Raw genomic sequence first — 57671 nt, 5'->3', positions numbered from 1 at the left:
GTCCAACTAAAGGAGGAGCACCGTATTTTACTGTTGGAGCGGATGGGGCGAAAGTCGGGGAATGCCATCGCTTTATTAGAAACGCTTTATTTTAAGCCGATCTTCACGGTGGAACATGCCATGGAGGTGACGAGGTTATCCTATCCCAATGCGAATAGATTGGTGAAAGACCTTTGTAATATTGGTTTACTGGAGGAAATCACAGGACAGAAACGGAATAGAGCTTTTTGCTATGCTCCATATCTGGCGGTGTTTAAAGATGGGTAATTGGTTAAGCTAAGTGATTCCCTCGCTAGAACCACTCGTCTCCAGAACCGGACGTGAAACTTTCGCTCCATAGGCTCCTCAATGATTTGGTGCTTGTCACGCACACCTCTAGATTCATAGTTAAAAGGGATGAAGGTTGAGGTAATCCTCATCTATACTCTGGAACTGAAAGGAGTCAGCTCACAAGAGGGCTAAATTAAGATTGCGAAAAATGCAGATCAAGCTTATCTAACAGGGCTAAACCCTGAGCCTGATTACCCATTGCAGCTAGTACCTTAAAGCGAGTGTAGGCATCAAACTCAGCGAGAGCAATATTAGAAAATTCTTCCATCAATTTATTTAGGCTAATCCCCCTTGCCTTCGCTAATTCCTTGAGACGAGAGTGTTTATCATCAGGAAGACGAATTGTTAATGTTGCCATCTTGTAACCTCCGTATAAACATTTCTGGTGTAAGAATTAATAAATCAGGAAAGAGTAGTTCAGCCCTTTGGAAATCTTTGGTATTCCCCGTAATAATGGCTCGCGCATTGCCGGCGATCGCCAATTCCAGCAAATGATTATCGCCTTCATCCTGTAGATTAGGTCGCCAGAGATAGTAAATAGAAACCCACTGACAAACCCCCATAAGTGCCGCCAATAACGTCTGAATTTCATCAGGAGAGAGAGGGCATCGAGTGAGAACATCCTTGCGGTGAATCACTGATTCGTACTCAGTAAACAAAGCATTGCCCATGAGTGGTAAGCATTGACCCTGAAGGCAGCGACGAAGCAGCTCTCGACTCAAGCCAGAAGCACTAATTAAAGCACTCACAAAAACATTGGTATCTAAGACAATGCGGGGAACCATGCCCTAAAGATAGCATATACGCTATCAAATGACCTCCGTAAAAAAACATCCCGAAGGATGTCAAAAACGAAAATTTAGCGTTGTACCGGACATTCAAGGGCGGGAGGAGAGCCAAAAGCCATCCGTAGAAAGGAACGATTAAGGACAAAACTGCCTGTTCCCTCGATGACCAGCAGACAGACCCAAAGCCAGCGACCTCGATAGAGGATACATCCCATAACGAGATCAGTTGGTGGGCGAAATAGATCAGGGCAAATGCTTCCATGATCTATGCCTTCTGAATCTGGGAACGATGGCTAGGTGGGTGATTTTCCACTGAAGCCGATTGAGGAAGCAGTTTCTGGGTTTGTCCATAGCATTCATGGGCTTGTTGGACAAAACTCTGGAGAATGTTCATGTCCTTCGGGGTTGCAGAGGTCGGTGTAATTTTTTGATTGTCAGCCTTGCGGGTTAAATTCACGCCACCGTCAGGGGTAATTTGCCAAGAAATAGCGTTGGTTTGGAAAGTTTTAGTGCCGTCTTGAGCGACTTCCACCTCACCAATTTTTTCCATCTGACTGACAACGACCTTGACCGCAGGTTCAACGAAGTTTTGCATAAAAACCGTGGCTGCCTGTTGTCCAGTATGGCTAAGAGTTTGATGGATTTGTTGCTTGACCTGGTTGTGGGTTTGCTTAAACTTCTGGGAGGCAGTGACAGAAAACTGATTTGCTAAACCACGCAGTTTATCGGCGACCATGTTGCGCTGCTGATTAAACCAGTCACCAACCCGTTGATTCGGAGTATGAACCGGGGTGGGATTAAAGGGACGACTTTTCACCAAATTATCCAACCGTGCCTGCAACTCATGAAGCTTTTCATTCGTTACATGGAGTTGATTTTGCAGATCATCAAGCTGTTCCTGGGAGACAGGCGAGGCACTTTCCGGTTCTGCCGTTGCAGTAGACATAGTTTCAGATGAAGGCGATACTATAGCATCAGGATCAGGTGTTTTAGGGGTAATAGTTTCAGCTTGGAAATGAGACAGTAAGTTCTTGGCAATCTGTCCTTCTTTACTCTTAAATAAAAGGGTATTCTTCTTATCAAGAATGCGCACAGAACCAGAATTTTTCTGAGGCGAAAAAGCTTCCCTGAGAGTTTTGGTTTCTTTCGGGGTGAGTTTAGAGCGTTTGCCATTTCCGTCAACAGCACCATCATAAATTTTCTTAGAGCCGACCCGAATAGTGATCTCTTGATCATCCTTCATACCCAATTGAAGGAGCTTTTGAAGAAATTGATCAAGGGCTGAAAGGGTCAGTTGAGTTGCTTCAACGGAACTGTTGGTAATGTCACGGGCAGATTGCTGGTCACTAGATTGTTGAATATCCATAGATTCCTCAAAAATAAAGTCAAACAAAAATCGAGACTATTGTTTTAAAGCCTTGAGTAAACAAGACATTTGAGCAGCGGGAGATAATAAAATATCGGGTAATAAACAGCCACCTAAAGTGTCAAGAATGAGTTCGCCATGGACTTGGACATAGCGGGGGATTTCGTCGATTACAAGGACAAAGGTGGAGGTAGTGCGATCGCCAAGAAAGTCAGGATCAATGTAGGCCAGACGACCATCTTGAATCATCAAACAGGTGTCATCTGCACCATTGGCGTAGATCTCAACGAATTCAGGCAGGTAACCGTCAGGCAGGGGTTCAGCGTCCCAACCTTGACCTGTGAGTAAACCGAGGGATTCAGAAAAATCGACCTTGGCGCGAATTGCCTCTGGGAGGTCATCGATGAGCTTTTGGTCAGAATCCATGAGCATGGGAAAGTACCTCAAATAACGAATTAGATAGGGTTTTGAAAACTGAAACAGCCTTCTATGGGGTAAGAGAAAAAGGGCGTAAAAATTCGGACAAAGAGTTGAAATTAATTTCAGAATTAAAAAACAGCAGCAATTAAGTCGGCAGTTTCTGAGGCATCGATTGCCCGAAACGCTTGGGCATCTTGACGCAGCTGATCGAGGTCAATTTCTTTACTGGTAGGTGTTTTCGCTTGGGGAAGATCTGGACAAATCTCTTGATAGGCAGAAATTAGAGCGAGATCACGTTTGATAAAATCTCGCTGGGTGAAGTGGGGCAATGCCGTCTTTAAAAACTGCTCCTTGAGGGTTTCCCAATCAGCAGTGGATTCCTTAAACGCCTTGAGATCATGGTCTGGAATGATAATGGTTTGGATCAGAGGAATGCAGGAACCCTGGCGATCGCCAATGCCGCGATTCCAGATAATCGCTTTCTCCTGGGAGAATTGCAGAATTTCACTGGGGTCGATAATAGCAACGGATTGCTTATGCTCCGTATGACTGCTGGAATTGCCGCCTTTTTGCCGAGAACGCTCCTTTGTGTTGTACTCTACATCTTAATTGACCATCAAAATTTTAAAATCATTTCTCGAATTAAGAAGAGGCGGTTATAATATTTTTGTATTTATTTTTTCTCTCAAATGCAGAATTTTCCTGTTACATGGTTTGAAAGTGGAGCAACCATCAAGCAAATCAAGCATTACTTTTCACAAGGTAAAAGTGAAATTCGCATCGCAAGTGGATTTTTTACACTCCGGGGATGGGGATTCATTCGATCCTCTACAAAAAATAAGAAAGTTTATTTGTTGGTCGGTATCGATGAGCCAGGTGAAGAAAGAGCAAGAAAATTATTGATCGATGCTATTCTTCTAGATCTTCGTACAGGACTAGACCGAGAACGTCGACAAACAGTACTTGATTTAATTGCAAAAATTGAATCTAATAATTTCCATATTGTTGATGCAAGAGCAACAGACCATCATGCAAAACTTTACATTGTTGATTCAGATACAGCAATTGTTACATCTTCTAATACGACGGGTAAAGGCTTAGTTGAACAAATAGAGTCTGGATGTATATATTCATCATTGCTTGTTGACCAATATATTCAACAAACAAATAACGCTTCTCAAGAGATCAAAACAGAGTTGAATTCTTATATTACACAACAAGTAGCTGAATTAATCAAAAAATTTAATGATTATTTTTCAAATGCCATTGATATTACTCAAGAGTTATTAACACATTTAAAAAAATGGCTAGAGCTGTGTCGACCCTGGGATATTTATTTAAAGACAATTCTTGCATTAGATCAGACTAAAGAAGTTTCAACAACTTATGATAAAGAGCCATTAATTTACCAAAAAGATATGATTTCTCTTGCGCTTAAACAAATCAAAGAATATGGTGGTTCAATGTTAGTTGCTTCAACCGGCTTAGGAAAAACTGTTATAGGAACTTGGATAGCTGTTCATTTACATAAAGAAAATATAATTGATAATGTTATAGTGCTTTGTCCAAATCCAGTTAAGAAATCTTGGAGATATGAAATCGGAGATGCTAGTATTCACGCTGACTATTTTACACTTGAAATCCTAGATAAAAAAACTGGAAACGCTCAAGGATTAGATGACTGGGAACGTATCAGACAAAAAATAAAAGAGAAAAAAAGTAGATATTTGTTAATTTTTGATGAAAGTCATAAACTGCGTAAGCGTTATCCTGATCAGTTCGGAAATAAGTATTCAAAACTTGAAAAAAGAAGAGAAAGAAAAGCATTTCAAAGAATTAATGAGCTAGTAAATGAAATTGCAACTATGGAACAAGTTAGAGTTCTACTACTAACTGGATCTCCATATGCTACAGATATTAATAATATTAATGTTCAACTTCATTTATTACCCCATACCTCTAAAGATTATAAACCATACTTACTTCCAGAATATTTTGATGATAGCAGCACTTGGAAAATCGAAGAGCCAGAAGATTTTACTGAGTTACCCGTTGCACAACAATTAACAACGCCTCATGTTGCAAAATACTATAGTGAAAAAGACGAAAAAGGTCTTTATGTTTTATTTGGTGAAAAAAGAAAATATTTCCCTGAAATTAATTTATTCACTCTGGAGTTCCCCCTATTTCCACAATCAGAGTCTAATTTAGAATGGGATCTTTTAAGTTGCATTAAAGAAGGTTACTTTGATCTCAATACACCTCATCCTATGTTTCGAAAAAATATTCTTACGCAAGTTAAGAGAAGTTGGTCTAGTTCTCCATCTGCATTATTAAACACTTTGTATCAAGTCGTAGATACCCCAGGAGGAGAGAGAGAATATGATTTTGTCAAGAAAGAGAAGTCTGAGTTTCTTATTACTCGTGAAGAGCGTCAGACTAAACTCAACCCTATTATTAAAAAATTGGAATCTTTTAGTATAGATCAAGACCTTAAAGTACAAAGCTTATTGAGAATAATTGAGCGCCATTCTCCCAAAGAGAAAATTGTAATTTTTACAGAACTTTATCCGACAGCCATTTATTTGGAAGAAACTATCCTTAAATATAACCCCAATCTTGAAGTCTTTTGTACTATTTCAAAAGAAATGATCTCGAATCGACATTATGAATATAAAGCAAAGAGTCTTAAAAAGGTAGAAGAAGCAATTAATTTATTTGCTCCAGTAGCAAATAATTTTGTTCCAAATGACAGACAAAAACTAAAAAATTATGATATTTTTATTACTACAGATAATTATGGTATTGGTGTAAATATGCAAGATGCATCGGTAGTTGTTAACTATGATATTGCATGGACTCCAATCGAACCAATTCAAAGAGCAGGAAGAATTTTACGTTTGTGGGAAGAATTTAGGACTGTTCAAGTTTATACGCTTATTCCAAAATCGCAAATGAGTGCCGAATTAGAGAGTGAATTTCTAGATATTGGAAAACGTTGGAAAAATTTAATGCATCGTCATGAGGAATCACGAAAATTAACAGATTTACCTGTCTTAACATCTGAATTCAATCAAAACGTAGCAATACCAAAATTTGCTCCTGAAATATTAGTAGAAAAAGGTAGATTTACTTTGGAAAATGCGGATGATAAAGATATTTCTCCCTTTTTCATGCACACACGAAAATTACATCAACATAGGAAATACACTCAATCATTACCTAGTGATTTACGGAGTGCATTACTATACAAAGGACGTGTAGCTTTATTATTTTTATTATTGAGTGTAGACGGAGAATACCAAACATTACTCTTTAATCCTGAGTCAAAAGAGTTTCAGTCTCATACTCCAGAGTCATTACTAAATATAATTGAATGTCAACAAGAAACTCCAGTAGCTATGTTACATCCAAATGTCATCGAAGAATTGAGTGACGAAGCTATTCAAAAGTATTGCATCCAGAAAAAAATTGACGAAAATACTATTATTCGCGAGTGTGTGCTTTATCTACAGCCTAAAACGGAAGAGAAATTAACTGAATTCAGTCAGTCATTTCTTTCGAACTAATTGAGCCTGAGTTATTTAAGTCCACGAGAACTGCCCATGAGTGAGTGCGATCGCCCTGGCGTCCCTGCCCCGAAAGTTCGATGTAGGCGCAGTTTTCCTGTTGGCAAGGATAACGAAACCCAACTTTGGTACTGCCAGAAATGGGTTGAAAGGTCGCATTTGCCTCACCCGCTCCCCAAACAATATCCAATGTGGCGATCGCCGAAGGGGATAGAAGGCCCAAATCAGCCAGGGGAATGAGATCCAGACCAGGAATATCCTTGAGAGGAATCCCCTGCCAGCCCGTAAATGCCTTGAGGGACGTTTCCGCTAACGAGGGAATATCTGCCACCGAAAAAGTTGATAAATTCGGAATTTGGGAAATAGGCAGTTGAGTGATCGTCGGATTGTTCGGCAATGCCCCAAGATTGTCAGACAGTAAATCTTGTAATTCCCCCCCTACCTGACTTGTCACCAAATCCGCTAGTGGCGGAACATTGGCTAGAGGTAGATTTTTGATCGTCGGTAATGCATCAACCAGAGAACCTAAAGATTGCTGGGTGAAATGGGAAAAAGTTGATAAGGCAATATCTTGTAAATCAAGCTGTGCCAGGGATGCAATTTGCAGCGGCGATAAATCCGCAATTCCCGTATTCGCCATATCCCCCAGGGTAAAAATATCCGTCAGGCGATCGCCCACTTGAATTTGTTTATCGAGGGAATACCCCACCTGCGCCGATAAACCCGTATCAACTTGATAGAAAGCACTGGTTTGAATCGGCGGAAAATCAGCCCAGCGTAACGTTTCCAGATCGACTGTCGGTGCAGAAGTCGCGGCGCTGCGGGAGCCCCAGCCAAAACTCAGCAGCAATATTAAGACCAGAGAGACCCAAAGCAATGGCAATTTCATAGCCCCACTGCCTCCGGTGTAACCCCCGCATTTTTCAGCACCGATTTCACATGGTTAAGCTGGAGATTGCCTTGTCGTGCTGCTTGGGAAAGGGTAGAACCCCGTCGTAAACTGCGGATCATTGATTGGTAACGCAGATAGAGTCTACTCCGGTAGGGGGTATCAGGGTGGGTGATCAGCCCTCTGGCGATTGCATTGGCAATTTGATGATTATCTAGGGTACGAGGAACAGGGGTCGCTGTAGGACGCGGAATTGTATTGATTGCGAGGGTAATGGGTTTACTTTTTGGTGAATCAAGACGCTGGGCCACCTGATTTTGCCGTTGTAGGAGGGTGGCGAAAATTTCCTGCTGCTGATCTAGGGTTTGCAATTGCGCCAAAAATTCTGATTGCTGGGAATCCAAACTGGCTACGCGACCATCTAAACGCTCCACCTGATTTTCCAAAGCCGTCAGTCTGGCCTCAACGTCAGCATTATTAGTTTCGGAAACTCCCTCAACTCTGACTAATAGTGGCTCCTGGCGCGTGGGATTATCTGGTAAAGATTCACCTTGACCCATGTGGAAAAGCTGGGCAAGGGTGCGGGGATCGAGTTGAAAAGTAGTCGCCGCCTGTTCCATGGCCATTCCTTGGTCAATCTTAGAAATTGCCCCCTGAATCGCCCGGTGTAATTCCGAATTTTCTACCAATAACTGTTGCTCAATCGCTAGGCGAACACCTTGCTGGAGTTGTCGTACCGCATTCGGAGTCTGAGCCGTTGAAGCCCGCGCAGTGTTAATGGGGTGGGCTGTGACATTGACGATACTATTCCCTTGGGAACCTGCCACCAGTTTAAAAACATAGAGCGATTCCACTTGATTTGCATCACGGGTAACGAGGCTAAGTTGGGCTTGTCCTGTTTGATTAGCAACCAAATGGAGTACAGACGCCCCCTGCTCGAATGGGCGATCGCCATCGAGTTGAATCAGCGAACCATCGTCCAGCCAACCCTTATAGGCCAAAACTCCATCTGGCAACGTGAGATTAACTCCCTGGTTGACCTTGAGCGCAATGGTGGGAACCTGACGTTGTGCTGCCTCAGCCAAAATCCGTTGGGTTTGCGCCAAGACAGGCACCCCCCACAGTCCAAAAATCAGTGTCAACACAGAAAGCTTTGCAAGAGATTTCATCGAAAATAACCTTATAAAGAAAGAACAAAAGGAGCGTGAATTGTTAACTGGACAGAAGTGTTGGGCTGGATCAATTGCACTGCTGATCCGGCATCCGGTTCGGCCAGCAGTGAATCTGTCAAACCCTTGAGGGCAGCACTGCCAAGGCTCGTCCAATCCTTATTTCCCCCAGCCTTTGTGATGGAAGTGCTTGATTCTGTTTGGAAAAATGTTTCTGAGCGGCTAATGTACTGATCCGCCAGTCCTCGGCCTGCCCCCAGCAACGCCCGACCAAGGGGAGTTTGCAAAAAGCTCTGATCCGTTTTGGCTTTTAATAAACGTCCATCTAAGGCTGAAACGGTCATGGTTCCACTGGGTAGAAGAACGGGCGGGCGATCGCCTTGGAGAATTGCTCGCACCTCCGCCACCAAATATCCATCCATAACCTGGGTGATCTCCGCCAGCAGCCGTGAATCCGCAAGTAAACCTAAAATTGCCTCCGCCGTGCGAATGTGGAGAATTGCTTTCTCTGCTGCAATCAGTTGTTGCGTCACCGTGCCAGTGAGGGATTGACCGCCTTCTACTAAAAATTGGCGATCGCCTCGCAAAAAAGACGTTTCCTGCTGCACCAACAAAATCGAATCATCTTGAAGAGTTTCCTCAAGAGGAGAAGACGATGGTGCAGGACGAGGTGGTGAAACCCTAGGCTGAACTGAATTTTCCGGCAACGCGCCAAAACTCATCATCTTTTGGGGCGGAGTCATGGCAGTAGACAGAGAGGCATTGGGCGTAACCGGAGCGAGATCAGGGGCGATCACTTATCGAATAGATTGTGTCAAAATCTTACGTCGGTAGTTTTAGCGTATCTTTTCAAGACTTATACTAAAACAGCCAATCTTACTACCCTGGTTAGGGAGCGACACATAAGGATATTCATGCAACTGGCAGACATTCTCAAAGACTCAGAATATAAACTCTCTCAATTTGAACCTGAAGATCTTGATTGGCTTGAGGATTCAATCTTTTTGAAGACAGTGAAAAAAGTCGAGAAGCCTTACATTAAGTGTTTGATACGAAATAAGGATATTCAGCTTAAGCCGGAAGAAATAGTCAGACAGCTTTATTTGAAAGTCTTGATAGGTAGATATGGTTATCCATCGGATCGCATAATCGTGGAATATCCGGTGAAGTTTGGCACGGAAACGAAAAAGGCGGATATTGCGATCATGGATGTGGATCGCCCAACAGTTCCTTATGTGATTGTCGAGCTGAAGAAGCCTAAAGAAAAAGCGGGAAAGGATCAGCTTAAGTCTTATTGCAATGCGACAGGTGCGCCGATTGGGGTCTGGACAAATGGGGACTCGATTTCCCGTTGGCATCGAAAAGATCCAAATTATTTTGAGCGGATTACTGATATCCCAAAGGCAAGTCAAACCCTTGAGGATATTCTACAAATCAAGTTCACGTTGGAGGATCTGATCCAAAATGATCGCCTCGTGAATGAAAAGATGTCTTTGCGGGCATTAATCGAGGAGATGGAGGATGAGGTTTTAGCAAATGCTGGGGTGGATGTTTTTGAGGAAGTTTTTAAGCTCATTTTCACCAAGCTCTATGATGAATGGCTCTCTGGGCAAGGTAGCAACCGAAATAAGCGTATTTTAGAGTTTCGGAATACGGGGCAAACGGAAACGGCTCTAAAAAATAAGATTCAAGATCTGTTTGATCGAGCGAAGGAAAAGTGGGAGGGGGTCTTTAGTGAGGATTCTAAGATTACACTCACGCCTTCTCATTTATCAGTTTGTGTGCGATCGCTGGAAAATGTAAAGCTGTTCAACTCAAATTTAGACGTGATTGATGAAGCGTTTGAGTATTTGGTGAACCAGAGCAGCAAAGGTGAGAAGGGGCAATATTTTACGCCGCGCTATGTGATTGATATGTGTGTCAAAATGCTCAATCCGCAAGAGGATGAGTACATGATCGACACGGCGGCGGGTTCGTCTGGGTTTCCTGTACATACAATTTTTCATGTGTGGAAGCAAATCCTAGAGGATGAAGGGATCGAGGCGAGTCATCTTTTTACCATCGAGGAAAAGCCCCACCGTTGTACGGAATATGTGGAGAAACGGGTTTTTGCGATTGATTTTGATGAAAAGTCGGTACGGGTGGCGCGGACTCTAAATCTTATTGCTGGGGACGGTCAAACGAATGTGATGCGTCTGAATACGTTGGATTATGACGGGTGGGACGAAATCACTAAAGAGGAGTCGTGGAATGATACTTACAATGATGGTTTTAAGCGTTTAAAGAAGCTGCGGAAGAATAGCAATAGTTATAAAGAGTTCGAGTTTGATGTTCTTATGGCGAATCCGCCGTTTGCTGGGGACATCAAGGAAGGGCGCATTATTCATAAGTATGCGTTGTCAAAAAAGCCGAATGGTAAGTGGCAAACGAAAGTCGGGCGGGACATTCTGTTTATTGAGCGGAATCTGGATTTCCTGAAGCCGGGGGGCAGAATGGCAATTGTTTTACCGCAGGGTCGGTTCAATAATTCGTCGGATAAGCAAATTCGGGAGTTTATTGCGGAGCGTTGCCGGATTTTGGCGGTGGTGGGTTTGCATGGGAATACTTTTAAGCCGCACACGGGCACAAAGACATCGGTGTTATTGGTGCAGAAGTGGAATGATGATCCGAGGGCCGGGGCGTTGTGTCCGAGACAGGATGATTACAATATCTTTTTTGCGACGATGCAGAAGTCGGGTAAGGATAATTCGGGGGAAAAGATTTATCGGCGGATCGTTCCACCGGATGAGGAGATGTCATCGGCTAGGGACAAAGAAAGAGATTTACTGCTAGATGAGCATCAACATTTGGTGATTGACCATGATCTGTTTAACCATGAGGGGTTAACGGAGGATGGCATTGCTGAAGCGTTTATGGAATTTGTGAAGAAGGAAAAGCTCAGTTTTTTTGAACAAAGCCCATTTGTTACGCCATTTAGTAAAGATAAGTACGAGCGGTTAATGGATGGGCTAGAAGCAAGTGAAGTTTTACTCAGTGAAACTTTAAAAAATAAAGACTTTAGAGTTGACAGTGAATTTCATCGAAAACCACCTTTAAAAAATCAGAAGTATGAATATGTTGATATAGGAAAACATTTGACACTAGTTCAGTATGGAATTTCAATAGAAATGAATGAGGAGGGAGAAGGCACAAAAATATATAGGATGAATGAAATACACAATATGTTGTGTGATATTGATGTTCTAAAATCTGCCAAGATTTCTTCTATAGAGATAGAGAAATATAAATTAAAGGAAAGAGATATTTTATTTAATAGAACTAACTCTTTTGATCTTGTTGGAAGAACAGGATTATTTAAAATATCCTCAGACCGTGAATTTGTGTTTGCATCTTATTTGATACGAGTAAGGACTGATGAATCAAAAATACTGCCTGAATATTTAGTTGCTTTTTTGAATTCTAATTTGGGTATTTGGGATATAAAAAGGCGAGCAAGAATTTCAATTAATCAGTCAAATGTTAATTCTCAAGAACTCGCAGCAGTAAAAATTCCACTCTTAAATAGGGAGTTTCAGTTGAAGTTGAAAGAAATATTTGATAGAGCACATCTTAAGAGATTAGAGTCGATCAAAACTTATCAAGAGGCGGAAGATTTATTGCTGTCGGAGTTGGGGTTAAAGGATTGGGAGCCGACGGAGGAGACAGTTGCAGTTAAGCGTTTTTCTGAGTCATTTTTGCTGGGCGATGCAAGGTTAGATGCTGAATATTACCAACCCAAATATGATCAAGCAGAATTAGCAATTCAGAACTGTGGTTTTTCTGTGGAGCCACTTGGAATGTTGATTGAACCGATACAAAACGGTTTTGATTATCGAGAATACACAGAAGAAGGAACTCCATATATTCGTGTTGGAGACATTAAAAATGGGCAAATTAATTATGACAGTGCTGTTAAAATTCCCATCACAATGGATGATGTCGCAAAATCAGTCGGTTTACATACTGGAGATATTTTATTCACTCGAAAAGGTAGTTTTGGGAACTCAGCAGTGGTAACAGAGAATGAAGTTGATGCGATAATCAGTAGTGAAATTATGCTGGTTCGTATCAATGAAGAGTATAAAAGTAAACTTTGTCCAGAGTATGTAAGCTTATTTCTAAATTCCAAATTTGGATATTTACAAGTCGAGCGAAGAGTTCATGGTGTAGCTTATTACAGTATTTCACAACCGGATTTGGCAGCAATTAAAATTCCACTCTTGCCAACAGCATCACAAAATAAAATTGTGCAGTTTATAAAGTCATCTTTTCATTCAAAAGCACAATCAAAACAACTTTTAGAAATTGCCAAACACGGCGTTGAAAAAGCGATTGAAACAGATGAAAAGACTGCAATTCATTGGATTAATCAAGAACTAGAAAAACTCAAGATTAAATTACCATCACTAACTTAGATAAAGAGAGTCATTTTATGAAAGCACAAAAAGTCATGGCAACCATTGATGCTCAGGGTCAACTTACCCTTGATGATCCTTTAGTTGCGATTAAAAATAGCCGTGTCGAAGTCATTATCCTCATTCCCGAAGAAGACGAAGCCGACGACGAACCCACAAGAGCAGAATTACTCGATGATTTCCGGCAAGCATGGCATGAAGCAATGACCGGACAAACCCTTCCCATTGAAAAACTTTGGGATGATATCGACCATGCCGGATAAAAACCCAATCCAAATTGAAACATCCGCTGTTTTCCGTCGCAATCTCCGTAAATTAGGCAAGAAATATCGCAATATCAAGCAAGATCTTCAGCCCATTATCGAAGCTCTTAGCCAAGGCGAGTTACCCGGCGATCAAATTCCCGGCGTGAGCTATCCTGTTTTTAAACTGAGAATCCGTAATAGTGATGTTCAGAAAGGAAAAAGTGGTGGTTATCGACTAATTTACTATCTCAAAACCGATACAGGCATTATTTTATTGACGCTGTACACAAAATCCGAAAGAGCAAATATTTCTCCCGAAGATATCCGACAAATCATAGAAAATTATTCAAATTAGATTTTGATAGTGTTAACGCTCGCTACATCTTTCATTTTGCCGCTTTTCAACAGTCCGTGACTGCATTACGGCAGTGGTATGCTCACGCCCGTTGTATCGATAAAGCCGCCAATTATCTACAGGGCATTCAGGCGATCGCCATTGAGCCGGGAAGTCAAACTGCAAAAATCTATGAACCGACCGCAGGAAACGGAGCATTATTGCTAGGGGCAGCACCGGAAAATTGTACTGTTAATGAACTGAATCCAGATCGAGCTAATCAACTCCGTAGCCAAGGGTTCACAGTGACGGAACAGGATGCAACGGCATATCTGCCGAACCAACTCTATGATGTGGTGATCATGAATCCGCCGTTTGGTCGGGTGAAGGGGAAGCGATTTCGCCTCGCTGGAGAGATGGGGACAACAAGCCAAATTGATCAGGCGATCGCCCTCCATTCGTTGCAGGCGATGAAAGACGATGGTAGAGCAGTTTTGATTTTGGGAGGCAAACCAGAAATTACCCCAGCGGAACGGGCGGAGGCCTATAACAGTCTGGAAACCCGACGCTTTTTTTATATCTTGCAGCAGCAGTACAACGTCATTGATCACTTCACCATCAGCGGCGATTTGTACCGAAAACAGGGGGCAGGTTGGGCGATCGACATCATCCAGATTGCTGGAAGGGGTCAATCGGAACGCCCCTTACCCGCCGTAGAATCGCCCCGAATTTACACAAGTTTTAACCAATTACGAGGATTTCTCGATGACTATCTTCAGCACCGTCCAATTGCCGAGTTACAGCGAGTACCAAACAGCCGACCGAGTGTGGATTCCCTCAGGGGAGGGGGATCAGGCGTTATTCATGGTGCGGATTCCAGCCAACCTAACAGCCCTCGACTGGCAAACATATCTCGAATTGATGAAGGTGCGGGTGGAATGGATGTGCCGTCAACACTTGGAACAGAACAAACCGATGGAGAACTTACAGCAGGATTTGGAGCAGACATTACAGCAACTCAATCCGTTTTTAATGGCTCCTTTGCTCTATCAGAAAGAGGACACCGACGAAATCAGCGACTGGATGATGAACTGGGCAGTGAATCTGCTGGAATTCGATTCAACATGGCTGGACTGGTGGCAGACGACCAACTCAATGGTGGAATTTCCCATGAATCTAGCCAGTTTAGAAGCGAATCCCGAAGCGATGGCACAGCACGACGCAGTGACAATCTCCCAATTTCTGTCGGAACTCAGGACACCTTTGCAATAGATGCAGTTCAGATTATGCGTGAAGAATTTAATATTCCCTACCAACCCCGCAGCCAAGGGAGATCGCCGCAAACCTTGATCCCCACCAATATGGCGGTAGCAGCCCAAAAAGCCTTGGATCAGTTGGAAACAGAATATGGCAATCTCGACGAGTTTGTGCAGACGAGGTTGGGGTATGAATCCAAAGCAGCGATGTTTGAGGTGTTGTATGCCGAGCAGATTGATGCCCTGGCCCTCGCCTTTTCCCAGAAGGATAAGGGCAAAATTTTCCTCAATGGCGACCAGACCGGCAATGGAAAAGGCAGATTTGGTGCTGCCAATATCATTGATGCGAAACGGCAGGGTTATATTCCCGTGTTTGTCACCCAGAAACCCAATCTTTATGCGGCGATGCTAGAGGATTTGGCAGATATTGGTCACGGTGGACTCACGCCATTTATCACTAATAACGGTGAAAGACTTGCCTTGAACAATGGAGCCGTGCTAACTACAGGCGATAAAGCGAGTCAGGAAGCGGAAATGTTCCAACTCGCTAAACGTATGGATCTAGGGAGTTATGATGCGGTCTTCACCACCTATAACCAGCTACAAACGGTTAGTAATCAAGAGCCTTACCGTCGGGAATTCTTGAGGGCGATCGCCCACCGTTCGGTTTTTATTTTCGATGAAGCCCACGAAGCTGGTGGTAGTCAAGCTGAAACCTGGAATGCCGGACAGGCTCCCAACCGCGCCGAATTTGTGCGGGAATTAGTGGATCTCAGTGCTGGTGCAGTGTTTATGTCTGCCACTGCCACTAAAAATCCCGCCGTAATGGATTTATATGCTAGAGGAACCGATGCAATCCATGCGGTAGACAGTATGTATCGCCTGGAAAATACCCTAAAAGCGGGAGGAATTCCCCTCCAGCAGATGATGGCAACCCAGTTTGTCCGTGCGGGCAATATGCTGCGACGGGAACGGAGTTTTGACAATATTAGTTTCGATGCCAAGACTGTTCCTGTAGATCAAGACGTTGCCGACAATATTTCCGCCGTGATGCGAGCGATTGATCGCTTTGATGCGACCAAAGCCAAGGCAATGAAGGAATTGCGCAAGGAGGTGAGGGCAGAAGCGAAGAGTCTTAGCGAGGACAATTCCATTGGGCAGGCTAGTGTGCAGTCGGTAAATTTTACTTCCCTCATGCACAATGCTATTGAACAGGGATTACTTTCCCAAAAAGCAGAGGCCACCGTCCAAGAGGCGATCGCCGCCCTGGAACGAGGCGAAAAACCCTTAATTGCCCTGTCCAATACCATGGATAGCTTCATCGGCAGTTATGCCAAAGACCAAGGCATCGAGGCAGGGGAAGCAATTGAAATTACCTTTGGCGACGTTCTGAACCGTTATCTCGAACGTTCCCGCGATGTCATTATTACCGACTATCTCGGCAAACGTACTCGAATGCCCATGACCGCTGACCAGTTGGGTGAAGAGGCGATCGCCGCCTTTGAAGAAGCCAAGGAAATCCTTGCCAATGCCGATTTTTCCAAAATTCCCCTCAGTTCCATCGATTACATGAAATACCGTTTAGCCCAGGAGGGTTATCGCGTTGATGAAATTACAGGACGCAGCAGCATTCTCCAGTACAACGATTCAGGCATGACCTATGTCCTCCGTTCCGCCAAGGACACCAGCCCCCAAGCCAAAATTGATATTGTCAATCGCTTTAACAGTGGGCAATTAGATGTTGTCATCTTAAACCGCAGCGGTGCGACGGGGATTAGCCTCCATGCCTCTGAGAAATTTACTGACCAACGCCCCCGACACATGATCGTCGCCCAGACTGAGCGGGATATTAACCAGATGATGCAAATGTTGGGACGGGCAAACCGTTTTGGGCAGGTGATCGAGCCAAAATTCACCCTGGTAATGGCAGATGTTCCCGCCGAGAAACGTTTGGGCGCAATCTTGGCGAAAAAAATGGCATCCCTCAATGCCAATACCACCGCCGGACGGGATTCCGCCCTCAGTGTCGGCAATGTGACTGATTTTATGAATACCGCTGGAGAGGAGGTAATCACCGAATTATTAGAGGAAAATCCAGAACTCGATGCCATGTTGTCCTACCCGACACGGGGCAGTTTAGACGGAGATACTGCCCTCATCCAACGGGTGACAGGACGTATCCCCCTTTTACCTTTGTCAGACCAAGAAGAACTTTACGGCATCATCGAAACCGAAACTGAAGCCCTGATCAAACAAAAAGAGGCGATGGGGGAGAACATTCTTGCGGCGGATAAACTCGACCTCGATGCCCGCACTGTAGCAATGATGGAAGTTGTGCCAGCGGATGCCAATGTAGTCAGCGAATTTACTGGAACTGTGGTGCTGGAGGTGGTCGATGCCAATGTAATCAATAAACCCCCTTCCCAATTACAGGTAATGAACTTGGTGCGAGAAAATCTCGAACAACCCAAGGTAAAAACCATTGACGAGAATGATCTGGAAGTTATTCAGGCGATCGCCGAACAACAGGGTCAGGTCAAACTCCAAGCCCTCCAAACCGCGATGACCGTCTATCGAGAGCGGGTATTGTCCCAACTCAGATCTGCGGCAACTCTAGAAAAAACCCAGGAAAAACTCGATCAACAGTGGGATGCTGTTCAGAAGATCATTGAGCAATTTCCAGTGGGAGAACCCGTTCAGTTTTTTAGCCTTGGTTTGGAAAGTGTAAAAATTTCCTCCGGTGTGGTGATAGACATTACTCAAAAAAGTCGCATGATCGGTAGTCCTAGTGCCCCCACCAACTGGATGATGCAAATTATCAGCCTCGAAGGGAAACGGCTTTCTTTACCTTTTTCTAAAATCAATACCGGACGGGCCTCTAGTATTACCCTCAATCCAGCGGATTCAGAACGGAATATTTATAGTGAGTTTGACCGTCTGCAACAGGCACAGCGGACAGAAATGCAGGTCTTTACCGGCAATTTGCTGAAAGCCTACGAAAAATTTCCCAAGGGTAAGTTTGTGAACTTTACCGACCAGCAGGGGCAAACCCGACAGGGACTGTTGATGCACCAGGATTTTGATATCGTCGAGCAGCTCCAGCAGCAACCTGTACTTTTTGAAAATTCGGAACAGGTCAGACTTTTCCTCACGGAATGGAGTCATAATCGAGGTGTGGTGGAATCCTTGGCGTTGGATTTAGCGATTAAAGCCAATGGTCAAGCCCGTTTAAATGGGGATGCTGCCGAATATTTTGTGCTGCAGGTTCCAGAAGCCACGAGTCGCGGCGGGAAATATTTTCTCAATGAATCCCTACTCCAAGCTGCCCAAGAAGAGTTTTATTCCGTGGGTGGACGCATGGAAATGCGGGTGCTTCCCCAGGATTTAGAGGCAGTTGTACAGGTTTTGATGGAGGCATTAAAAGTAAAATTGGCCGTCCATGATCCCAGTTACAAAGAATTATTAAGGGAACATTTAGGACAATCTTTGCCGACATTACAGCAGATGGTAACGACTCCAGTTCAGCCTGAAGCCACGGAACAATTGCAAATTTTCAATGCTCCACCCGCCGCAATAGCCACTCCACCACTGCCTGAGTCCCTTGAACCCATACTTATAACTGCGGTTTCTGAATATACTGCGTCGGTGCAGTCCTCAAGAGCTAAAACCCAGAGTATTTTGTCGTCAGAGAAACAGGGGAGTCAGGCAGCGAAACATATCGCCCAACTTCTCCATGAATCGGGATTTGCAGAGTTAGTCTTGGCAGAAGAGAGTTTCCATCAACGTTTTGAACAGGGGGGTTATTTACCCTTTGTGATTGAACGGCATGGTGAACAGCTTTATTTGAGCCATTACGCTGAATTGAATGGGGATCATTATATTGATGCGGAAATGGTCTTTCAGATTGGGCAGCGGGGCAATTTATCGTTGCTAGAAACGGCGAGTTATAACCCTTTAACGGGAGGTGAACTGCGAAATAAAGATTATCGTTTTGCTGAATTATTTTCTGGGAATCTTTTGGCCCAGGGTTGGGCGGAAGTCATGCAAGCCAGTCGGCAAGATTTCGTTCCAGGGCGAGAGGAAGAGATCATTGTTGCAGAGCCACCAGCAGCTCCCGAAACTCCAGAAAAAATAGCGTATTCCCAGGAACAGCTTGTTCTAAAATCTGACCCGCCGCTTCAGAATAGTGTCCCCTCAAGTCCGAGAGATTTGGCCATTAGTCCGGAGAATTGGAGTACAGTGGCGAGGGCGATCGCCAAATCCCCAGCGTATTTGCAACGGATTCAGGAAGTGACGACAAAACCCCTACAGGAAAAAGCTGTCACTGCGATGGAAAATGATTTTGCCGCTTTTCAGCAGTCCGTGACTGCATTACGGCAGTGGTATGCTCACGCCCGCTGTATCGATAAAGCCGCCAATTATCTACAGGGCATTCAGGCGATCGCCGAACAATTCAAAGCCGGTCAACCCCTGAGTGAAGCCATCCACTCCGCCATGCAGGAAGATCGTCGGGTCGCCACCTTTGAGCAACTTGCAACGAATTTAGACCGCCAACACCCCGAAACTTTTCTCCAAACCGTCGCCCAAAGAGGCTTACAGAAAGGATTGCAAGTACAAGAACTCACCGCGACTCTATTACAAGGCGATCCAGCTCTGCGGGATATTCATAAAATTCAGCCCCAATCTACCCGAGCCTACCTCCAAAAAATCCTGACTACCGCCGAGCAATTATTTACCAAAGAACAGCCACAGCCCTTACCCATTTCAGTATCTAACGAACAACCTCACCACCATCCCAAGCTATAAACACCATGAATAACCCACAAAAAAATGTCCACGATCTCAACCAAGCCGTACTCATCACTGCCCTCAGTAAATTGGCGAGCAACTTGCAATCCTGCCAATCCCGCCTTGATTATGCCTGCGCTAGAGCGACCCGCGCCCAAAATGCTCACATCCAAGACAAACTATCCGAAGCATCCCTAAAACTGTCCGAAATGCTGGAAATTTTGGATGATGAAGCCATACAAGCACTGCTCAAAACTTACCCAGAACGAGATCTACTGCAAGAATTGATGACTAATCTAAACCCGCTAACCCCAACCCACGAAGAGATAAACTTCTAATTGGGATCAGCATGGGTAAATGACTCAAACGAAGAAGCTAGTAAAATTCTTTGCGGTGGTGCTTGAACAATCCAGAGAATTGCCGTTCTGCGAATCGCAACAACACAATATCGGTTTTCGGGTAGTTGCGTCTCCCCAGTACTCTTCATTGCCAGAGTTGGCATATGGGAATCTGTCGAGTGTGCAGAGGAAGAGTCCAGACCTATTCCGGTGATGCTGCTGGCCTTGTTTTAGGTATCCGAAAAGTCTAGAGGTCAGGTAGCCTAGTAGGAGAATATCCGAAAAGTTACCGGGCTTCACTATGACTAGACAAAAACTAGAAGTCATTCTTCAGCAGGTCAAATCAAAACTAAACGAACTGTATGAAGAACAGCTTGAATCAATTATTTTGTATGGTTCCCAAGCGAGAGGGGAAGCAAAAATGGACTCGGATATCGATATTCTAGTCGTCCTAAAGTCAGCGATAAATCCCTATGCTGAGATTGACAGAACAAGCGAATTTATCAGCCAGTTATGTCTAGACTATGACGCAGTAATTTCTCGCCACTTTATTTCCGCCGAAGCTTTTACGACTCAAAATTCTCCGTTTCTCCACAATATTAGACAGGAAGGCATTGTGATATGAAACCTGAAACGCAGAAGTTCATCCGAAAAGCCCGCGAAAGCCTCAAGGCATCCCAAATGTTAGCAGCAGGTGAAATGTATAATTTTGCGGGTTCAAGAGCTTACTACACTATGTTTTATATTGCCGAAGCTTTTTTGTGGGAGCAGGACATGGCATTTTCCAGTCATGCTGCTGTGATCGCTGCATTTGGGCGTGATATTGCTCGCAGAGGATTAGTGCCAGCAAACTTTCATCGATATTTGATTGATGCCCAGGACAAAAGAACCCAAGGGGATTATTCGATTGAGGATAATGCTGAATTATCTGCGGAGGATGTAACCAAGCTGATTGAGCAAAGTCAAAAGTTTATTGAAGTTGCAGAAGAGAAATTAGTCTAAACCAATGCCAACAAAAATCATCTCGATGAATTGCTTTGTTTGGTGGATAGCTTGCGAGTGGGTAAAACTTGAGAACAAGAATTAGCTGCAATTGAGTTAAAGAAAAAATTATAGTTATGTCAGTTGAGTCCAAGAATTTGGATCCCCCTAAATCCCCCTTATTAAGAGGGACTTGAGATTCTTGATCGTTTCATCACTATTTGAAATGACTGTAGTAGAATTTTTCAATGATAAAAGACGTAGCATTTTGCAGTAGACTTAATTTTCTAGACAGCTTTAAGCACTGCCCTGTTCTTTTATTTATGAGGCTTTTTCCCGTCGATAAAAGCGTATTTGTAAACCATCTTTCGGTAATGGCGTCGGAATCACTTGCATCGATAGGTCTTGGTCAGGTAATAACTCCCAGTCATAATCACGGGCAAGCATTGATGCCAAAATTTTTGCTTCTAAACGGGCAAACTCTTTGCCAATACATTCGCGCATACCGCCACCGAAGGGAATAAAGCCAAACTTTTTCTGTTTATCTGCCAGACGTTCCGGTAAAAAACGCTCCGGGTCAAATTTTTCGTGGTCGGGATATAGGGCTTCGTCCTTATGGGTTTGGGCAACTTGGTACTGCACAGCCCAACCTTTAGGAATTTGGAAATTTTTGTACTCGAAGGTGTTGATCACTTCCCGAAAACCACCGCCCACTGGGGGGACAAGACGTAAAACTTCTTTAAAAACTTGATCCAGATACGTCATCTGTTGAAGCGTCGCCATATCCAACCCATCGCCAATGTCCAACGCATCTTGTTCCGCAATGAAGCTGTACTCACTACTGCCCTCAGCAAACTGGTGAGCAATCTGCAATCCTGCCAATCTCGACTTGATTACGCCTATGCCAGAGCCGCTCGCCCTCGAAATGCTCACATCCAAGGCGAACTATCAGCCGCATCCCTACCACTATCAGAAATGCTGGCAATCCTTGATGATGAAGCCATTCAAGCACTAGTCAAGGCTCACCCAGAGCGGGATTTACTGCGGGAACTGATGGTCAACCCAACTATTCCCGCCCCAGCCCACGAAGAAATTAACTTTTAACCTTGCTTATTCGGAATTTGCGAATATAGAATAAAGGTCACGAGAAGAAAAAAATAAATGCTAAAACCCCAAGACATCGTGATCTTACTTCAAGTTCACTGCTTAGGTACAACATGGACATATAGCGAATTAGCAAAAAGTCTAAAAATGAGTGCCTCAACCGTCCATGAAGCCTTACAACGTTGTGAACTGAGTCATCTATATAATCAAAACAAAAGAAGAATTTTAAAAGGAGCATTAGAGGAATTTTTAGTGCATGGTTTAAAATATGCTTTTCCTGCAGAAGCTGGAGCGATCATACGCGGAATTCCTACCGCTCATTCAGCCGAACCATTGAAAAAATTGTTAATGATAGAGGAGAAAAATCCTTATGTGTGGGCTTCAGCGAAGGGCAAAATAAAAGGCCAGGCAATTATGCCCCTTTATAAATCTGTGCCAAAAGTTGTAGAAAATCAGGAAAATGCTCAATTATATGAATTACTCTGTTTGGTAGATAGTTTACGAGCGGGAAAAATTCGTGAACAAGAATTAGCGGCGTTGGAGTTAAGTAAAAGACTTTATGCTTAATCCACAGATTGAGAATTTAGAAAAGAATGAGGTGCGCCCGACAATAGATGTAGATTGTGTGGTTGAGATTGCCTCTCGCATTGAAATTATATGTTAGCAGATCGCCTTAGGGCTTTGAGTTTAGAGAAATGTACGGAACTCGACGCGCCATTATGCCGTTGGTTATATCAGGATTTAATCGTGGATATTATGCCCTGTGATGCCAAGATTTTGGGTTTTAGTAACCGTTGGTATCAGGCAGGGATTTAGCATAAAATTAGCTATATCTTGTCCAATGATCAGGCGATCGCCAATGGGTAATTTTTTCAAAGAATTATGTTTGTTGCAACTGGAGGTATGTCATGGAAATCACTAAGATTCAGTTTAAAAGTCACTTTGAGAGTATTCTAGAACGGCTTAATCAGGGGGATGAAGAGATCATCATTGTGGATAATGGTCAGCCCATGTTTAAGATTTCTCGGTATCGACAATCTAAGGGAACAGCAGAACTATTTGCACCGCTACGGGGAAAGGTCAAATATTATGAAGATCTGACGACACCAACAACTGAGGAATGGGGTGAGGTATGACAGTTGTTTTGGATACTTGCGCTTTGATTTGGTGGAGTTTGGATCCGGATCTGCTTTCGGCTCCGGCAAAGGTTGTCTGCTATGAGATGGAATTGAAAAAGAATGGCTTGATTGCCTCAATTTCATTGTGGGAGATTGCATTGAAGGTGCAACGGGGCAAATTGGATTTGGGTGTCGATCTGGATTTATATATTGATACTCTGCTGCGGTCAAATGTGGTGCGGGTTGTGCCGATTGATGTAGGGTTGTGGGTGGAAAGTGTACGCTTGGACTGGGAACATCGCGATCCAGCGGATCGGGTGGTAGTGGCTCTGGCAAAACAACATGAGGCGCAGTTACTCACGAAAGATGCAGTGATTCAAGATTTTTATTTAAAAACAGTTTGGTGATTTTTTTCTCTGGAGTTTTTCATCAATTATAAGGATTGATAAAATGCTTTAAAGATAGGGATGTATAATCTCAAGATCCTTATAATTTTCGTAAATTGCCTCATTCATGCGTCGTTATGCTCCCAGATATGACCAGTGGGCTAAAGAAGAGAAGTATAAACTTCTCCCCTTTTAACTTAGTTTTTGAGAAAATAAATAAACTTAAAGATCATCAACTAAAGCATTATTAAACTGCACCTCACGGAGAATCTGATTGGTGGCACGATCCTGTTCAGCTTGCTGAGTACGTTCTGCACGGGCCATAGTTTTGAGAACATTGGCTTGGGCAATATTATTTGCAGCAAGTTGTTGGAGAATCTGCTGATTTTGCTCGATTTGGATCCGGGAAAGCTGAGTCTCATTCGCCATCTGGAGCGTCATGCATTTCATGACTTCCTGGGTAATGTTCAGGGTTTGGCATTGATCTGCTAGATCGCCAGAGGTGGTAGAGATTTGCGTTGAGGTTGCTGACAATTGTTCGGTATTCTGTTGGCCCTCAGCAGAAAAGACGATCTCGCCAAGGGTACTGGAAGTACCAGCAGCGACTTCTGTTTGTCTTAATATGCCTTCTGCAATGTCATTAATGTCGGTTTGGTTGAGGGTGGCATTGTCCCGAATCTCAGCAAAAATACCACTGGGATCTGGGAGTCCTAATGCGCCTGTAATGGCCTCAATCCCTTGGGGAAGGTAAACCTGAAGGAAGTCTTCAACATGGCTCCCGACATAGGTTTCAAAGGCACCGGAAATAATTTGGGTGGTTTGATTCCAAGTATTTTTGAGGACGTCAAGGACGGAAGCTTCGCTTTTAGCGGTGGAAATGAGGATGATGCTCGTGGAGAGGGGGATCATGATCAATAGTTTTTTGGCGCGGTTTTTCATGGTTAAAAATCCTCTAAGGGTTTGCCCTGTTGCATACAGGTTTGGAAATGAGCACCCCACCGAGCAGCCGCTTCGAGGGGATTGGGGTATTGTTCAAAGAAGCGATCGCGGGCAATAACTTGCTCTTTGTTGTTTGCCAATAAACCCACGAGAATGGGACTGGCAAAATAACGCCCGTGGGTATAACGGCGATCGCCATCCACGAGCCATTGGGAAGTGCTGCGACGGCGATCCGCTTTGAAGGTGCTGGCAACGTTTTCGCTGATGATCGCTTCCGGGGTGCGATGGATGCGCTGGTAATGATCGATATCATCGCCGTTGATTCGTCCTGTAATGCGTAGGGATAGGTTGGTGCGCATCTTGGCACTGGCAGCATTGGTTTCGATAATCACCGGATCCTGGGTGGTTAAAATGACTGTCAAACCAGACTTTCGCGCCGTTGCCATTTGCACACCGACATATCTTGCTAGACCAGCATATTCGAGCCAGATAGAAGCTTCATCAATATAAAAAATAGAGCGGGAACATTGCAGAGCGCGACGTTGGGCGATATTGCAAATCATTAATCCCAAAACCCGTGCCTTTTTCTCGGAACTGGGTTTGAGACAGGAAAATTGCAGGTAGGGCGTATGGAAAAAATCAACGCTGGAAGGCTGGGCGATTTGTTTGCCCATTGCGCCTTCAATCCAACTCATCAGGGCGGAACGAATGAAATTAACCGCCTGTCGCTGCCCCTCGTCGTCATTTTGCACCAGCGAATAATTGATCCGCTCGTAGAAATCTTGGAGGGTCGGATAGGCTTGCCATGCCGCAGAATTAATCCCATTTTTCTGAGCCGTTTCAATGCGTTCAAGAATTTCGAGATCACGGTAAAAACGGGCGATCGCCGTCGTCAAGATAAACTCAACCTGGGTGGCTAATCCCGAATCCGTGACCCCATCCAGCACCAAAGCCTGCAACATCGCCTCAATGGATTCTACAAACGCCTCCCGTCGTTCTCGTTGAATTTGGGGCGGAAAGTGGGAAAAATCCGGCAATTCCAGAATATTGGAAGCCTCACGGGAAGGGTCAAACTCCGTACCCCCCAGAAATTTAATCAGCGCTGAATAAGTCGAGGATGTTTTCTGGGACTCCGCTGCTGATTCGGTTGCCGATGGTACGACCAAATCCATGGAAGTGATTTGCGCCCCTGTAAACGCTGCCTCCACGAGCATATCACCCACCAAAACCGACTTACCCGAAGCCGTTCTGCCATAGACAACCCCGTGACGCGGACTGCCAAATTCATCCTCCAAACTGGCGCGAAAGGGTACGCCCCCCTGAAGACTGATAAATTCCGTGCCTGTCGTTGCCTGATTGACGATGCCCGTTAGATTGACCAAGCCCAACGCCGCCGAAGCATTGATGGAGAGCCGATAATCGCCCGTGACAAACCCCGCACAACGCCACAATAATTCCATTTTGATCGGCAACGTTTGCAGCCAAATGCGCCAGACATAATCCCGCTCCTGAAAGAGGCGAGTCGGTCGGTTAAAACCTTTACGAATGAGGGTCAACTTGTCGCGGAGAATATCCAAATCAGGGGCATAAACGAGAATCGCCACGCCCACATAAACTGGATAATCCCCTTGCTGAATCAGCCGTTGAGCCTCCATCGCTTCCTCGGAAGTGACCACCGCCGTTTGGTCTGCCTGCCCATTTTTGTTGGAGGTACGGAGTTGTTGCTTGGTGTAATTTTGCAGAGACTTACGCACCCCATCTACTGACGCATAATTGTATTGGGTAATCAGGTCATAATCGCTGAGATCCAGTGAAATCAAGCAATCCCAGAGCCAACGGTATTTATGCTCCGGTGAGGTGAACTCATCGGGCAAATCCTCAAAACCTAGAATGGCGCAATATTGTTGCCGTGCGGGGAGCCAGAGGTGTTCTTGATGTGTCCGGGGAAAATTTTCGTCGGTAAAAAGCTGTGACAACAATGACAAGGGTTCTCCCGTCAGACTTTCACCCGTGCGCTTAAACTCCTGAATTTCCGGTTGGGGATCATCGAGATCGACAAATAAATAGTAAGGTAATGCCGAATTCCCCCCAATCGCCTGATTGAGTAAAGCCCAGAGGCGATCGCCATCATAGAGTTGCGCCTGATCTAGTTTCAGCGTGGCATAGAGAGTTTTCTCAAACTCAATCCCCGCCCGATAGGCAGACTGAAAGAGAGTAAGTAACGCGTCATATTCCCGCTCATATTCTGCATCGGTGAACAGAGATTCCCAACGACGAATCACTTTCGAGAAAAACTTTTCGACCCCATTATCCGAATCCACCGCTGCCCCATCGACGGTAAAAGTACTGTCAATGCGATAACTGATCTGCTTGCGTTGTTTACTGTGGGCGAGATTGCGGCGCGTACTGTCCTTATTCAACCAAAGTAATTGTGCCGCTGGATTCGGTAAATGATCCGCTTGGGAAGCCTCAAAATGGGAACTTACCTGCGTCGAAAAAGTGAGTTTTTCCTGCTCCGCTAAACCTTTCAGCACTGACAATAAACCCGCCATGGAAGGTTCATGGGCTTCATTGGCATGGATGCACTGGTAACTGGCACTGAAGGAAAACTGGGTTAAATCCCCTTGGGTATTGGCGATCGCCCAGATATCGTGACCCCCTTTCCGGAGACAAACAATTTTGGCAAGATCTAAAAAATTCTCAATCGCCGGTAAATAATCCGTGGGCATATCACCCCGTAATGCCTGAATTGCAGTCGCTAAACCCATTACCGTAATTTCTCCTGACGTAAAATTTGCTGACTAATGGCGGGGGTAGACTGGCGTTTGAGCCACACAGAATGGCGACCCCGACCACGCCGCCACCGGGGTGGATGGTGATATTTCGCCGCCGTTCTGGCGGGAGACTGACCCGCAACAATCAGCCAAGTGACGAAGGGCGCACAGGTGTAGACCATGACCCAGATAAAATTTGCTTGGCACCAAACCCCAACGACGATAAACCCGAAAAACAGCGACAAGCCAAACGGGATAATGTGTTCAGGGCTGAAGATGAAAAAATTAGCACGACGGCGAAAAGACTTATTGACCTTGGTATTTTTCACAGACATGATGCCTAACCCCCACAGCCACTGCCCATGATGAGCGGTTCAATTGCCCCCACCACGACAATGGAAACAATTGCGTAAACGATGGTTTTAATCTGCTCCGAGGAATCCTGCTGTTTCCGTTTTTCCTGCCATGCCTCAAAGGCAACAAAGGCTAAACCGAGGACAACACTGCCTCGAATCGCTGTAAAGATTAGGCCTGACAGTACCGTTAAACCCGCAATTTGACTGAAAATACAAGTTTCCATCGCTGTTTGGGTAGCTTGCAACAGAAAAGAATATTCAATTGCTAGGACAGGGGAACTAGTACAGAAACCCAGCATTGCCAATCCAGCCAGAGTCGCAAGGAATTTAGACCGGGCTTGTAATCGCTGAAAAGCCTGTAATCCTTTGGGAATAAACAGGATGGTATAAACACTCAGGGGAATCATCGCCCAAAGTGGTTGTCCCCATCGCAACAACAACAAACTGATGGGAATACTGAGGGTTGCTGCTAAACGAGTGGGCTTAAAGTAAATTGAGTGCGACATAGAAAAAATTGAATGCTTCAACCCCTAAGAGCAAGGGGCGTTCCAGATTCGGATAAAGTCGCTAAATTTTTTTTGAAGATTGCGAAAGAGAGAAATAATCCAAGCTTGAGAGGCTTTAGGCTCCGAACATAAATCATTAGCGCGATTACCCATAACGTTATGGGTAACCAACCAGCACAACCAATCTCCAGGCTTTGAACTAGGTATGACGTTTTAACCAGCGAGATATCTTTTCGATTTCTGTAACCTGAGGAGCCTGGCCCATAGATATTTCCCGAAACAGCTTAGCAGCCTCTGCCGGTGGTGCATTTAATTCAACACCATTAATCGCTAAAAACGTGTAGACAACAATCAAGGCCACTCGCTCATTCGCTTCGACAAAACAATGATTTTTGGTAAAAGCATAGGCATACACTGCTGCTAAATCCCGCAGATCTTGAGTCTGGGAATAGTAGAAGGCATTTTTCGCTTTATACAGACTGGCTGTAATGGATCCCGCCGCTAAAATACCGGGCTGTCCACCTGATGCTGCAATCACTGCTTGATGGATGCCATAAATATCTGCGGCACTTAACCAAATCGGTTCTTTCATTGGGATAACTCAATTAAGGCTTGCTGATATTTCTCAATTCCACGTTGGGCAATTTTCATTTTCTGCGCCAGCTCTAAATCTGCCGGAGACTGGCGTCGATGCTTATCCAGGATTTCTTCAAGAGCCATCACCGCCAAAGCCTCAAGGGAAAGGTCGAGGCGGAGCGCAAGAGCGATGGATTGTTCCGCAAGCTCATCGGGTAGTGAAATAGTAATCGCCATGGTTTTTGTGGTGTGATTGGTGTTTGAGATCTGCAAAGCAGATTTCAAAGATCGTTGTAAATCCCTACTTTACCGAGAGTACGAGCCAAGTTAGCGCCGCAGTCGTTTTTGCAAATAGTCACAAGTCCAGCCTCGTTTCACTAGCACCTGCCAGGACACCAGATGAATACCATCCCGCACCAGATAATCCCCATCCACCTCTTCGTAGTAGCCCAAACGCCCCAATTTCTTCATCGCTTCAAACCAATAAAAGAAATTTGCCCTTTCACTTGTGTGATTATTGGCCACCGCATTCTTTACCGCATAGACAAAAAAGCCCGCTGGATTTTTCACATAGTGGTCACGACGATACCGCTGATAGGTTGAAATGGCTCCTTCGATGATTTCTGCTGCCGTTGTCTTCACTAACCGCACCAGAGCAGGATTCAACACAATCCCTAAATCATCAAGCCGCTCCAAATGAGTCTTGGCTTGGGAATTCACCACCACATCCGCTTCTTCCGTCTGCGATTGCTTTTCCTCAATGGCTTGAGTTGTAACGTTCCCAGCTTCCTGAACTGGAGGTCGCTTATCTTTCTCTTTCTCTTTTTGCCTCAATTCTCTGGCAAACCCAACAGCCCCAGTCTTTTTCCCAGTCATGGTTTCAGCCACTTCCTGTGGATTAATTACTTGTTCCCCAGATATCAGCCCACCATCATCTCCATCGATGTTTCTTGTTGATTCTACACTTTGGCCCGCCGCTTTTTCTTTTTCTTGATCTAACTTGTGGGTTTCACCAGTTACTGCATTTCCAGCTTCATGGTTTTTAACATTTTTCCCTTGGCTAGACTGAGTTTTCTGTTCCAGTACATCAGTAGCCTGAGAATTCAAAAAAGAAAATTTTAATTGAACAGCAGAACAGGCTTGATCTGTTGAATCTTTAGTATCTATATAAGAGGGTACGGCAGCATCAGGGTTTGAGGCGCGTTTTTGGGAAGTTTTATTCCCAAACTGGGAAGTTTTGTTCTCGATTTGGGAAGTTTTATTCCCGGGACGATAAGCGGCGAGTTTGTAGATTTTGCTGTTGTACTGGCGCTGAATATCGACGAGACCAATGTCTGCGAGTTCGGTCACGGCCTGGCGAATCCACTTAAAGCAATAGGGTTTCTTGCGGAATTTGCCAGTCCAGTGGCGGAAAGTATCGAGGTCTACTTCAAAGGTTGTACCGGCGGGACGTTTGCGTAGAAGCCAGTTGTAGAGGGTAGCGGCGCAGCGACTGACTTGGTTAAGGAGGCAGTCACTATCGGCGGTAATCATGGCAAAAGCAGTCATTTTTTTATTCTCCAGATGGGGGGGTTGGAGAATCAGCAAAAAAGCTGCTAGAATATACCCATCGAAAATCCCTGGAAAAAGTTTTTCGATGGGTCGGTGGAAGCAGAATTCCGCTGACCCTCATCTTTTTTAAATTTCTCTAATTCTACAGGATCTTCTCAGGGAAAGGAAAAGCCCCCTAGGAGAGATTTATATCAGCTAATCTGGCGTTGCTACGTCACTGTGACGGAAAGTCGTGGATTATGGCATCGTCTGTTTAAGGGCATTGAAGTGGTAATAATTTAATAAAACTTTACAAACTTCTCTGATAGAGCCAAACCAATGATGGCTTAGCTGCCTTGGCAGATGAAACCGGCCCAATAAAAGGGATCGATATAGGGTCGTTGGTTGGGGTTCCCTATGTTGATCTGGTGGGCCAGCTCCGGAAAGTCACGACACAGGTCGGCAATAGTCGCATTTCTAAGACGCTGTTGAGCTTGTTGTAGGGCGATCGCCGGTTTTTGGGTTTCTTTGAGGGCTTCGGAGTAGTAGCTAGTGAAAATTGCTGTTGCGAGGTCATCTACCGCCCAGAGAGAGGAAATCACCGTTCTTGCACCCGCACAGAGAAAACCCGTCCCCAAGGTCAGCAAATCATCGGTTAGCTCTGGTTTACCCAGGTTGGTTTCGCAGCAGGAGAGGAACACATGGTTGAGATTTGGGTAGCGTTTTAGCATTAGACTGCCCAGGCTAAAGTTGCCATCGCCTAATTTCAGGGCCGATTCGCGGGGATTACTGAGGTTTGACTCGGCATGGTGGGCAGAATGGATATTCTCGACTCGTTTTAGCAAAGCCTGATAGTTTTTAACGGTAACTTCTGCTCTGCCCCTAAGGTAATTTTCAGGCAGGACTGTTTCTAATTCTCTGAGCCGTTGGGCTTCAATGTGGGTAAATTTCAGGTCATCACTGGCATTTTCGACGATGCCATAGGTGATTTTCTCGGGCTTAGGACGGTCATGGCAATATTTGAGGATCTGGCAACTGGGTAGCACCCGGATTTGGAACTGATCCCCCATGTAGGTCTCGTGGATGATGCTCTGGATTGTTTTTATCTTGGTTTTTTCCTTGAGCTTAATGCGGGCAGCATCTGGGGAGCTGCTGGTCGCCGTCGTTTGGGCATCACCGAGGGGCAGGGCGGCAAAGGGAATATGATGGAGGCCCCAGGTTGAAGGAATGATGATTAGCTCCTTAATGCCTTGTAGGTGGTCTTGAACCAGTTGCTCTAGGTTTAGGGCTTGGGCAATGTTTTGTAGGTTGTGTCCCAGATTAGCCCGCCATTGGGGATTATTTTCCTGGTAGGGGATTAACCACTGTTCGGTCAGGAGTTCCTCCAGCTTGCCGTAGGTCAGCTCTAGACAACTGTGGAGAGTTACTATCGGCTTGGCTTGCTTCGGTTGCTGGAACCGGGAAAATAGACCTGATTTTTTTGGGGTTGCTGCGAGATAGCGGATGACAAAAATATGGGTTTCGGCGCCGGTATTGCAGATGCTGAGGATGGCACTCTCTGGGCCTGGCAACAAGGCAGCAATCTCCGCAAAGGAAATCGCCTCCACCTGGATTTGTTGGGCGATCACAGGGTCAGCGCGGCGAATTTCCCGCCAGAGGGTTTGTTTCTCTGCTGCTAGGGCTTGGATTTGTTCTAGTTTTTCTTCCCTTGCCTCTGAGCTGAGGTTAGTTTCCTGGAAGCGACTGAATCGTCTTTCCATGCTCCCCTGGGAATCATCTTCTTGACGCAGGTCATGGAGTTGTTTTTCTATGGCTTCGTAACGGGCGAGGTAGTCCTGAATTTCTGGAGGGATTTCTGCATCGGCATAGAGATCATTACTGGCAATTAGATCCACCAGGCGACGACTACGGCCCCGCTCAGCGTAGGTAATTGCCTCATCATATTTCCCCAGGGCAACGCAGGCTTGGATAATGTTGTCATAGACTTCAATATTTTCAGTAATAATTTGTTGTTTATAGTCATCATCGGTTGCCCACATAGTGAGTAGTTCAATACACTCAATCGTCCTTTGATAGACTTCAATTGCAGCTTGCCATTTTTTCTGTTTTAGATATAAATTACCTAGTAAAGAATTAGTTTTCAAACAATCATATGGATACGTATTTATTGTCTGCTCTCTCAATGCTCTATGACAGTAGTAAATAGCAGTGTGATACTCTGAATAAACATTTGCCAAACAATACTGTATGTCCGACCATGTCCTAGGATGAGTTTTCCTTTTAATCACCTCTAAAGCTTGTTCATAGCAATAAATAGAATATTGTTTGTTTTGTTGTATTTCTCCATTAATTCGTTCCATGTAAGCGAGTCCTAAATTAATTAGTGTTATTGCCCATTGTTCTGGAAAGATATCTCTTACATAAACTTTTAAAGCTTCTTTACAGTGGAAGATAGCCATCTCTAGGTTTTCTTTTCTGTCCCCCTCTATTCGGTCCTTATAGATGCTAGCTAGATTATTTTGTACCTCTGCCCATTGCTCTGGAAAGATATCTCTTACATAAACTTTTAAAGCTTCTTCACAGTGGAAGATAGCCATCTCTAGGTTTTCTTTTCTGTCCCCCTCTATTCGGTCTTTATAGATGCTAGCTAGATTATTTTGCACCTCTGCCCATTGCTCTGGAAAGATATCTCTTACATAGCCTGTTAAGGCTATTTTGTAGTGATAAATAGCATGTTCTAGGTTCTCTTTCCTCTCCCCTTCTATCCTCTGTAAGTAGGCATTAGCCAGATTATTTTGTGCTTCCGTCCATTGTTCAGGATAGAGTTTTTTTGTGTAAATTATTAAGGCTTCTTGACAATAATCTATAGCTCGTTCAATATTCTTACTTTTTTCTCTTTCTATTTGGTTTATATAAATAAAAGCCAGTTTATTCTGCGCTTTTGCTTGTTGTTCTAGATAGGTTTTTTTTGTATAGATCATTAAGGCTTTTTCACAGTGGAAGATAGCCAGTTCTAGATTTTCTTTTCTATCCCCATTTATCCGCTCTATATAGACACCAGCTAGATTATTCTGTGCTTCTGACCATTGCTCTGGAAAGGCTTCCTTTGTATAAACCGTTAAGGCTTCCTGGTAGTGATGAATTACTCTTTCTATAATTTCCCGTCTATTTTGCCCGACATTTCCAGAATACTCATAGGCCAAGTTATCCTGAATCTCTGCCCAGTCTTCTGGTGATTTGATCCTCCCTGCTTCAAAATCCTGCAAGATAAATGGCACTCGGAAAACCTCAAAAACAACTGCCAGCTTGAGCCTGAGCCACTGTTGTACCGCCTCAATCTCCACATCCGGCGGCATCTCTGATAATTCTTTTGCCACTGCTGCATTGATTGCTTCGACCGTTTCCGCCGGTGGCTCCAGGTCATTAAAAATGAACTGAAAGATGTCGTGGATTTCCTTTTGGCTCAGCCTTAACATCGTTTTGTTGAGGTGAATCTCCGACTTAAACTCAAAGGAATTGAGGAGACAATCCTGGAGTAAGTCAATCGCCCTGAAGATCAGCTCTAGCTCTTCCTCTTCGCAGTTCTCTTCTAGGTACTCAGACAACTCATCAATATTCCACTCATCCAGGTTGGCATCTAGGTTTTGTTCGTACTCTGTTTTGGACATAATGGCGCTGACTCCTGTAACAAGATTTTGAATGAATGGGAGGGGATAACCCGAAAAAAGAGGTGATTAGGCGAGGGGATCAACCCGGACATAGAGGGCCTGGGGTGCCGTTTCGAAATAATGGTAGAGAGCCGGACAAAGCCACCCTTCTGTCTCTAGTTCAGGACAGTAATACCAGTTGCCCTCGAATTCTGGCCGTTGCCACTGTAAGGACAACTCATAACCTGGAAAGGGTTGGGGTGAAAAAGTGAGTTTAAACCGTTCTGTAATCCCTTTGATCGTCATCAGGGTTTCGAGCATATCGTCAATTCCGGCGACAAAAGCTTCCTTATCGAGGCCCTTTTCTGGATCATCGAAAACCAAGCCACCGTTATAACGGAAGACTTCTAAAATACGAATCTGGGTCATGGTTTTTTCTGTGGGAAAGGTGACCGGGAGGCAGCATCGCGCCACCTCCCCAGGGTCCTAAATCTGGACGTATTTTTGAACCAAGGTATTGCCAAAGGAAAATTCTAGGAGGAACCCTTCGCCGACTTCCCCCTCTAGATCAAGACTCAATTGGCGATCGCCTTCATCCACTCGTTCCTCATATAAGACCGCATCAGTATCATCGAGCAAGCGGAGGCTAAGACCCACAGGGAGCGCTTCTGCTCCTTCTTGGGGATAGACTTCAATGGCAATATCCACGGAGTTTTCGTCCTTAGGGAGACAACGGATCACCACCCGCAAATCTTGACCCCCTAAGGACAGCACGCTGATGCCATGACAGAGGGATTGATGCACAGGGGCGCTGGTAGAGCGCGTTTGGCCCGCAAGACTGAGGTTAAGATCTGGGTACATCAGGGTAGCGAACTCATCCTGGAGATTAGCCCAAGTCCCCTGCCATTGATCCTTTAACCAATCCCCTAGAGCGACAAAATCACCCCAGAGGGTGTTTAGTTGGGCGAGGAAATGATTTGCCTTTTCATCCAGTTGGGGATAGGCCTGGAGTAATGCCGCTTTCCGTTGCCGTAAGGGTAAATCCTTAAGGCGTTCCAGCATCACAATCGCCTCTGCTGGTGAAACAAAGACCTCTGTCGCCATCAACTCCGGCAAAATTTCTAGATATTCCTCTAGGCCATAAAGATCGTCCTGGAGTTGGCTGATGTCCTGGAGTTGGCTGAGAGAAAAATCAGTGGCATCTTCAGGGAGAGCTGCGGCTGGCAGATAACCATAGAGCCGACAGGAAGTCGTTTCACCAGAAAACAGAACCACCACATAACCAAGGGCCGGTACCGCCTGGAAGGGTAACGGCAGGCGATCGCCCTCCGCTAGATCCTTATCTTGTACGGGAATACAGATGAGAGGGCCAAAATCAGGTAACTCTAAATCAAACGTGGGGTTGAGTTGGCGCAGGAGAGGATGGTCACTGTTGCTGGTACTCAGCTCCGTGGCGATATGCAGCTCGGAGAGAAAATCTTGAACTGCAGTACGAGCCAGGCTACCCAAATAAACAGACTCTGCTTGAGCTTCACTTAGCTGTTGGGCCGCATAACGACGTGCTAGATATTGTTGTTCCGGTTTAAAAGTGACAGTAAGGCCAGTGGTGGCATCTAAAAGAGGCGTATTCATAAAAATAAGGGGGTTAACAATAATGTTGACGAAGTTCGTCAAAGAGAGGTTTGCATTTACGGTGCCAGTGACCAGTGATTGTTCCCTGGGAAATGCCAAGCTCTAGGGCAATTTCTTTGAAGGTTTGTTTAGGCTCGCGAAGATTTTGTCGGACAAAGATCTCATAGCAATTACATTGGGAATATTTTTTGGAAGCACAGGCTAATTTCTCCGGTAATAAGGCCAAAATTTCCTGATGTTTCCGTTGGTTTTCGCGGATGGTCTCAGCGTCGATGAGATTATGCATAGGATTTGTATCAGCGGGAATAAAGTCTTCGAGGGTTTGCCCTTCACCAATAGGCGTACCAAGACTAATAGAGCCTTGAAATCCTTTGCCCGACGCACGGCGACGATCTAGTTTACGTTTTTCATCCTGGCAATCTCGCTTGAGGATCATCGAAACCCAGTTTATGAAAGCTTTGGAAACGATTGCTACATCAGTTGGATGATCAAGCTGCCGTTGGCTGAACTTGACCTGGGCCTTGTCTGTAAAAAATCGGGTGATATTTTTTTGGACATCCTTCATGGTCATTGGCAATGCCAGGTCGTAATAGCGTGAGTAGCCAGAGCCTAAATAGGCTTTAAGTCGGGGGATTTGATCAAGGCCAAAAGCAAGGGTTTCTGCGACGTTGTCATAGGGTTGGTTGGTGGCATGGCAGTGGTAAATGTTGAGAATGAGGGTGCAGAGGGTGTGGTCGTCCATCGCGTCGGGTAATTAGTAAGTGTTGGCAGTGGAGGAGAACATAGTTTTTAGGATAACTAAGGGTTAGGGGAGTAAGAGAATATAAGCCGGTAAAAGACCTCCAAAACGCTCGGTGTACTGTAATATCGTCAGTCCAAAAAAATTTATGCAAAATGAGGAAAATTTCTTTGACTCAATTCGGCGATCGCCCCTCTGTCATACCGCTTCAGTTCGTGTGATAGCCGTTCGATTTCCCCTGTAAGGAATTATCTTGCTGTCGGAGTAATTGCGGTGAAACATAGATTTCAAAGGGAATCGGGCCAATTCCCCTGGCGGTTGTTGGTGCCTGTAAACTCACTCTAGGGGTCTCTAGTGAGTGAAGCGGATCTAATTGTTCAATTTCCGCCAATTTTTTCTGGATGTTGGCGGATTTAGGCTCATAGACCAATACTTGACGATAATCGCGGCGAGCCGTTGCATAATCTCCCTGGTGAGCATAGAGTGCCGCCCGCTTCGTCAGGGCAGCCACAAAATCAGGTCGGAGGGCGATCGCCTTGGTGAGATCCCGAATGGCATCAGCATTACGTTCTTGGGCATGGTAGACAATCGCTCGTTCATAAAGCCACTGTGCACTGGTGGGATCTCCGTGAATCGCTGCCGAAAGATCCTGTAAAGCAGCCTGCCAATGGTAGCTGGCTCGCTGTTGATAAAAAGCCGGATAATCGCCCAAACCCTTTAAACATGAAGCCCGGTAGAGCAGGAGTTGATCCCAGGAATACTCAAGATTGAGTTGATCACCACCCCGAGTCATCCGTTGTCGATGAAGGCCTGATGCCTGTAAATATGGGGCAGCGTTGTCAAAATCCCGGAGGGCAGACTGATAACGCCGCGTCAAAAATAAGCCAATGCCCCGGTAGAAAAAAGCCAGACCCTGGTGATGACCTTGTAGTAAGAGGTCATTAAAAAAATTGAGTGCCTCTTCCGGTGTTTCATTCAGTAAGGCGATCGCCTGAGCAATGTCTCGATCTAATTCAGTGGCCATAACCCTGTTCCTAACAAGCTCAAATTAGCAAAGTAAACATGGGTCGGCATTGATCACAACCCCATGGCACTAGATCGTCTTTTCTCTCAGATTTATGCAACTCCGTTTGTTTTTTGTCAAAGTCCTTTACTCGGATCCCCAGATCCTAAGACAGAAATCCTGCCTGAACCGTCAAAAATTGCATAGAGGCAGAAAAAGCGCCGATATAACCTTAGCAGCTTGAAAAATAATCCATTTTTCCGATGATGACCTTGCCGAAGCCTGAAAATATGCCTTTAAGCCACAGTCCAACCATCCAGACCCTCATCCAGACTATTAATTACCTATCCCAGTATCAAATTGGTGCCTTATTAATTATTGAGCGCCAGATTCCCCTAACCGAGCAAGATGCCCTCAGACCTGGTGTCCCCCTAAAGCTGCCTCTAACCCAAGATAATTTGGTGCGTATCTTTAGACCGAGTTCACCGCTCCATGATGGTGCAACCCAAATTCGCGGCCAAGAAATCATTGCAGCCGCCACCCTGCTTCCCCTCTCCTGTCAGCCTTTACCCCGTCGCTATGGCACCAGACACCTGGCAGCACTGGGGATTTCAGAACAAGTGAGTAGCTGTATTGGGGTTGTGGTTTCCTCGGAAACCGGCAGGATCACCCTGACCCATAAAGGAAGCTTTAACAATAATCTCACCCTTCCTCAACTGCAAATTTATCTGCAGCAACTTTTGCTGCCTCCCACAACCGAGTCACTTCCCTAGACCGCCAACTATTCCAGGGCATTTAACCATCGGTTGAATTAACTCTATTAAACACTTAGATTTAAGGAAAGTAAGAAAGACAATGCTGACCCAATCCAAAGGCTGGCTCGCCATTAGTACCGACGGCTTTGCCGCGATGAATGCCGCTCGCCCCCCCGAACATCTCGTCAAAGAATTAGTGCAAAACGCCTTAGATTCCATTGCTGAGGGAGAGCCTGGCCAAATTAACCTCAACTACGGCTATCATCAGGGCCAATTCTATATTGAGTGCCGAGATAATGGCAGCGGCATCGAATGCCTGTCCGATTTGCGAGTCGTTTATCTCACCCATAAAACTGATAGCCATCTCAAGCGAGGTCGCTTTGGCCGGGGGTTTAAGGAAGCCCTCTGTGTCGCTGATTATGCCCTTGTCCAAAGCAAAGGTCAGCAGATTGAATTTCTCTATGATGGCCAGGAGCGAGTTACCCAGGAAAATCCCAGTGGAACTTTCCGATCTGGCACCCTAGTAAAAATGCAAATGGCCTGGCCCCCAGAAACCAAGCTCAAATTGGATCACTATTTCCGCCAGTTTCTAATTCCAGAAGGGATTCAATTCCGGCTCAATGGCATCCCTCTAGTGACTCGCCCGAGTCAGTATCGCGTCGCAACCCCTCTCACGACAGAAGTGTACGATTACCAAGCTCAAAGCTGGAAGAAACCCCGCCGCAAGACAAGCATTCATTTAATTCCTAGCCAGGCTGACGAAATACCAATGATTTATGAAATGGGTATTCCCGTAGCTCCAGTCGAATGGACTGTCCCTTTCCATTGCAATATCCAACAGCGGGTTCCCATGAACCCTAACCGCGATGCCGTGGCGACGGGCTATCCCCTCAAGCTTCATGTGGCCTGTTTACCGATCCTGCTAGAAAGTATGGACTCCGAGACGGTGCGCCAGGACTGGGTGGGTAATGCCGGTAAAAAATGTGACCAGGCAGTGAAACAACAGATCATCACCAAGGCTTTTGGGGGAAATATTGCCCGCTCTGTGCCGAAGACAGGGGCCAGACAATTTGATGAAGATGCCCGGGAGTTGGGGGTCGAGATTGTTAAAACCAGTCAGACCAGTGGTGGTTTCCGAGAGATGCTCAAGGAATTAGTCCCCACAGCGCGGGAGGTGGTGCAAAAAGATGAAGTACAAAAGGCTGCCGAAGCAACGGCCAGTGGATTTGCGCCGACCCAGCCTTTACTAGAGCAGGATCCCCGGCAGATGTGGATCGAGCGCCAGGGAGGGATTGACCATGTAAATCGTTGTTTGGATTTTGCGGTGTGGTTTTGTCAGCAGCTGCTGGATAGTTATCCGTTCCCCTTGCGGCGAGTGACGGGGAAGGTGGCGGTGAACCCTGAGGGCAGGCAGCGATTCGTGGCCCATTGGAGTAGTGAGAATGTGTTAACTTTGGCTTTAGACCACGACGAGCTATGGCGGAATCCTTTGGGGCCAGAGTCTTTGGAGGTTTTTATCCATGAAGCAGCCCATGCGATGAATATGCACCATGGTGAAGATTTTCGTCGGGAAGTGGAGCGCTTAGCTGGCGTTGCGGCCTATGTGATGTTGAAAGAATACTCTTGGATCGTTTCAAAATATTATTATCTGTTGCAATGAATACTTTTTTGTAATAAAAAAATGAAATACAGCGTTTATCCCTGAGGTAAAACTCCTCGACCTTCTCAAAAAGCCTATAAAACAAAAGCTTTAGAGCTGTAGCCGAGCTTCATTAAACTGGAAAATGCTGTATATTTCATAAATTAAGTAATCTAAAAAAATCATAAAGTCATAAACTTTATTATGCAAATTCTTCCTCATTCTAAAGATAGCAATCAACTTTCAAAATATTTAGAAGAATGTAGACAATTTTTAGATACCAACAAACAAGATAAGGCTATTGAAACTTATAAAAGCCTTCTTAAAAAATACTCTAAAATAAAGAGTCCTAAAGAATGGGTTATTGTTACGCTAAATTTAGCAAAAGCATATCGGGACTATGCTTCAGTTGAAAGAAAACATAAAAGTATTGAGAAAGCAATTGGACTTCTCAAAAAATCTCTTGAAGTCTCAGAAAAGAATAATCTAATTTATACATGGGAAGTTGAATATGAGCTGGGTATTTCCTTTGATCTAAGAATTAAAGGTTTTCCAAAAAAAAATACAGAAATTTCCACGAAGCATTTCGAAAAATCACTTCAGTTTATAGCTGATAAAACTTACATCGAGAAACACGAAAAGATAGCAGCCATTAAGTATAGAATTAGTCGTGCATATTTAAAACAGCTTAATTTAGGTGAAAAAATTGATCTAGATCAAACTATTAGTCATCTAAGTCAAGCTCAGTTCTTTTATAAAAAGAAGTTTTCTGGTCGACTAGATAGTAAAGAGTATTTAATTAAAGTAGGTATTATCAAGTCTTTAGGAGATGCTTACTTGGCTAAAGGCGACCATGAAATAAAATCTCTAGATAATTCAATTGATTTTTATAAGCAAGCTTTATCATTTCGGGACTACTACAATAACCTAACTGAAATTAATGCTGATACAAAATATAATCTGGGCATTATTTACTCTAAGAAAAAACTTTTTTCAGAAGCAATTAAAAATTTAAGAGACGCTATTATTCTTTATCAAAAAGTCAATGATCAAGAAAGTATGCCTAAAGTTTATGAAAAACTGGGAGATATTTTAGTTGATCAAGACAATCTAAATGAAGCAATTTATTCTTTTGAAAAGAGTATTGAATTTTACCCTAAAAATAAATGCCCAGAAAAAAGAGCTTCTCTACTATTAAAAATCGGCACTATTTACGGCGAACAGTTAGAAGTTAATGTTTTCAATATTAATCAAGGTATAAAAAATATTCTTTATGGAATTAAGTGCTTGCAAAAATCTGCTGAAATTTATAAATCTTTTTTCTTGACATCTGGCTATTTCTTGAGCAGAAAAAACTTATATAAACTTCCTCGCTATGATATCCAAGATAAGATTAAATTGATTCAATTTAAATTAGTGAATGCTTTTAAAAAACTACTTAGTTTATATAGATCTTTTAATTATAATTCTGGCATGGTTTATGCATTTATACAACTGGGCATCTTGCATAAAAATGAAAGACAGGAAGAAGCCATATCTTTTTTTGAGAAGGCTCTAGAATGCTATAGAGAAGATGAAAAAATAGAAAAGAGATTTTACATAGATGCTAAATATAATCTTGGCGAAATTTTATTGAATAGAGTTGTTGGGGAAAGAAAAGAGAATGTGGAGTCTGCTATTCTTCATCTATCTGATGCCCTTAGAAATAATAAATATCTTGGGATTCAAGAAACTGGATACTTAAAAGAACAGCTAGGACTTGCTTATTTTTATAGAATTAAAGGAAACCGAAGTCAAAATATTGAAAAAGCAATTTTTTACTTTTTGAAAGTATTACAAAATCGAGATAAAGAGAGTAATCCTGCTGAGTGCCTAAAGATTATCAATCACTTAGCTAATGCCTATAAAGTTAGAATTAAAGGTGATAAGCAGGAGAATATTGAAAAAGCAATTGAATATTTTGAGTCTGTGCTGGAATCAGATATGAAGACCTATTCTTCTGATTTACAAGCAATGACTTACAATAATCTTGGAATGATTTATACAGAAAGAATTAAAGGACTACGGGAGAAAAATCTAGAAAAATCTGTCGTCTATTTCAAAAAGACCCTATTAGTGTATACAAAGAGTCGCTTCCCACAAAAATGGGCTCGTACTTATAATAATTTAGGTACTGTATATTTACAGCGTATTGCTGGTAGTCAGGAGAAAAATATTGAGAAAGCAATTGAATATTTCAAGAGAGCATTGAGTGTTCAAAGTAAGGATAAATTTCCTGAACAATGGGCAATGGTTTGCTGTAATTTAGGTATTGCATTTTCCAAGAGAATTAAAGGATATAGGAAGAGAAATCTCGAGATTGCTATCGACTACTGTAAAAAAGCTCTGGAAATTCGTGATAAAAATGCTTTTCCTGAAAAGTGGGCAGCGACTAATCAGTATCTTGGTAGCTTTTATAGAGAGAGAATACTGGGTACAAAAGAAGAAAATACTCAATTGGCGATCGCCCACTTTAAAAATGCTTTAGAAATTTGTCAACGGGAACTTTTTCCTCAAAAATTTCAGGCAATTAATGCATTCTTAGGCGATGTATTTTTTGAGCAGCAAGATTGGTTGATGGCGAGCAATTGTTATCAAGAATCTATTGAAGCATTAGAGCTTCTTAGGAGTCAGGCTTTTGATGAAGAAAGGCGGCAGAGTATTATTGCTGATTCAATCAATATTTATCATAATTTAGTAAAGTCTAATATCGAAACTTTTAATTATCAGAGAGCTCTAGTGAATTCTGAACGTAGCCGCAGCCGTAGATTAGTTGATTTAATCTCTAGCAATGACCTTTACACCCAAGAAGTTTTATCGCCAAAAATTAATAATCTTTTATCAAAATATTATGAGCTTGAGCAAGAGCTTTATCAGCTCCGACAAGAAGATCGAGAAACAAGTGATATGCGTAACTGTGTTCTTCGAGATTATTCAGATTATGTAAAGCCTCTTGTAGAAGATCCCCACAAACTAGAAGAGCAAAAGCAAAAAATATGGCAGAAAATCAGAAAAGAAGATCCATTAATTGCGCAGCAAATCCAAGTTGAAACTATTAGTTATGAAGAAATTATTAAGCTGATACCAGATAATGAAACAGCAATGCTTAGCTTTTATAACACTGGTGATCAGACATATATTTTTATTTTACGATCAATACACAAAAAGACAAATGTTTCTCTTCATAATTCCCCCGAATTAAGCTTATCCAAGTTAGAAGAAATTTTCGACAAAAAATGGTTGACTCTGTACCAAAAAGACAAAGAAAACTGGTCAACAAATTTAACATCCAATCTTAAAGATATTTCTAAAAAGCTTAACTTAGACAAATTGGTTGATAACTACCTTTCTGGAATCAAAGAGTTAGTGATTATCCCGCATTTGGGTTTCCATCATATTCCATTTGCTGCCCTTCCTTTAAATCCAGATTTTGCCATTGCTACTGAGGTTAGTATTGCGTTAGATAATTCCCGATTAAAAATTAAGGATTCTACAAAAGTTACAACCAATCAAAGTTTATTATCTCAAATGTGTTTAGGAGATTTGTTCAGAATTCGAGTTATACCGAGCTTTCAAATTCTTAAACATTGTGCTGAGCGTCCTAGTATTGAGCATCCAACCTATGGTGTAGTAGAAAATGCTACTGAAGACCTTAAATTTCCTGCTTTAGAAGTTAAGAGCTTAAAAAAATATCATAAAATTGCTCCTAAAAATCATCTTAAGGGAAAGAATCAAGCGACAGTCAAAAATTATAGAGCTCTCTTAAAGAGAGTAGAAAATGTTCACTCATCTCATCATGCTGCTTCAAATTTAAGTAATCCGCAGAATTCTGCTTTGAAACTGGGGGATGGTTATTTTACTTTGGGAAGTTTAATGCTCAACCGCTATCCAAATCTGAACCATGTGTTCCTCTCTTGCTGTGAAACTAACCTAGGTAAACCAAATCTCACTGACGATCTTCTGACCTTGGGGACAGGCTTTCTCTGTGCTGGAGCGCGAACAGTGATTTCTTCTCTCTGGGCGGTAGATGATTTAGCAACGGCCATTTTTACAAGTTATTATTATGAACTGCTCGGTGAAACAAACAAACCGTCATTAGCTTTGCAAAAAGCCCAACAGCGTTTACGGCGGGTAACGTGGGAGCAGTTATATCAAGATTTTCCGGACTTAAAAACTGTCATTGATCAACAAAAAAAAGAAGGAGTACGTAGTCAGGGTTTAAGTGCTTGGTCTCAGAACATGACCCAATATCCTTTTTCAGCTCCCTATTACTGGAGTGGTTTTATCTGTCAGGGGGTGTAGTAACCCTTGAGCTGAGGGACTATCAATCGACATACGGCAAATTGCCGGATATAGTCGAAGTAGATGCCCCAGTTTGTTAATAGATTCCCATGGACTCAGCCCCTAAAACCAAGCACTTCGCTCGCTTAGAGGCTCGCCTCAGCCCTGAAGTTAAAGCCCTCATGCAAAAAGCAGCTGACCTCGAAGGGCGATCGCTGACTGATTTTGTCGTGACCAGTGCCCAGGCGGCGGCCTATGCAGTGATTGAACGCCATCACACCCTAAAACTAACCCTAGAAGACAGTGAAGCTCTTGTCGAAACCTTATTACAGCCACCGGAGCCGAATACAGCTCTCCAACAAGCGGTAATCCGTTACCAAGAAAAAATAGTAGCCCATGGTGCTTAGAATTCAGCCTCTGGACAAACGAGTCCACCAGCGCGGGGATTTTTCTTGCGGTGAAGTTTCTTTGGATGCCTATTTGCGAAGGCAAGCTTCCCAGGATCTGAAGAAGCGGGTGGCAACAGTTTTTGTATTGGTGGATGAACCAGATATGGTGGTGCTAGGTTACTATACCCTGTCGGCTTATACAGTTGATGTAGGTGTTCTGGGGGCAGATGTGACCAAGGGTTTACCCCGCTATCCCCTCCTGCCAGCAACCCTATTGGGACACCTGGCGGTGGATCAAGACTACCGTGGTCAAGGTTTTGGGGAGTTTTTATTGATTGATGCTTTACGTCGAGCCTGGGAAGCTTCCCAGTCCGTTGGTTCTTTGGTCGTGGTCGTCGAAGCGTTAAATGAGAGAGCACAGCGTTTTTACCTGAAATATGGCTTTATACCGTTTTTGCAGGCACCATTAAATCTTTATTTGCCAATGAAGTCGATTGAGGCTCTTTTTTGATGATGCTTTGTTTGGCCTGTAGTACCAGGAAACATAGGCGAGACATGAGGATAACGGCGGCTGGTCAATTTAAAGCAAAAAAATTTTTCAGAGATTTTTGGAAAATTTGCATAAAAAAATTTGAGGTAGCGATTTAAAGAGTAGAAGCACAAAACGGAGCCCCTCCCATGGATGACAAACACCAAGATCTCCTCGAACAACTCGCCGCCCTTAAGGAAGCTGCCAAAGCAAGACCCAACAACCTAGAAATTCAAGCGGGCATTGAAATCCTAGAACAGTTACTCAAGGAACGCCGTGCCCTCCAAGAAAAATCCCAACAGGAGCGGGAGCGGCGACAACAACTCTGTAGCCAGCTATGTGAATACCGCGAGAATTATCAAATCCAGGCTGAAGATCTCAAAGCTACTTACCAAGAAATGAACTGCTCCATCCAAGAAAAACAACAGATTATTGCTAGGCGTAATCAACTCCGAGGCGAACTAGAGGCTATCGAAAGCACTGTTCATGAAGCCGTTGCCCAGGTTAAGGCCAGCAACTCCCTGCGACAAAAATTCAAAATCCTCTGGGATTTCCTCCAGGTCGTTTTCTTTGATGAGTCATCAGTTATTTCCCCCTCTTAATCAAGATCAAGCGAACGACTGGCTCCTAAACTCCCCAGGAAACGCGAACAATGCCACTGACGACTCCATTAGCCTCGACACCTTTTGTAAACTCTAGCCCTGTAACAACCATGGACGGACAAGAAAACTTTGAAGAACTCATTAAACGACTCTATGAGATGGCCAGAGAAAATCCTGACGATGAAGATCTCCAAGCAATCGTCGAATTGATTAAATTTTTGCGCCGCTCCCGAGGCAGTTTGCAAAGCTGGAATCACCGTTACCGCAGCGATATCACCAATCTCCAAGATGAAGTGAATGACCAAATGCTCACCAACGAATCTTTGCAACAGGATTTGCTGCGTGCCCAACAGGAGATGCAACAATTGGCCTTAGAAAAACAACGGCTGGCCCAAGAACGAGAAAAGATTCGTGCCGAATTAAAAGAAATTGACCGGGAAGTCAAAGTTGCGGCAGCTAAAGTGCGCTCTAGTAAAAGTTTGTATGGCAAATTCTCCATCGTTTGGAATTTTCTCCAGTCCACCTTTTTCTCCGATGACCCCCAAGATTTTGGCAAAATCGAACCCGGTAACGATGATGATCCCGATATTCCCCCCAGCGCCGGTCCCGTTGATCCCAATCCGAACCCAAATAGTGGTGGCGATAAACCCTGGATGAGCTCTAGTAGAGCCGATATCCAACGCGATCTGCTAGACCGCTAATTATTTATTCCTTGTCCAAATTCCCGTAATACTTTATGTCACGCTTTAGCAAACTCATTGACCAACTCGAAGACTTAGACCAACAGGATTTGCGTAATACCGCTAAGGTTTTTGCGATTACCGCTGAACTCTATGAACGTCTGCAGCAGGTCGTTGAGGCTCAAAAAGAGCCCCCCCCGGCACAAATTCCTGGCAACCAGATTAGCGAAGACTTTCTCAAGGAACGCTATGGCAGCTACAACGAAGCTTACAAAGCTTACCAACAGACCTATCACATTAAATGTAGCCGCGGTTGGAAACACCTGTTACCCCAGGTGAAGGATCTACCAATGCCCCAGACCCAGACAGAACGGATCGAGCAACTCGAAACAACCGTGCAAACCTTATCTGAGATTGTGATGAACCTTGTTCCGCCGCCGGGTTCTTCTTGACCAGGGTCTGAGTGCAATCAAAAGATTGCCAATCAACTTATTAGAAAATATCAGGAGTAATCATCATGTCTCTCTGGACACGCCGCCAACCCTGTCCAAGCTGTGACCGCTCTGGCACAGGCCGAATTAAATGCAGTAATTGTCAGACCGTGGGTTGCACCAATGGCAATTGTGAAATCGGTGGTTTGAATCGCTGGTGTCCCATTTGTCGCAAAGAAACCCGAAAAATTCATCTCTAGTAAAACGCTGCTCTCGTCCGTCAACACACCCATCCATCAATTTTTTGGCCCTCCCCTACCCATTCAGGTGGAGGCCATTTTTTTTTGCCCAAAGCTAGATTGCATAAACCGTCCAGGTGATGTCGATATAAATACCAGGGGAACAAAAACCCCAACCGCCCCCATTATTACGATCGCCTCCCTATGCAAACACCAATTCCCCAGACCTATTCCTCAAAACTACGCTTCGATGCCTTGCCCAGTAGCGCAGATGTACCCTCCTCTTTGCAAGTCGCCCGTAAAACAACTCTTTTTCTCCTGAAATGTGCCTTTGTTTGTCATCCTAAGGATCTCCATGGGACGGCCATTGTCACCAAAGAAGTCAAACAGCGGGCCCGCTTGAATGCTAGCCTCATCACAATTTCTAGCTTGATTAATACCATTGGTATCACCCCATTTATTCTTATTGCCCTGAGTGGCTTCGGCATTGGGACAATTCCCGCCGCTGCCGTTGTCCTCGGTGGGCTTAATGCCGCCTCTAACCACTGCGGGGCGATCGCCGCCAGACATGCCCCAGGCTATCGCGCCAACGCCTGGTGTGGCCTCAGTGGGTTTTTGATGCTTAATACCCTCCTGACTGTTTTTACGGGCCCTGGCATTGTTCTATTTACGAACAAACCGGCTGTCCAGCAGCAGTTGGCAAGCACCATTATCGAAGAACAACGAGAGCGTCTCGACGTATTAAAGCCAGCAGGCGAACTAGATGACCTAAAAACCCAAATTAATGAAGCTCAGACGACCCTCCAGCAAATTGTTATGGAAGAAGGAGAGGTAGCTTCCCGAGAAAATCCCGAATGGCAACGACTTTACCTGAGTCTCTATGGCACCTACGAGGAGCGCGATACCGACTGGACGACGGTAAAAACCCTAAATCTCCCCCTCACCCAAAAACTCGAACGCCTTGAAACAGAAAATTTAGCTGACTATAACGCCGCCAAGACTGACCTAGATGAACGCCTCAGCCGTCGCACCCAATATGGCAATGATGTGCAATTTCTCCAATCAGAAATGCCCGACCACTTTAGCAGCAATTTTCAGCCCGACCAGGAACTAAAATCTCCTGCTGATGGAGTGGGAATCGCCACTGAACTCTTTACCACGGATCTAAAGGCTGGTCGCTTTGAACGCCTCGCTTTTCCAATGCTGATGGCCGGCATCTCCATTGCCTTAAGTGCCACGGCCTGTGTCCTAACCTATACCTTTTCCCGGAGCCCCGCCGTCCAAGATAGCTTCGACCCCCAGAAAAAAGCGTTAGTCCGGAAGGCGATTCAGATGCTCCGTCAACGTTCCCAGTAAGCCCTATCCCGAGAAGATTAAACCAATGACTCCCTCCTATCCCACGCAGTCTAGCCCAGGCCCCAATTCAGCTTTGCTTGATCATATTGAAGCGACCGGTGAAGTGGACGAATGCCCAGAACTGGCACTACTCGTTGCGGAGTTGATGCAACAGGAAGCCGAACCAGGTGATTGTCCCGAAATAACATCAATCGATCCAGCAGCGATCGCCACCTATGAACAGGAACTATCGATCCAAGGGACAGCCCTGAAAAACCACTGTCGGCAGCTATACCAAGCCCTTTCGACAATCGAAACGACCCCAGAAGCATCATTCACCGGAGCACCCGCTGAAATCCAAGACCACATCGAACAAATTCAGCAGGTGATCATGCCCATTATGAATTTGAGCTATCGCTATCGAGGACTACTTCAAACGAGTGATCGCCGAGACGGCATTACCCACTGTTATTACACACGTGGTCTCAGCTACTGCACTCACTTCATTGCCCAAAAGGCCAGCGTCGCCGCGCTTACTGCAGAATTTAATACCACGCTCCGGCCGACCGTGCTTTTGGACCGGATCTACCGCTATCTTGAGCAATTGCCCAGTCTCCATGCCGCCCTGACCAATCGACTCCTGCAAACCCTGTGGGCAGAAGTCCCCAGCGAAGCTGAATCAGTTCCCCTGTCTTTTGCGCAGGCCAGCGAGTCCCTAAACCAAGAGGAAGTTTAAACCCATGAAACGTTTTGTTCGTACCGTTATCCAAGGCCTTGATACTCTGATCTTCTGGCACCGCACCGCTCCTTTCCGCCCGACTTTCTCCAAAGAACGTCTCAACAATGCCCAGTTTAAACAAGCCATCCAAGGCGATCGCCGTGATTTTAGCCGTGTGGTTTTTGTGGGGGTCGACTTTAGCCAATATTCCCTCCAGGGATTTGTGTTCTACCAGGCTGATTTTCGCCTGTCGAATTTATCTGCCCCAGGAACTAACCTAGCCGGTGCTGAGTTAACAGGAGCTCTTTTGCAGAACGTGAATTTAGCCGGCGCAAATCTGGAGAATGCCATTCTGTGCCATGCCAATCTCGAGGGTGCTAACCTTGCCAACTGTAACCTTAAAGATGCGAATCTAACTGCCGCTAACCTAAGCAATGCCCTCTTAAATCAAGCCCAGCTCACGGGGGCGATTCTTGTCCAAGCCAAGGCCCAAGGCGCGAATTTAAAAGAAATCCAGGGCCAGGGCCTCAATGCCCATGGTGCCGATTTACGAGGCGTGAATTTAAGCCAAAGTATTCTTAATGCGGCGGTGTTTAGCCAGGCACAATTGGGGGCAGCGAATATTGCCCATAGTCAATTGCAAAATAGCAATTTTGCCAAAATCCAGGCCCCTCAACTTAATGGCGTCGGCTGCGATTTATCAGGGGCTGAATTGCAAGAAGCCAACTTGCAAGGGGCCAATCTTCAGGATGCCATTTTACAGCGCACCATGTTGCAGCAGTCCAATTTAGCAGGGAGCCAGTGGGCCCGGGCCGATTTAACCAACGCTACACTCAACAGAGCGAACCTCAGTGGTTGTGTTTTTGATAATTCCAATTTAAACGGCGCAAATCTCGCAAAGGCCGCTATGAAAGAAGCCAACTTAAACCATGCCTACTGCGCGGGGATTAATGCTGCGGGTGCGAACTTAGCCGGGAGTAATCTTGCAAATGCAGACTTGCGAGATGCCAATCTTCAGGGGGCAAATTTGAGCCGTGTTAACTGTGCCTGGGCGGATTTACGGGGCGCAAATTTGTTGGGGATCCAAAGTACTGACTTGAATTTAGAAAATGCTGATTTAACGGAGGCTAGCATCTCTGGCCTAGACAATATAGCGGCAATGACCTGGCTACCAAAAGAATATAGCGTTAAAAACTCTGAATAAGTAAGACACAAATCTACTTTATCTGCTACGGGTAACTGTTTTCTCAAGAAGAACTAAGAGGCTATTTATAAAGTAAATGAATTCCTTAATTTGACCCGTTCGACTGAGCGTTTGACGACTCGACTGCCTTTGACTCGAGCTCAGGCCGAGAGTAGCTCGCCGAAGTCTCATGTCGAAGCCTAAATCCCCCAAAATGGGGGACTTTCATTCCATTGATTGCCTAAAAATTTCCCCCAGACTGGGGGCCGGGGGGCTTTATAAATCAGCTCTAACGTCGTGTTTTTTATGTGTCGATGTCTCCAGTTCGTAGCGCTTTAAAATTTTCTGGGCTTGCTGATAATGTTGTTTGATCAAGAAATCCGGTGTCAAAATCTGGATATTGTGCCCATATCTCCTCAACCACTGCATAAATTCAGGGATGGATCGCCGGGGTAATGTCACTGAGTAGTCAATATATTTAGGTTGATAACCCCTAGACGCTTTTGGGCCTTTGCGGATCTGTTGGCTGGGGTGTCGCTGTTCTGCTTCTAGGGCGATCATGGCAGCACCATCAAAAAAGCGTACTTTGACGGGAATCAACTCAGCGGTGCCTTGCAGTTCAGCCTGTTGCTCTTCTGCTGTCCCTAACCGGAGGCCCCACCCTTGTTCTAGGAGTTGATGGGCGATCGCCAATCGTTCCCGCTGTTTATTTAAACCACGCCCTTGGGGATCAATAATTCTGAAATGTTCCGCAAACCGGTTGAGGCGACCAACCACCAGACATCCGGTTTGACAGTCCTCGTAGAGGAGATACCAGGCGACATGATAAAAAATCAGTTGCAAGGGCCAGACCTGCTGCAATCCCAGATATTTTTCTGTGTAGGGGGAGCTATGGCGACTAATTTCAATTTTTTGTCCTTTCCAGATCGCGGCTTCAAGGTCTGGTAGATGATGAAATAGCGTGTGTCGGTATTCGCCCTGGGCCATCATCAGCTCTGGGTCGGTCTGATTAACAGGATGATTGAGATTTTGACGGATTGGATAGGTGGGGTCTAGGTCTTTAAAATCAAAGCCCCGCAGATAACGTTGGATCTTTTCTAAGGCTTGACGGTAGCGAAAATCTCCCAAATCGTGGGCGATCGCCCCCATACCGTTGAGCGCTAATTGAAGATCCGCCGCACTAAAGACTCCCGTCCCTAGGTAGTAGCCCCAGCGATACATCCGATTTTCAAGCACTCCATATTGCCGCAAAAAGCTAAAGTCCTTACGAATGGTCGCGAGGGAAGGATAATTTGGTTTACAGTCAATGTTTAATTCGCGGGCGATCGCCTGCCATTTTTCTTGCACAGCAGCTAAGGCATTATGGTGCCCTGCCCGATGACCCATGCCATCAACATCTGGACACCCCACCCCTGGAAAACGGATTAAGGCCGTTATTAAAATGAGTAGGCGCTCGAAACTTTTTTGGTCAGAGTAAGGATGGGCTTTAGATACTTTCGGCATGATCTTGACCTAGGACTAAAAGGTTATCTGAGAAGTATCTAAGTGTTTTTAATAAGCTCCCTACTAAATCCCCCCATTTTTGGGGATTTCATTCGCTCGACATCTGAGCAGTTCCCCCCAACTTGGGGGGCGAGGGGGGCTTTTTAGACATCTTCTAACCCACTATTTCTTCTATTGTCTACTAAAAGAAACTATTGCAACATTCCTTCTATTGATTCTTAATCAAGTGAAAAGTTCTGTTCAACGATATTGTCTTTTTCGTGATTGTGCTTGCTGACATTTGATTCAATAGAGTTTGTCTACAGTAAGGGGGATCACCATGAATAATTCGGAATGGATCAAAGTATGTTTAGCCATCATCATTATTGGTGGAGGATTTGGCGCTGCGGCGACGATCGCCGAAAACAATCAAGTTTGCCGTTATGATCGGTGCTACATAGACGGCGGCGCGAAGATGCTGGGTCGATTCTTAATTGTCGGATCTTTCGGGATCGCCATGAATATCCTGCGCTCCTAAATTAGTTAACTTTTTGACTTAAAGGCTATTTGTAAAATAAATAAATTACTTAATTTGCCCCGTTCGGCTGAGCGTTTGACGACTCGACTGAGCTCGCTGAAGTCTCACGTCGAAGCCTAAATCTCCTCACTAAAGCTCCGGAAAATGGGGGACTTTGATGACCGAAAATCTCCCCCAGACTGGGGGCCGGGGGGCTTGATCAATCAGCTCTTAGTTTGGAGTTTGAAGCGATGTATCTTTCTTCACGCGGTATTGTTGTTCGGAATTTGGCGGCGGCTCTTATTAATGGTGCCATTACCCTGGTGATTCTTTTGATTGCGCCTCTGGGTTTAGCGGCAGTGATCATGAATACTTTTTTGGTGGGTCTGTCTACATTTTTGGTTTGTAGTGCCATGGATCTTGTCAGTGCTTGGCTACTGGGAGGCGCTACACCACCCCAATCCCTGGGTGCCACGCGTCGAGGAGATCTGACCCAAACCCATCGCCAAAAAGATATTTATCCTTATCGCGATCGCCACGACCAATGAGAACGCTCTATGTGTCAGAGCAGGGTTGTTATGTGCGTCTACGGCAGGAATATCTTACTGTGTGGCGCAAGCAGGATTGTTTAACTGAAATTCAGTTGCCCCAACTTGAGCAGGTGTTGATTTTTGGGAAATCTCAGCTCTCAACCCAAGCGATCCGGGCCTGTTTATGGCGGGATATTCCCATTGTCTTCTTATCTCGAATGGGATTCTGTTACGGTCGCATCATGGCCCTAGAGCGGGGTTATCGTCATTTATCGCGTTATCAGCAAGCTCTCGCGCCAGTGGATAAGTTGACCGTCGCCCGTGCGATCGCCGGGGCCAAGCTTCAGAACAGTCGAGTTATCCTCCAGCGGCAACAGCGTAAACGGCCTCTGGAACCTGTGGCCTTTGCTATTGAGACCTTGGGTTATTTACGCCATCAGATCTCCATGGCTAATTCTGTGGAACGGATTATGGGCTTAGAAGGGGCAGCGGCAGCGAGTTATTTCAATGCTTTGGGTTATTGTCTACGCAATGAGGCTTTTCCTTTTATAGGGCGATCGCGGCGGCCACCACTAAATCCAGTCAATGCTTTACTCAGTTTTGGCTATCAAGTGTTATGGAACCATCTATTTACGCTCATCGAAATTCGTGGTCTAGACCCCTATCAAGGCTGTTTGCACCAGGGTTCAGAACGCCACGGGGCTTTGGTTTCGGATCTCATCGAAGAGTTCCGCGCTCCCCTTGTGGATAGTCTGGTTTTGTATCTCGTGAATAAAAACATCATTAAACCGGAGCATTTTATCTATCGGGATGGGGGCTGTTTTCTCAACCAAGGGGGACGCAAGGTTTATCTTTCGGCTTTTGTGCAGCAGATGGAAACGACTATTTCCCTAGAAGATCGCCAGGAACCGCGCTGGCATCTGTTGACGCGCCAGGTACGCGCTTTCCAAAATTTTGTCTACCGTCCGGTATTAGGTTATGCTCCCTACGAAATCCGCTGATGTTTTATCTGGTGGCCTATGACATTAGTGATGATAAGCGTCGCAAAAAGATCGCGGATCTAATGGAAGGTTATGGGGTACGTGTTCAATATTCTGTGTTTGAGTGTCATTTATCGCCCAAAAAGTATAAAGAGTTGAAAAAACGACTTTCGCGTTATTACAAAGAGGATCAAGGGGACAGTTTGCGGTTTTATCCGATTTCGAGTCATACTCTCTCTCAGGTGGAAATTTGGGGGTCACCTTCTCTGAGCGATCCACCTTCGTCAACGATTATTTAGCGACTGATCTAGAAAATGGCTGAAACAGTATTAACTTCATGTGATTGCTCGAAAGCTTACCTGATAAGGGTTTTAGGGATTTTTTTCTGGCCTTTTCTGTTGGAGCCTGGTAAAATTTTGCTATCGGTCGCAAATGCTCGCTGGAGTTCTCTCCGGACAAGCCTTTGAAAGGCCAGCGGTTTCTCTTCACCTGAGAAGCAAATAGATTGGAAACCCACCTTGCGAACTTCAGAGGGAATACGAAGAGTGCTAAGTTTCTCTTCACCTGAGAAGCAAATAGATTGGAAACTGATTCTGTATATCCCAATCAGCTTTATCCAACTCAGACGTTTCTCTTCACCTGAGAAGCAAATAGATTGGAAACTATGGGCTCACGCCCTGCCAGTTCACATGTTAGCCGAAGTTTCTCTTCACCTGAGAAGCAAATAGATTGGAAACTCGATTTGGAGAATAACCCAGTCTCCAATCTTCTTGACGAGTTTCTCTTCACCTGAGAAGCAAATAGATTGGAAACAAAAGGGCTATCTCAATTGATAGCCCTTTTAGATTAGCAGTTTCTCTTCACCTGAGAAGCAAATAGATTGGAAACAAGAGTGACATCAACTAAACCATTAGTTAGATCAAACATGTGTTTCTCTTCACCTGAGAAGCAAATAGATTGGAAACTGCCTTGACTTCACTGAGATAGTGCTCCAGTTCAGGTAGAAGTTTCTCTTCACCTGAGAAGCAAATAGATTGGAAACATTGAACAAGACGCGGAAATGATTGTCGGGTTCTATCGGGTTTCTCTTCACCTGAGAAGCAAATAGATTGGAAACTTGAGACGATTTTAAATCGTAATTGTACAGGGTGTTTATATGTTTCTCTTCACCTGAGAAGCAAATAGATTGGAAACGGCTCTTAAGGGCACTGCTAACATTCAAGGTATGCGCTTTGAGTTTCTCTTCACCTGAGAAGCAAATAGATTGGAAACCCTCTAAGCGATTTATATTCCTTTGCAGTGGGTTTATTGTTTCTCTTCACCTGAGAAGCAAATAGATTGGAAACATACTGAGGAGCAGCAGCAATTGTCTGCGCAACAGTTGAAGGTTTCTCTTCACCTGAGAAGCAAATAGATTGGAAACTCGCCCTGGGGTAAAGGAGAAGAACTTCCCAGAGTGTTTCTCTTCACCTGAGAAGCAAATAGATTGGAAACGAATATAAAGGCCGCTGCTCTCTTTTGATTGTTTCAAAAGTTTCTCTTCACCTGAGAAGCAAATAGATTGGAAACGCTGTCTCAAAACAGCGTGCTGTAGTGCGGGGCTTAACGCAGTTGGTTTCTCTTCACCTGAGAAGCAAATAGATTGGAAACTTTTGTTGCTTCGTAGTCATTTTGGTTTTCCTGTAAATGTGGTTTCTCTTCACCTGAGAAGCAAATAGATTGGAAACTTCTCTCATATCTGAGGGCACGTCCTCAGTTTGAATTAAGTTTCTCTTCACCTGAGAAGCAAATAGATTGGAAACATGATCAGAATAGCCTTCTTTGAGAACTCCTTGAGGGTGTTTCTCTTCACCTGAGAAGCAAATAGATTGGAAACCCGACAGGGTGGGGAGAGTCGGATTAGGAAAAGTGGGTTAGTTTCTCTTCACCTGAGAAGCAAATAGATTGGAAACAATAATCAAATAAACCTGTGCTAACAATCAATGGAACCGTTTCTCTTCACCTGAGAAGCAAATAGATTGGAAACCCCAAGCACGATCAAAATCGACACAAATGTTAGACATAGTTTCTCTTCACCTGAGAAGCAAATAGATTGGAAACTAGATCCTCTAGTGTGGGCTGCTTCTAACGAAGGTGACAATGAGTTTCTCTTCACCTGAGAAGCAAATAGATTGGAAACTCTTCTCTAGTGATAACGTTAGACATAATTTTAAGCCTGTTTCTCTTCACCTGAGAAGCAAATAGATTGGAAACGTAGTAGATTTCTTGGAAACAGACAACGCTTTCACTCAATGGTTTCTCTTCACCTGAGAAGCAAATAGATTGGAAACTATCTCTAATCTATTTGCTACCGCTCCCCTCACTGCTGAGTTTCTCTTCACCTGAGAAGCAAATAGATTGGAAACAATGAAGCCAAATAAGCTTCATTTAATCCTAAAACGGAGTATTGTTTCTCTTCACCTGAGAAGCAAATAGATTGGAAACAGTTTCTTTAGACCCCCCTGCATAATGCAGTCCCCATTGGACGTTTCTCTTCACCTGAGAAGCAAATAGATTGGAAACTTTAGATTCTAACAATCACTTCTGCAACACAATTATCTTGAATAAAGTTTCTCTTCACCTGAGAAGCAAATAGATTGGAAACCTTACCTTTCTTGAGGATAGGCTTACGGCTATAAGGTTGTTTCTCTTCACCTGAGAAGCAAATAGATTGGAAACTATTCCCAAGGTATCAGATCTAGAATCCATTCCCCTGTTTCTCTTCACCTGAGAAGCAAATAGATTGGAAACCATCTATCTCTTTTTCTATAGGTTGTACGTCAACCTCAATCCGTTTCTCTTCACCTGAGAAGCAAATAGATTGGAAACTGGAGGTAGTATGAGTCCGTCTAAAAGCCGAAAGGCGTTTCTCTTCACCTGAGAAGCAAATAGATTGGAAACTTCGCCTCTAGCGAAGACTAGGTAACCGTAGCTACCGTAGTCGTTTCTCTTCACCTGAGAAGCAAATAGATTGGAAACTTGAAGGCAGCTGTAGAACACTTCACCCCCGTCTTCGGGGGTTTCTCTTCACCTGAGAAGCAAATAGATTGGAAACTTGGAGGTTGTAACACCTCCTCCTCAATAAAGATCTGTTTCTCTTCACCTGAGAAGCAAATAGATTGGAAACTCCAAATACTTGAGAAAGCCAAAAGCCCCTAGAACTTTTTTGTTTCTCTTCACCTGAGAAGCAAATAGATTGGAAACTTGCGGCTCATGGGCTTACGGGTCATCTCTTTGTAGAGGGAAAGTTTCTCTTCACCTGAGAAGCAAATAGATTGGAAACGCACACATTTCTGCGGCTTTCTTCTTAAAAGAAGTAGGAGAAGTTTCTCTTCACCTGAGAAGCAAATAGATTGGAAACTTTACCCATGATAACTTCACCAACACGGGTGGCTTTCTTGAGGTTTCTCTTCACCTGAGAAGCAAATAGATTGGAAACGACTTTGACATCCAAAGACGTCGGATCCCACTTACGGTCAGTTTCTCTTCACCTGAGAAGCAAATAGATTGGAAACGCCTCAATAGCCGCGACGTCTTCCCAATTACACATCAAGTTTCTCTTCACCTGAGAAGCAAATAGATTGGAAACGGCAGCACCCTCGACACATTACAGGATTAAAAATCGTTTCTCTTCACCTGAGAAGCAAATAGATTGGAAACAACAGGTCGTTTTCCGTCGCCGTCTACAAAGTTGAGGTAGGTTTCTCTTCACCTGAGAAGCAAATAGATTGGAAACTCAGCCTTAAGACGAAGAGTTACATCAACTAAACCATTAATTGTTTCTCTTCACCTGAGAAGCAAATAGATTGGAAACTGGCCGTCGGGGCGCGTGGCGAGCCAGAACAGCGAGATCGACGGCGCCGCGTCGAGCGCCAGCGCGTGCTCGGTTTCTCTTCACCTGAGAAGCAAATAGATTGGAAACAACGTATTCTTCCTCCAGCCCATTGATTTGGCTGAACCTGTTTCTCTTCACCTGAGAAGCAAATAGATTGGAAACACGCAGCTCAGCATTTAGGTAATTGCTATTTACATAAATGTACGTTTCTCTTCACCTGAGAAGCAAATA

General features: G+C 44.5%; 54 protein-coding genes and 1 CRISPR repeat array (2 of these 55 cut by a window edge). Of the genes, 31 read left to right on the top strand and 23 right to left on the bottom strand.

The genetic code is table 11. The features are described 5' to 3' along the window. Positions 1–267 carry the final stretch of a Fic family protein gene (locus AACQ84_RS15455; RefSeq protein WP_012308642.1) on the top strand. It extends 882 nt beyond the left edge of the window, so the window shows 267 of its 1149 coding nt (coding positions 883–1149); the start codon falls outside the window, past its left edge; the stop codon is at positions 265–267. Between the two features lie 196 nt (positions 268–463). Here the strand turns inward: AACQ84_RS15455 and AACQ84_RS15450 are convergent, their stop codons facing one another. The 6 genes from AACQ84_RS15450 to AACQ84_RS15425 form a co-directional block, all read right to left on the bottom strand. Further along, positions 464–688, bottom strand: coding sequence for a toxin-antitoxin system HicB family antitoxin (locus AACQ84_RS15450; protein WP_012308641.1), 225 nt, complete (start codon positions 686–688; stop codon positions 464–466). Next, positions 660–1115, bottom strand: coding sequence for a putative toxin-antitoxin system toxin component, PIN family (locus tag AACQ84_RS15445; protein WP_012308640.1), 456 nt, complete (start codon positions 1113–1115; stop codon positions 660–662). The genes AACQ84_RS15450 and AACQ84_RS15445 overlap by 29 nt, the downstream gene beginning before the upstream one ends. A gap of 74 nt (positions 1116–1189) precedes the next feature. Then, a complete protein-coding gene (locus AACQ84_RS15440) occupies positions 1190–1333 on the bottom strand; it encodes a hypothetical protein (protein WP_156785489.1) in 144 nt (47 codons plus the stop codon). A gap of 50 nt (positions 1334–1383) precedes the next feature. Next, a complete protein-coding gene (locus tag AACQ84_RS15435; protein ID WP_012308639.1) occupies positions 1384–2484 on the bottom strand; it encodes a hypothetical protein in 1101 nt (366 codons plus the stop codon). A 36-nt stretch (positions 2485–2520) separates the two neighbouring features. Next, positions 2521–2916, bottom strand: coding sequence for a hypothetical protein (locus AACQ84_RS15430; RefSeq protein WP_012308638.1), 396 nt, complete (start codon positions 2914–2916; stop codon positions 2521–2523). A 116-nt stretch (positions 2917–3032) separates the two neighbouring features. Further along, the gene (locus AACQ84_RS15425; RefSeq protein ID WP_012308637.1) at positions 3033–3233 is read right to left on the bottom strand and encodes a hypothetical protein; all 201 of its coding nucleotides are present in this window, start codon (positions 3231–3233) and stop codon (positions 3033–3035) included. A gap of 69 nt (positions 3234–3302) precedes the next feature. Here AACQ84_RS15425 and AACQ84_RS15420 point away from each other — a divergent pair, with 69 nt between their 5' ends. Further along, positions 3303–3566, top strand: coding sequence for a hypothetical protein (locus AACQ84_RS15420; RefSeq protein ID WP_012308636.1), 264 nt, complete (start codon positions 3303–3305; stop codon positions 3564–3566). Between the two features lie 27 nt (positions 3567–3593). Next, the gene (locus tag AACQ84_RS15415) at positions 3594–6473 is read left to right on the top strand and encodes a helicase-related protein (RefSeq protein WP_012308634.1); all 2880 of its coding nucleotides are present in this window, start codon (positions 3594–3596) and stop codon (positions 6471–6473) included. On the opposite strand, the gene AACQ84_RS15410 is transcribed toward AACQ84_RS15415, so the two are convergent. Genes AACQ84_RS15410 through AACQ84_RS15400 form a run of 3 tightly spaced genes read right to left on the bottom strand, consistent with a single transcriptional unit; the run spans position 6448 to position 9328 of the window. Continuing rightward, positions 6448–7362 (bottom strand): hypothetical protein, encoded by a 915-nt coding sequence (locus tag AACQ84_RS15410; protein ID WP_012308635.1) that lies wholly within the window; start codon positions 7360–7362, stop codon positions 6448–6450. The genes AACQ84_RS15415 and AACQ84_RS15410 overlap by 26 nt on opposite strands. Continuing rightward, positions 7359–8531, bottom strand: coding sequence for a hypothetical protein (locus tag AACQ84_RS15405; RefSeq protein ID WP_143589479.1), 1173 nt, complete (start codon positions 8529–8531; stop codon positions 7359–7361). The genes AACQ84_RS15410 and AACQ84_RS15405 overlap by 4 nt, the downstream gene beginning before the upstream one ends. 11 nt (positions 8532–8542) lie before the next feature. Further along, positions 8543–9328: a hypothetical protein gene (locus AACQ84_RS15400; RefSeq protein WP_012308632.1), complete on the bottom strand. Its 786-nt coding sequence runs from the start codon at positions 9326–9328 to the stop codon at positions 8543–8545. Positions 9329–9445: 117 nt separating this feature from the next. Between AACQ84_RS15400 and AACQ84_RS15395 the strand changes: the two genes are divergently transcribed. The 7 genes from AACQ84_RS15395 (at position 9446) to AACQ84_RS15365 (ending at position 20948) form a co-directional block, all read left to right on the top strand. After that, positions 9446–12985, top strand: coding sequence for an N-6 DNA methylase (locus AACQ84_RS15395; RefSeq protein WP_012308631.1), 3540 nt, complete (start codon positions 9446–9448; stop codon positions 12983–12985). A gap of 17 nt (positions 12986–13002) precedes the next feature. Next, the gene (locus AACQ84_RS15390; RefSeq protein WP_012308630.1) at positions 13003–13248 is read left to right on the top strand and encodes a type II toxin-antitoxin system RelN family antitoxin; all 246 of its coding nucleotides are present in this window, start codon (positions 13003–13005) and stop codon (positions 13246–13248) included. Continuing rightward, positions 13238–13585, top strand: a complete 348-nt coding sequence (locus tag AACQ84_RS15385; protein ID WP_041444097.1) for a type II toxin-antitoxin system RelE/ParE family toxin — start codon at positions 13238–13240, stop codon at positions 13583–13585. Before AACQ84_RS15390 ends, AACQ84_RS15385 begins: the two co-directional genes overlap by 11 nt. Positions 13586–13641: 56 nt before the next feature. Then, a complete protein-coding gene (locus AACQ84_RS15380; RefSeq protein WP_049761781.1) occupies positions 13642–19626 on the top strand; it encodes a strawberry notch C-terminal domain-containing protein in 5985 nt (1994 codons plus the stop codon). Between the two features lie 5 nt (positions 19627–19631). Then, a complete protein-coding gene (locus AACQ84_RS15375; RefSeq protein ID WP_012308627.1) occupies positions 19632–19946 on the top strand; it encodes a hypothetical protein in 315 nt (104 codons plus the stop codon). Between the two features lie 301 nt (positions 19947–20247). Further along, entirely contained in the window at positions 20248–20571 is a 324-nt protein-coding gene (locus AACQ84_RS15370) for a nucleotidyltransferase domain-containing protein (RefSeq protein ID WP_012308626.1), read from the top strand. Further along, positions 20568–20948, top strand: a complete 381-nt coding sequence (locus AACQ84_RS15365) for a HEPN domain-containing protein (protein ID WP_012308625.1) — start codon at positions 20568–20570, stop codon at positions 20946–20948. The genes AACQ84_RS15370 and AACQ84_RS15365 overlap by 4 nt, the downstream gene beginning before the upstream one ends. Positions 20949–21248: 300 nt before the next feature. Here AACQ84_RS15365 and AACQ84_RS15360 read toward each other — a convergent pair whose 3' ends face one another. Beyond that, positions 21249–21710, bottom strand: coding sequence for a cytochrome P450 (locus AACQ84_RS15360; protein WP_049761787.1), 462 nt, complete (start codon positions 21708–21710; stop codon positions 21249–21251). Here AACQ84_RS15360 and AACQ84_RS15355 point away from each other — a divergent pair. The 5 genes from AACQ84_RS15355 to AACQ84_RS15335 all read left to right on the top strand — a co-directional run bounded on the left by AACQ84_RS15355 (position 21696) and on the right by AACQ84_RS15335 (position 23556). Further along, complete coding sequence (locus AACQ84_RS15355) at positions 21696–22031, top strand: hypothetical protein (RefSeq protein ID WP_238986482.1); 336 nt, start codon at positions 21696–21698, stop codon at positions 22029–22031. The genes AACQ84_RS15360 and AACQ84_RS15355 overlap by 15 nt on opposite strands. 57 nt (positions 22032–22088) lie before the next feature. Next, complete coding sequence (locus AACQ84_RS15350) at positions 22089–22598, top strand: hypothetical protein (RefSeq protein ID WP_012308623.1); 510 nt, start codon at positions 22089–22091, stop codon at positions 22596–22598. A 90-nt stretch (positions 22599–22688) separates the two neighbouring features. Next, a complete protein-coding gene (locus AACQ84_RS15345) occupies positions 22689–22847 on the top strand; it encodes a hypothetical protein (RefSeq protein WP_156785488.1) in 159 nt (52 codons plus the stop codon). A gap of 92 nt (positions 22848–22939) precedes the next feature. Further along, positions 22940–23167 (top strand): type II toxin-antitoxin system Phd/YefM family antitoxin, encoded by a 228-nt coding sequence (locus AACQ84_RS15340; protein WP_012308622.1) that lies wholly within the window; start codon positions 22940–22942, stop codon positions 23165–23167. Beyond that, entirely contained in the window at positions 23164–23556 is a 393-nt protein-coding gene (locus AACQ84_RS15335) for a type II toxin-antitoxin system VapC family toxin (protein WP_012308621.1), read from the top strand. The genes AACQ84_RS15340 and AACQ84_RS15335 overlap by 4 nt, the downstream gene beginning before the upstream one ends. Positions 23557–23757: 201 nt before the next feature. Here AACQ84_RS15335 and AACQ84_RS15330 read toward each other — a convergent pair whose 3' ends face one another. The 12 genes from AACQ84_RS15330 to AACQ84_RS15275 form a co-directional block, all read right to left on the bottom strand. Continuing rightward, positions 23758–24474 carry a hypothetical protein gene (locus AACQ84_RS15330; RefSeq protein ID WP_012308620.1) on the bottom strand — a complete coding sequence of 239 codons (717 nt, stop codon included), beginning with the start codon at positions 24472–24474 and terminating at the stop codon, positions 23758–23760. A gap of 2 nt (positions 24475–24476) precedes the next feature. Next, positions 24477–27242 (bottom strand): hypothetical protein, encoded by a 2766-nt coding sequence (locus AACQ84_RS15325; protein ID WP_012308619.1) that lies wholly within the window; start codon positions 27240–27242, stop codon positions 24477–24479. Further along, positions 27242–27583 (bottom strand): hypothetical protein, encoded by a 342-nt coding sequence (locus tag AACQ84_RS15320; protein WP_041444096.1) that lies wholly within the window; start codon positions 27581–27583, stop codon positions 27242–27244. Before AACQ84_RS15320 ends, AACQ84_RS15325 begins: the two co-directional genes overlap by 1 nt. A 5-nt stretch (positions 27584–27588) precedes the next feature. Continuing rightward, positions 27589–28110, bottom strand: coding sequence for a hypothetical protein (locus tag AACQ84_RS15315; protein ID WP_012308618.1), 522 nt, complete (start codon positions 28108–28110; stop codon positions 27589–27591). Between the two features lie 199 nt (positions 28111–28309). Then, positions 28310–28702, bottom strand: a complete 393-nt coding sequence (locus tag AACQ84_RS15310) for a type II toxin-antitoxin system death-on-curing family toxin (RefSeq protein ID WP_012308617.1) — start codon at positions 28700–28702, stop codon at positions 28310–28312. Next, a complete protein-coding gene (locus tag AACQ84_RS15305; protein WP_143589474.1) occupies positions 28699–28923 on the bottom strand; it encodes a histidine kinase in 225 nt (74 codons plus the stop codon). The genes AACQ84_RS15310 and AACQ84_RS15305 overlap by 4 nt, the downstream gene beginning before the upstream one ends. A gap of 90 nt (positions 28924–29013) precedes the next feature. Next, the gene (locus AACQ84_RS15300; protein WP_012308615.1) at positions 29014–30234 is read right to left on the bottom strand and encodes a hypothetical protein; all 1221 of its coding nucleotides are present in this window, start codon (positions 30232–30234) and stop codon (positions 29014–29016) included. Between the two features lie 329 nt (positions 30235–30563). Further along, positions 30564–32255, bottom strand: a complete 1692-nt coding sequence (locus AACQ84_RS15295; protein WP_238986481.1) for a CHAT domain-containing protein — start codon at positions 32253–32255, stop codon at positions 30564–30566. A 1695-nt stretch (positions 32256–33950) separates the two neighbouring features. Further along, positions 33951–34292, bottom strand: a complete 342-nt coding sequence (locus AACQ84_RS15290; protein WP_012308613.1) for a DUF6717 family protein — start codon at positions 34290–34292, stop codon at positions 33951–33953. Between the two features lie 57 nt (positions 34293–34349). Beyond that, on the bottom strand, positions 34350–35495 hold the full coding sequence (locus AACQ84_RS15285; protein WP_012308612.1) for a DUF1822 family protein: 1146 nt from the start codon (positions 35493–35495) through the stop codon (positions 34350–34352). Between the two features lie 13 nt (positions 35496–35508). Next, on the bottom strand, positions 35509–36237 hold the full coding sequence (locus AACQ84_RS15280) for a sigma-70 family RNA polymerase sigma factor (RefSeq protein WP_012308611.1): 729 nt from the start codon (positions 36235–36237) through the stop codon (positions 35509–35511). A gap of 205 nt (positions 36238–36442) precedes the next feature. Continuing rightward, entirely contained in the window at positions 36443–37258 is an 816-nt protein-coding gene (locus AACQ84_RS15275) for a tetratricopeptide repeat protein (protein ID WP_012308610.1), read from the bottom strand. Between the two features lie 242 nt (positions 37259–37500). Here AACQ84_RS15275 and AACQ84_RS15270 point away from each other — a divergent pair, with 242 nt between their 5' ends. The 12 genes from AACQ84_RS15270 to AACQ84_RS15215 all read left to right on the top strand — a co-directional run bounded on the left by AACQ84_RS15270 (position 37501) and on the right by AACQ84_RS15215 (position 50078). After that, positions 37501–38010 (top strand): DNA integrity scanning protein DisA nucleotide-binding domain protein, encoded by a 510-nt coding sequence (locus AACQ84_RS15270; protein WP_012308609.1) that lies wholly within the window; start codon positions 37501–37503, stop codon positions 38008–38010. An 82-nt stretch (positions 38011–38092) separates the two neighbouring features. Further along, positions 38093–39652: an ATP-binding protein gene (locus AACQ84_RS15265; protein WP_012308608.1), complete on the top strand. Its 1560-nt coding sequence runs from the start codon at positions 38093–38095 to the stop codon at positions 39650–39652. 183 nt (positions 39653–39835) lie between these two features. Continuing rightward, positions 39836–43972 (top strand): CHAT domain-containing protein, encoded by a 4137-nt coding sequence (locus AACQ84_RS15260; protein WP_012308607.1) that lies wholly within the window; start codon positions 39836–39838, stop codon positions 43970–43972. An 89-nt stretch (positions 43973–44061) separates the two neighbouring features. Then, on the top strand, positions 44062–44358 hold the full coding sequence (locus AACQ84_RS15255) for a type II toxin-antitoxin system TacA family antitoxin (RefSeq protein ID WP_012308606.1): 297 nt from the start codon (positions 44062–44064) through the stop codon (positions 44356–44358). After that, a complete protein-coding gene (locus tag AACQ84_RS15250; RefSeq protein ID WP_012308605.1) occupies positions 44348–44851 on the top strand; it encodes a GNAT family N-acetyltransferase in 504 nt (167 codons plus the stop codon). The genes AACQ84_RS15255 and AACQ84_RS15250 overlap by 11 nt, the downstream gene beginning before the upstream one ends. Positions 44852–45018: 167 nt before the next feature. Further along, entirely contained in the window at positions 45019–45471 is a 453-nt protein-coding gene (locus tag AACQ84_RS15245) for a hypothetical protein (protein ID WP_012308604.1), read from the top strand. Positions 45472–45581: 110 nt separating this feature from the next. After that, positions 45582–46172, top strand: coding sequence for a hypothetical protein (locus tag AACQ84_RS15240; RefSeq protein ID WP_049761775.1), 591 nt, complete (start codon positions 45582–45584; stop codon positions 46170–46172). Positions 46173–46207: 35 nt separating this feature from the next. Further along, positions 46208–46603, top strand: coding sequence for a hypothetical protein (locus AACQ84_RS15235; protein WP_012308602.1), 396 nt, complete (start codon positions 46208–46210; stop codon positions 46601–46603). 65 nt (positions 46604–46668) lie between these two features. Then, the gene (locus AACQ84_RS15230) at positions 46669–46842 is read left to right on the top strand and encodes a hypothetical protein (protein WP_156785487.1); all 174 of its coding nucleotides are present in this window, start codon (positions 46669–46671) and stop codon (positions 46840–46842) included. 183 nt (positions 46843–47025) lie between these two features. Beyond that, positions 47026–48177 carry a hypothetical protein gene (locus AACQ84_RS15225; protein WP_012308601.1) on the top strand — a complete coding sequence of 384 codons (1152 nt, stop codon included), beginning with the start codon at positions 47026–47028 and terminating at the stop codon, positions 48175–48177. A 25-nt stretch (positions 48178–48202) separates the two neighbouring features. Further along, positions 48203–48892 carry a hypothetical protein gene (locus AACQ84_RS15220; RefSeq protein ID WP_012308600.1) on the top strand — a complete coding sequence of 230 codons (690 nt, stop codon included), beginning with the start codon at positions 48203–48205 and terminating at the stop codon, positions 48890–48892. Between the two features lie 4 nt (positions 48893–48896). Continuing rightward, on the top strand, positions 48897–50078 hold the full coding sequence (locus AACQ84_RS15215; protein WP_012308599.1) for a pentapeptide repeat-containing protein: 1182 nt from the start codon (positions 48897–48899) through the stop codon (positions 50076–50078). A gap of 255 nt (positions 50079–50333) precedes the next feature. Here the strand turns inward: AACQ84_RS15215 and AACQ84_RS15210 are convergent, their stop codons facing one another. Then, positions 50334–51560: a helix-turn-helix transcriptional regulator gene (locus AACQ84_RS15210; protein WP_012308598.1), complete on the bottom strand. Its 1227-nt coding sequence runs from the start codon at positions 51558–51560 to the stop codon at positions 50334–50336. A 319-nt stretch (positions 51561–51879) separates the two neighbouring features. On the opposite strand from AACQ84_RS15210, the gene AACQ84_RS15205 reads away from it, so the two are divergent. The 4 genes from AACQ84_RS15205 (at position 51880) to cas2 (ending at position 53865) form a co-directional block, all read left to right on the top strand. Further along, positions 51880–52077: a hypothetical protein gene (locus tag AACQ84_RS15205; protein ID WP_041444094.1), complete on the top strand. Its 198-nt coding sequence runs from the start codon at positions 51880–51882 to the stop codon at positions 52075–52077. Between the two features lie 230 nt (positions 52078–52307). Further along, positions 52308–52604, top strand: a complete 297-nt coding sequence (gene csx18, locus AACQ84_RS15200) for a CRISPR-associated protein Csx18 (protein ID WP_012308597.1) — start codon at positions 52308–52310, stop codon at positions 52602–52604. Further along, entirely contained in the window at positions 52601–53587 is a 987-nt protein-coding gene (cas1, locus tag AACQ84_RS15195; RefSeq protein ID WP_012308596.1) for a CRISPR-associated endonuclease Cas1, read from the top strand. Before csx18 ends, cas1 begins: the two co-directional genes overlap by 4 nt. Next, entirely contained in the window at positions 53584–53865 is a 282-nt protein-coding gene (gene cas2 / locus AACQ84_RS15190; protein ID WP_041444093.1) for a CRISPR-associated endonuclease Cas2, read from the top strand. The genes cas1 and cas2 overlap by 4 nt, the downstream gene beginning before the upstream one ends. 178 nt (positions 53866–54043) lie before the next feature. After that, positions 54044–57671: a CRISPR direct-repeat array (repeat unit 36 nt; unit sequence GTTTCTCTTCACCTGAGAAGCAAATAGATTGGAAAC) (it continues 3144 nt past the right edge of the window).

The organism is Picosynechococcus sp. PCC 7002 (genome assembly GCF_963860125.1).
In the GTDB taxonomy this organism is placed as follows: domain Bacteria; phylum Cyanobacteriota; class Cyanobacteriia; order Cyanobacteriales; family MRBY01; genus MRBY01.
Note: the sequence above shows the minus strand (reverse complement) of the source record. Positions and strands in the feature narration are given on the sequence as shown.

Coding starts and splice junctions, on each gene's coding strand:
- AACQ84_RS15450 (WP_012308641.1), bottom strand. CDS start 688: ATGGCAACATTAACAATTCGTCTTCCTGATGATAAACACTCTCGTCTC.
- AACQ84_RS15445 (WP_012308640.1), bottom strand. CDS start 1,115: ATGGTTCCCCGCATTGTCTTAGATACCAATGTTTTTGTGAGTGCTTTA.
- AACQ84_RS15440 (WP_156785489.1), bottom strand. CDS start 1,333: ATGGGATGTATCCTCTATCGAGGTCGCTGGCTTTGGGTCTGTCTGCTG.
- AACQ84_RS15435 (WP_012308639.1), bottom strand. CDS start 2,484: ATGGATATTCAACAATCTAGTGACCAGCAATCTGCCCGTGACATTACC.
- AACQ84_RS15430 (WP_012308638.1), bottom strand. CDS start 2,916: ATGCTCATGGATTCTGACCAAAAGCTCATCGATGACCTCCCAGAGGCA.
- AACQ84_RS15420 (WP_012308636.1), top strand. CDS start 3,303: ATGGTCTGGAATGATAATGGTTTGGATCAGAGGAATGCAGGAACCCTG.
- AACQ84_RS15415 (WP_012308634.1), top strand. CDS start 3,594: ATGCAGAATTTTCCTGTTACATGGTTTGAAAGTGGAGCAACCATCAAG.
- AACQ84_RS15410 (WP_012308635.1), bottom strand. CDS start 7,362: ATGAAATTGCCATTGCTTTGGGTCTCTCTGGTCTTAATATTGCTGCTG.
- AACQ84_RS15405 (WP_143589479.1), bottom strand. CDS start 8,531: ATGAAATCTCTTGCAAAGCTTTCTGTGTTGACACTGATTTTTGGACTG.
- AACQ84_RS15395 (WP_012308631.1), top strand. CDS start 9,446: ATGCAACTGGCAGACATTCTCAAAGACTCAGAATATAAACTCTCTCAA.
- AACQ84_RS15390 (WP_012308630.1), top strand. CDS start 13,003: ATGAAAGCACAAAAAGTCATGGCAACCATTGATGCTCAGGGTCAACTT.
- AACQ84_RS15385 (WP_041444097.1), top strand. CDS start 13,238: ATGCCGGATAAAAACCCAATCCAAATTGAAACATCCGCTGTTTTCCGT.
- AACQ84_RS15375 (WP_012308627.1), top strand. CDS start 19,632: ATGAATAACCCACAAAAAAATGTCCACGATCTCAACCAAGCCGTACTC.
- AACQ84_RS15370 (WP_012308626.1), top strand. CDS start 20,248: ATGACTAGACAAAAACTAGAAGTCATTCTTCAGCAGGTCAAATCAAAA.
- AACQ84_RS15365 (WP_012308625.1), top strand. CDS start 20,568: ATGAAACCTGAAACGCAGAAGTTCATCCGAAAAGCCCGCGAAAGCCTC.
- AACQ84_RS15360 (WP_049761787.1), bottom strand. CDS start 21,710: ATGGCGACGCTTCAACAGATGACGTATCTGGATCAAGTTTTTAAAGAA.
- AACQ84_RS15350 (WP_012308623.1), top strand. CDS start 22,089: ATGCTAAAACCCCAAGACATCGTGATCTTACTTCAAGTTCACTGCTTA.
- AACQ84_RS15345 (WP_156785488.1), top strand. CDS start 22,689: ATGTTAGCAGATCGCCTTAGGGCTTTGAGTTTAGAGAAATGTACGGAA.
- AACQ84_RS15340 (WP_012308622.1), top strand. CDS start 22,940: ATGGAAATCACTAAGATTCAGTTTAAAAGTCACTTTGAGAGTATTCTA.
- AACQ84_RS15335 (WP_012308621.1), top strand. CDS start 23,164: ATGACAGTTGTTTTGGATACTTGCGCTTTGATTTGGTGGAGTTTGGAT.
- AACQ84_RS15330 (WP_012308620.1), bottom strand. CDS start 24,474: ATGAAAAACCGCGCCAAAAAACTATTGATCATGATCCCCCTCTCCACG.
- AACQ84_RS15325 (WP_012308619.1), bottom strand. CDS start 27,242: ATGGGTTTAGCGACTGCAATTCAGGCATTACGGGGTGATATGCCCACG.
- AACQ84_RS15320 (WP_041444096.1), bottom strand. CDS start 27,583: ATGTCTGTGAAAAATACCAAGGTCAATAAGTCTTTTCGCCGTCGTGCT.
- AACQ84_RS15315 (WP_012308618.1), bottom strand. CDS start 28,110: ATGTCGCACTCAATTTACTTTAAGCCCACTCGTTTAGCAGCAACCCTC.
- AACQ84_RS15310 (WP_012308617.1), bottom strand. CDS start 28,702: ATGAAAGAACCGATTTGGTTAAGTGCCGCAGATATTTATGGCATCCAT.
- AACQ84_RS15305 (WP_143589474.1), bottom strand. CDS start 28,923: ATGGCGATTACTATTTCACTACCCGATGAGCTTGCGGAACAATCCATC.
- AACQ84_RS15300 (WP_012308615.1), bottom strand. CDS start 30,234: ATGACTGCTTTTGCCATGATTACCGCCGATAGTGACTGCCTCCTTAAC.
- AACQ84_RS15295 (WP_238986481.1), bottom strand. CDS start 32,255: ATGTGGGCAACCGATGATGACTATAAACAACAAATTATTACTGAAAAT.
- AACQ84_RS15290 (WP_012308613.1), bottom strand. CDS start 34,292: ATGACCCAGATTCGTATTTTAGAAGTCTTCCGTTATAACGGTGGCTTG.
- AACQ84_RS15285 (WP_012308612.1), bottom strand. CDS start 35,495: ATGAATACGCCTCTTTTAGATGCCACCACTGGCCTTACTGTCACTTTT.
- AACQ84_RS15280 (WP_012308611.1), bottom strand. CDS start 36,237: ATGGACGACCACACCCTCTGCACCCTCATTCTCAACATTTACCACTGC.
- AACQ84_RS15275 (WP_012308610.1), bottom strand. CDS start 37,258: ATGGCCACTGAATTAGATCGAGACATTGCTCAGGCGATCGCCTTACTG.
- AACQ84_RS15270 (WP_012308609.1), top strand. CDS start 37,501: ATGATGACCTTGCCGAAGCCTGAAAATATGCCTTTAAGCCACAGTCCA.
- AACQ84_RS15265 (WP_012308608.1), top strand. CDS start 38,093: ATGCTGACCCAATCCAAAGGCTGGCTCGCCATTAGTACCGACGGCTTT.
- AACQ84_RS15260 (WP_012308607.1), top strand. CDS start 39,836: ATGCAAATTCTTCCTCATTCTAAAGATAGCAATCAACTTTCAAAATAT.
- AACQ84_RS15255 (WP_012308606.1), top strand. CDS start 44,062: ATGGACTCAGCCCCTAAAACCAAGCACTTCGCTCGCTTAGAGGCTCGC.
- AACQ84_RS15250 (WP_012308605.1), top strand. CDS start 44,348: ATGGTGCTTAGAATTCAGCCTCTGGACAAACGAGTCCACCAGCGCGGG.
- AACQ84_RS15245 (WP_012308604.1), top strand. CDS start 45,019: ATGGATGACAAACACCAAGATCTCCTCGAACAACTCGCCGCCCTTAAG.
- AACQ84_RS15240 (WP_049761775.1), top strand. CDS start 45,582: ATGGACGGACAAGAAAACTTTGAAGAACTCATTAAACGACTCTATGAG.
- AACQ84_RS15235 (WP_012308602.1), top strand. CDS start 46,208: ATGTCACGCTTTAGCAAACTCATTGACCAACTCGAAGACTTAGACCAA.
- AACQ84_RS15230 (WP_156785487.1), top strand. CDS start 46,669: ATGTCTCTCTGGACACGCCGCCAACCCTGTCCAAGCTGTGACCGCTCT.
- AACQ84_RS15225 (WP_012308601.1), top strand. CDS start 47,026: ATGCAAACACCAATTCCCCAGACCTATTCCTCAAAACTACGCTTCGAT.
- AACQ84_RS15220 (WP_012308600.1), top strand. CDS start 48,203: ATGACTCCCTCCTATCCCACGCAGTCTAGCCCAGGCCCCAATTCAGCT.
- AACQ84_RS15215 (WP_012308599.1), top strand. CDS start 48,897: ATGAAACGTTTTGTTCGTACCGTTATCCAAGGCCTTGATACTCTGATC.
- AACQ84_RS15210 (WP_012308598.1), bottom strand. CDS start 51,560: ATGCCGAAAGTATCTAAAGCCCATCCTTACTCTGACCAAAAAAGTTTC.
- AACQ84_RS15205 (WP_041444094.1), top strand. CDS start 51,880: ATGAATAATTCGGAATGGATCAAAGTATGTTTAGCCATCATCATTATT.
- csx18 (WP_012308597.1), top strand. CDS start 52,308: ATGTATCTTTCTTCACGCGGTATTGTTGTTCGGAATTTGGCGGCGGCT.
- cas1 (WP_012308596.1), top strand. CDS start 52,601: ATGAGAACGCTCTATGTGTCAGAGCAGGGTTGTTATGTGCGTCTACGG.